The organism is Acinetobacter sp. WCHA29, assembly GCF_002165335.1.
Lineage (GTDB): Bacteria > Pseudomonadota > Gammaproteobacteria > Pseudomonadales > Moraxellaceae > Acinetobacter.
Window position 1 is genome coordinate 1 of sequence record NZ_NHRQ01000007.1, and the last position, 57671, is coordinate 57671.

General features: G+C 37.8%; 53 protein-coding genes and 1 rRNA gene (1 of these 54 running past the window's edge). 29 read left to right on the top strand and 25 right to left on the bottom strand.

The window, feature by feature from the left end:
* The first annotated feature begins 14 nt into the window (after positions 1 to 14).
* Together rrf and CDG59_RS06820 are read left to right on the top strand one after the other, a co-directional pair.
* Positions 15 to 129 (top strand): 5S ribosomal RNA (gene rrf, locus CDG59_RS06815).
* Between the two features lie 315 nt (positions 130 to 444).
* Positions 445 to 1743 (top strand): hypothetical protein, encoded by a 1299-nt coding sequence (locus CDG59_RS06820; protein WP_087544408.1) that lies wholly within the window; start codon positions 445 to 447, stop codon positions 1741 to 1743.
* 306 nt (positions 1744 to 2049) lie between these two features.
* Here the strand turns inward: CDG59_RS06820 and CDG59_RS06825 are convergent, their stop codons facing one another.
* The 5 genes from CDG59_RS06825 to ribF all read right to left on the bottom strand — a co-directional run bounded on the left by CDG59_RS06825 (position 2050) and on the right by ribF (position 7603).
* Positions 2050 to 2592: an NADPH-dependent FMN reductase gene (locus CDG59_RS06825; protein ID WP_087544410.1), complete on the bottom strand. Its 543-nt coding sequence runs from the start codon at positions 2590 to 2592 to the stop codon at positions 2050 to 2052.
* A 104-nt stretch (positions 2593 to 2696) separates the two neighbouring features.
* Positions 2697 to 3179 carry an FKBP-type peptidyl-prolyl cis-trans isomerase gene (locus CDG59_RS06830; RefSeq protein WP_087544412.1) on the bottom strand — a complete coding sequence of 161 codons (483 nt, stop codon included), beginning with the start codon at positions 3177 to 3179 and terminating at the stop codon, positions 2697 to 2699.
* Positions 3172 to 3711, bottom strand: a complete 540-nt coding sequence (lspA, locus tag CDG59_RS06835) for a signal peptidase II (protein ID WP_004907358.1) — start codon at positions 3709 to 3711, stop codon at positions 3172 to 3174. The genes CDG59_RS06830 and lspA overlap by 8 nt, the downstream gene beginning before the upstream one ends.
* The gene (gene ileS, locus CDG59_RS06840; protein ID WP_087544414.1) at positions 3704 to 6541 is read right to left on the bottom strand and encodes an isoleucine--tRNA ligase; all 2838 of its coding nucleotides are present in this window, start codon (positions 6539 to 6541) and stop codon (positions 3704 to 3706) included. Before ileS ends, lspA begins: the two co-directional genes overlap by 8 nt.
* Before the next feature lie 60 nt (positions 6542 to 6601).
* Positions 6602 to 7603, bottom strand: a complete 1002-nt coding sequence (gene ribF, locus CDG59_RS06845) for a riboflavin biosynthesis protein RibF (protein WP_087544415.1) — start codon at positions 7601 to 7603, stop codon at positions 6602 to 6604.
* A gap of 206 nt (positions 7604 to 7809) precedes the next feature.
* On the opposite strand from ribF, the gene CDG59_RS06850 reads away from it, so the two are divergent.
* Entirely contained in the window at positions 7810 to 8943 is a 1134-nt protein-coding gene (locus tag CDG59_RS06850) for a TDT family transporter (RefSeq protein WP_004680188.1), read from the top strand.
* A 63-nt stretch (positions 8944 to 9006) separates the two neighbouring features.
* Positions 9007 to 9573 carry a 5'-nucleosidase gene (locus CDG59_RS06855; RefSeq protein WP_087544417.1) on the top strand — a complete coding sequence of 189 codons (567 nt, stop codon included), beginning with the start codon at positions 9007 to 9009 and terminating at the stop codon, positions 9571 to 9573.
* A 48-nt stretch (positions 9574 to 9621) separates the two neighbouring features.
* On the opposite strand, the gene CDG59_RS06860 is transcribed toward CDG59_RS06855, so the two are convergent.
* From CDG59_RS06860 to ubiG, 10 genes are all read right to left on the bottom strand, one after another.
* On the bottom strand, positions 9622 to 10233 hold the full coding sequence (locus CDG59_RS06860) for a TetR/AcrR family transcriptional regulator (RefSeq protein WP_004907340.1): 612 nt from the start codon (positions 10231 to 10233) through the stop codon (positions 9622 to 9624).
* A 242-nt stretch (positions 10234 to 10475) separates the two neighbouring features.
* Positions 10476 to 11282 carry an ATP-binding cassette domain-containing protein gene (locus CDG59_RS06865; RefSeq protein WP_087544561.1) on the bottom strand — a complete coding sequence of 269 codons (807 nt, stop codon included), beginning with the start codon at positions 11280 to 11282 and terminating at the stop codon, positions 10476 to 10478.
* 13 nt (positions 11283 to 11295) lie between these two features.
* Positions 11296 to 12099, bottom strand: a complete 804-nt coding sequence (ssuC, locus tag CDG59_RS06870) for an aliphatic sulfonate ABC transporter permease SsuC (RefSeq protein WP_087544419.1) — start codon at positions 12097 to 12099, stop codon at positions 11296 to 11298.
* Positions 12096 to 13271 carry an FMNH2-dependent alkanesulfonate monooxygenase gene (ssuD, locus tag CDG59_RS06875; RefSeq protein ID WP_087544421.1) on the bottom strand — a complete coding sequence of 392 codons (1176 nt, stop codon included), beginning with the start codon at positions 13269 to 13271 and terminating at the stop codon, positions 12096 to 12098. The genes ssuC and ssuD overlap by 4 nt, the downstream gene beginning before the upstream one ends.
* A 141-nt stretch (positions 13272 to 13412) precedes the next feature.
* Positions 13413 to 14405 (bottom strand): sulfonate ABC transporter substrate-binding protein, encoded by a 993-nt coding sequence (locus tag CDG59_RS06880; protein ID WP_087544423.1) that lies wholly within the window; start codon positions 14403 to 14405, stop codon positions 13413 to 13415.
* 311 nt (positions 14406 to 14716) lie between these two features.
* On the bottom strand, positions 14717 to 16072 hold the full coding sequence (gene argA, locus CDG59_RS06885) for an amino-acid N-acetyltransferase (RefSeq protein ID WP_087544563.1): 1356 nt from the start codon (positions 16070 to 16072) through the stop codon (positions 14717 to 14719).
* A gap of 111 nt (positions 16073 to 16183) precedes the next feature.
* The gene (locus CDG59_RS06890; protein WP_087536667.1) at positions 16184 to 16567 is read right to left on the bottom strand and encodes an RcnB family protein; all 384 of its coding nucleotides are present in this window, start codon (positions 16565 to 16567) and stop codon (positions 16184 to 16186) included.
* A 179-nt stretch (positions 16568 to 16746) separates the two neighbouring features.
* Positions 16747 to 17493 (bottom strand): YciK family oxidoreductase, encoded by a 747-nt coding sequence (locus CDG59_RS06895; RefSeq protein ID WP_005163614.1) that lies wholly within the window; start codon positions 17491 to 17493, stop codon positions 16747 to 16749.
* Positions 17494 to 17524: 31 nt separating this feature from the next.
* Positions 17525 to 18223, bottom strand: a complete 699-nt coding sequence (locus CDG59_RS06900) for an HAD family hydrolase (protein ID WP_087544425.1) — start codon at positions 18221 to 18223, stop codon at positions 17525 to 17527.
* Positions 18223 to 18936: a bifunctional 2-polyprenyl-6-hydroxyphenol methylase/3-demethylubiquinol 3-O-methyltransferase UbiG gene (gene ubiG / locus CDG59_RS06905; RefSeq protein ID WP_005163612.1), complete on the bottom strand. Its 714-nt coding sequence runs from the start codon at positions 18934 to 18936 to the stop codon at positions 18223 to 18225. The genes CDG59_RS06900 and ubiG overlap by 1 nt, the downstream gene beginning before the upstream one ends.
* A 178-nt stretch (positions 18937 to 19114) precedes the next feature.
* On the opposite strand from ubiG, the gene CDG59_RS06910 reads away from it, so the two are divergent.
* Complete coding sequence (locus CDG59_RS06910) at positions 19115 to 19735, top strand: thiol:disulfide interchange protein DsbA/DsbL (RefSeq protein ID WP_005163611.1); 621 nt, start codon at positions 19115 to 19117, stop codon at positions 19733 to 19735.
* Between the two features lie 48 nt (positions 19736 to 19783).
* On the opposite strand, the gene CDG59_RS06915 is transcribed toward CDG59_RS06910, so the two are convergent.
* Positions 19784 to 20419: a TetR/AcrR family transcriptional regulator gene (locus tag CDG59_RS06915; RefSeq protein WP_004665358.1), complete on the bottom strand. Its 636-nt coding sequence runs from the start codon at positions 20417 to 20419 to the stop codon at positions 19784 to 19786.
* 107 nt (positions 20420 to 20526) lie between these two features.
* Positions 20527 to 21177 (bottom strand): TetR family transcriptional regulator, encoded by a 651-nt coding sequence (locus tag CDG59_RS06920; RefSeq protein WP_005163601.1) that lies wholly within the window; start codon positions 21175 to 21177, stop codon positions 20527 to 20529.
* 313 nt (positions 21178 to 21490) lie between these two features.
* Here CDG59_RS06920 and CDG59_RS06925 point away from each other — a divergent pair, with 313 nt between their 5' ends.
* From CDG59_RS06925 to CDG59_RS06940, 4 genes are all read left to right on the top strand, one after another.
* Entirely contained in the window at positions 21491 to 22516 is a 1026-nt protein-coding gene (locus CDG59_RS06925; RefSeq protein WP_087544427.1) for a ferredoxin reductase, read from the top strand.
* 30 nt (positions 22517 to 22546) lie between these two features.
* Positions 22547 to 23689 carry a fatty acid desaturase family protein gene (locus CDG59_RS06930; RefSeq protein WP_171295004.1) on the top strand — a complete coding sequence of 381 codons (1143 nt, stop codon included), beginning with the start codon at positions 22547 to 22549 and terminating at the stop codon, positions 23687 to 23689.
* A gap of 108 nt (positions 23690 to 23797) precedes the next feature.
* Positions 23798 to 24514: a ribonuclease PH gene (rph, locus tag CDG59_RS06935; RefSeq protein WP_004680175.1), complete on the top strand. Its 717-nt coding sequence runs from the start codon at positions 23798 to 23800 to the stop codon at positions 24512 to 24514.
* 236 nt (positions 24515 to 24750) lie between these two features.
* On the top strand, positions 24751 to 24945 hold the full coding sequence (locus CDG59_RS06940) for a hypothetical protein (RefSeq protein WP_087544431.1): 195 nt from the start codon (positions 24751 to 24753) through the stop codon (positions 24943 to 24945).
* Here CDG59_RS06940 and nadC read toward each other — a convergent pair.
* Complete coding sequence (nadC, locus tag CDG59_RS06945) at positions 24942 to 25787, bottom strand: carboxylating nicotinate-nucleotide diphosphorylase (protein ID WP_087544433.1); 846 nt, start codon at positions 25785 to 25787, stop codon at positions 24942 to 24944. The two genes, CDG59_RS06940 and nadC, sit on opposite strands and share 4 nt — an antisense overlap.
* A 145-nt stretch (positions 25788 to 25932) precedes the next feature.
* Between nadC and ampD the strand changes: the two genes are divergently transcribed.
* Together ampD and murJ are read left to right on the top strand one after the other, a co-directional pair.
* Positions 25933 to 26511 (top strand): 1,6-anhydro-N-acetylmuramyl-L-alanine amidase AmpD, encoded by a 579-nt coding sequence (gene ampD / locus CDG59_RS06950; RefSeq protein ID WP_087544435.1) that lies wholly within the window; start codon positions 25933 to 25935, stop codon positions 26509 to 26511.
* Positions 26512 to 26573: 62 nt separating this feature from the next.
* On the top strand, positions 26574 to 28124 hold the full coding sequence (murJ, locus tag CDG59_RS06955; RefSeq protein ID WP_171295002.1) for a murein biosynthesis integral membrane protein MurJ: 1551 nt from the start codon (positions 26574 to 26576) through the stop codon (positions 28122 to 28124).
* Between the two features lie 33 nt (positions 28125 to 28157).
* Here the strand turns inward: murJ and CDG59_RS06960 are convergent, their stop codons facing one another.
* The 5 genes from CDG59_RS06960 to CDG59_RS06980 all read right to left on the bottom strand — a co-directional run bounded on the left by CDG59_RS06960 (position 28158) and on the right by CDG59_RS06980 (position 33510).
* The gene (locus CDG59_RS06960; protein ID WP_087544439.1) at positions 28158 to 28841 is read right to left on the bottom strand and encodes an FKBP-type peptidyl-prolyl cis-trans isomerase; all 684 of its coding nucleotides are present in this window, start codon (positions 28839 to 28841) and stop codon (positions 28158 to 28160) included.
* A 46-nt stretch (positions 28842 to 28887) separates the two neighbouring features.
* Positions 28888 to 29595, bottom strand: a complete 708-nt coding sequence (locus tag CDG59_RS06965) for an FKBP-type peptidyl-prolyl cis-trans isomerase (protein WP_087544441.1) — start codon at positions 29593 to 29595, stop codon at positions 28888 to 28890.
* 177 nt (positions 29596 to 29772) lie between these two features.
* On the bottom strand, positions 29773 to 31962 hold the full coding sequence (locus CDG59_RS06970) for a polysaccharide biosynthesis tyrosine autokinase (protein WP_087544443.1): 2190 nt from the start codon (positions 31960 to 31962) through the stop codon (positions 29773 to 29775).
* Between the two features lie 16 nt (positions 31963 to 31978).
* On the bottom strand, positions 31979 to 32407 hold the full coding sequence (locus tag CDG59_RS06975) for a low molecular weight protein-tyrosine-phosphatase (protein WP_087544445.1): 429 nt from the start codon (positions 32405 to 32407) through the stop codon (positions 31979 to 31981).
* A gap of 2 nt (positions 32408 to 32409) precedes the next feature.
* On the bottom strand, positions 32410 to 33510 hold the full coding sequence (locus CDG59_RS06980; protein ID WP_087544447.1) for a polysaccharide biosynthesis/export family protein: 1101 nt from the start codon (positions 33508 to 33510) through the stop codon (positions 32410 to 32412).
* Positions 33511 to 33855: 345 nt separating this feature from the next.
* Between CDG59_RS06980 and tviB the strand changes: the two genes are divergently transcribed.
* From tviB to pgi, 18 genes are all read left to right on the top strand, one after another.
* The gene (gene tviB, locus CDG59_RS06985; RefSeq protein WP_087544449.1) at positions 33856 to 35130 is read left to right on the top strand and encodes a Vi polysaccharide biosynthesis UDP-N-acetylglucosamine C-6 dehydrogenase TviB; all 1275 of its coding nucleotides are present in this window, start codon (positions 33856 to 33858) and stop codon (positions 35128 to 35130) included.
* An 18-nt stretch (positions 35131 to 35148) separates the two neighbouring features.
* Positions 35149 to 36183 (top strand): NAD-dependent epimerase/dehydratase family protein, encoded by a 1035-nt coding sequence (locus CDG59_RS06990; protein WP_087544451.1) that lies wholly within the window; start codon positions 35149 to 35151, stop codon positions 36181 to 36183.
* Between the two features lie 5 nt (positions 36184 to 36188).
* A complete protein-coding gene (locus tag CDG59_RS06995) occupies positions 36189 to 37643 on the top strand; it encodes an oligosaccharide flippase family protein (RefSeq protein WP_087544452.1) in 1455 nt (484 codons plus the stop codon).
* Positions 37644 to 37650: 7 nt separating this feature from the next.
* Positions 37651 to 39042 (top strand): hypothetical protein, encoded by a 1392-nt coding sequence (locus tag CDG59_RS07000; protein ID WP_087544453.1) that lies wholly within the window; start codon positions 37651 to 37653, stop codon positions 39040 to 39042.
* Positions 39039 to 40268, top strand: coding sequence for a hypothetical protein (locus CDG59_RS07005; protein WP_087544454.1), 1230 nt, complete (start codon positions 39039 to 39041; stop codon positions 40266 to 40268). The genes CDG59_RS07000 and CDG59_RS07005 overlap by 4 nt, the downstream gene beginning before the upstream one ends.
* Positions 40269 to 41435 (top strand): glycosyltransferase, encoded by a 1167-nt coding sequence (locus tag CDG59_RS07010; protein WP_087544455.1) that lies wholly within the window; start codon positions 40269 to 40271, stop codon positions 41433 to 41435.
* Positions 41436 to 42572: a glycosyltransferase gene (locus tag CDG59_RS07015; protein ID WP_087544456.1), complete on the top strand. Its 1137-nt coding sequence runs from the start codon at positions 41436 to 41438 to the stop codon at positions 42570 to 42572.
* Positions 42573 to 42574: 2 nt separating this feature from the next.
* On the top strand, positions 42575 to 43609 hold the full coding sequence (locus CDG59_RS07020; RefSeq protein ID WP_087544457.1) for a polysaccharide biosynthesis protein: 1035 nt from the start codon (positions 42575 to 42577) through the stop codon (positions 43607 to 43609).
* Between the two features lies 1 nt (position 43610).
* The gene (gene wbjC / locus CDG59_RS07025) at positions 43611 to 44723 is read left to right on the top strand and encodes a UDP-2-acetamido-2,6-beta-L-arabino-hexul-4-ose reductase (RefSeq protein ID WP_087544458.1); all 1113 of its coding nucleotides are present in this window, start codon (positions 43611 to 43613) and stop codon (positions 44721 to 44723) included.
* 13 nt (positions 44724 to 44736) lie between these two features.
* Positions 44737 to 45867, top strand: a complete 1131-nt coding sequence (gene wecB / locus CDG59_RS07030) for a non-hydrolyzing UDP-N-acetylglucosamine 2-epimerase (protein WP_087544459.1) — start codon at positions 44737 to 44739, stop codon at positions 45865 to 45867.
* A gap of 3 nt (positions 45868 to 45870) precedes the next feature.
* A complete protein-coding gene (locus tag CDG59_RS07035; RefSeq protein ID WP_087544461.1) occupies positions 45871 to 47088 on the top strand; it encodes a glycosyltransferase family 4 protein in 1218 nt (405 codons plus the stop codon).
* On the top strand, positions 47081 to 47683 hold the full coding sequence (locus CDG59_RS07040) for a sugar transferase (protein ID WP_087544462.1): 603 nt from the start codon (positions 47081 to 47083) through the stop codon (positions 47681 to 47683). Before CDG59_RS07035 ends, CDG59_RS07040 begins: the two co-directional genes overlap by 8 nt.
* A gap of 4 nt (positions 47684 to 47687) precedes the next feature.
* Positions 47688 to 48338 (top strand): NeuD/PglB/VioB family sugar acetyltransferase, encoded by a 651-nt coding sequence (locus tag CDG59_RS07045; protein ID WP_087544463.1) that lies wholly within the window; start codon positions 47688 to 47690, stop codon positions 48336 to 48338.
* 30 nt (positions 48339 to 48368) lie between these two features.
* The gene (locus tag CDG59_RS07050; protein WP_087544464.1) at positions 48369 to 49544 is read left to right on the top strand and encodes a DegT/DnrJ/EryC1/StrS family aminotransferase; all 1176 of its coding nucleotides are present in this window, start codon (positions 48369 to 48371) and stop codon (positions 49542 to 49544) included.
* A 149-nt stretch (positions 49545 to 49693) separates the two neighbouring features.
* Positions 49694 to 51568, top strand: a complete 1875-nt coding sequence (locus CDG59_RS07055) for a polysaccharide biosynthesis protein (protein WP_087544465.1) — start codon at positions 49694 to 49696, stop codon at positions 51566 to 51568.
* A gap of 11 nt (positions 51569 to 51579) precedes the next feature.
* Positions 51580 to 52455 (top strand): UTP--glucose-1-phosphate uridylyltransferase GalU, encoded by an 876-nt coding sequence (gene galU, locus CDG59_RS07060; RefSeq protein ID WP_087544467.1) that lies wholly within the window; start codon positions 51580 to 51582, stop codon positions 52453 to 52455.
* Between the two features lie 17 nt (positions 52456 to 52472).
* Complete coding sequence (locus CDG59_RS07065; RefSeq protein WP_087544468.1) at positions 52473 to 53732, top strand: nucleotide sugar dehydrogenase; 1260 nt, start codon at positions 52473 to 52475, stop codon at positions 53730 to 53732.
* A 2-nt stretch (positions 53733 to 53734) separates the two neighbouring features.
* A complete protein-coding gene (gene pgi / locus CDG59_RS07070; protein WP_087544470.1) occupies positions 53735 to 55405 on the top strand; it encodes a glucose-6-phosphate isomerase in 1671 nt (556 codons plus the stop codon).
* A gap of 64 nt (positions 55406 to 55469) precedes the next feature.
* On the opposite strand, the gene CDG59_RS07075 is transcribed toward pgi, so the two are convergent.
* Both CDG59_RS07075 and CDG59_RS07080 read right to left on the bottom strand, forming a co-directional pair.
* Positions 55470 to 56840 (bottom strand): phosphomannomutase, encoded by a 1371-nt coding sequence (locus tag CDG59_RS07075; RefSeq protein ID WP_087544564.1) that lies wholly within the window; start codon positions 56838 to 56840, stop codon positions 55470 to 55472.
* 255 nt (positions 56841 to 57095) lie between these two features.
* Positions 57096 to 57671, bottom strand: the final stretch of a protein-coding gene (locus CDG59_RS07080) for an aromatic amino acid transaminase (protein ID WP_087544471.1). The gene runs 630 nt beyond the window's last position; 576 of the gene's 1206 nt are visible here — the last part of the coding sequence; the start codon falls outside the window, past its right edge — the gene reads right to left on this strand; it ends in the stop codon at positions 57096 to 57098.

The window sequence follows — 57671 nt, forward strand, 5'->3', positions numbered from 1 at the left end:
CACCACAACAGTTTGCTGGCGACAATAGCAAGAGTGAACCACCTGATCCCTTCCCGAACTCAGAAGTGAAACCTCTTCGCGCTGATGGTAGTGTGGCGTTTGCCATGTGAGAGTAAGTCATCGCCAGCTTTTAAATACGAACACCCCCACTCGAAAGAGTGGGGGTGTTTTTTATTGCGTGGTTGAAAATTTAAATAAATAAAAATAAAGTGAGTTATGATCTCGGTGAGAAATGAGCAAATATGACTGTTGAAATAAGGCGAGCAGAGCCATTAGATGCTAAAGAAATAAAAAAAATTTATGACGGAATAAACTAAACTTAACGATGCAAATTTTACTATTTTATAATCTAATCAAGATATAGTTAAAATAAGAAATCCACCACTTATATTGCATTTAGGTGGTTATCTCGTATAACTACAATTGATTCTCTAGGAGAAATAAGTGGCATCTGTATTATCTGATCTTGACGAGCTTGTTTTAAAGTGCCGAGACCAAAAGGCTAAGAGTTATATAAGGGAAGCTGTTGCTTGCTATAAAGCAGGTGCTTTTCGTTCTGCAATCGTTTCAACATGGATTGCTGTGTCTTTTGACATCTTAGATAAGTTAAAAGAGTTATCTCTTGCTGGCGATAAGGAAGCTGAAAGACAAATTGAATCTTTTGACAAAGCTAGGAGAATTGGAGATGTTACAAACTCATTAAAATTTGAAAGAGAGATATTAGTAGTTTGTAGAGATAAGCTTGAGTTGATATCTCATGTAGAATTCATTGATTTGAACCGTTTGCAAGAAGATCGCAATAGGTGTGCTCACCCATCTATGGCATCAGATGGAGAGGTTTTCAATCCGTCAGCTGAACTTGCTAGAATGCATATAAGATCAGCTGTAGAGCATTTACTTCAATATCCACCAGCTCAAGGAAAATATGCACTAGATTCTCTAACTTCAGAGGTTGAGTCAGAGTATTTTCCAACTGACGTTAAAAAAGCTGTTGTAGCATTTGAAAGTAGTCCATTGAATAAAGCTAGAGATAGTTTAATTCGGAATTTCACAATTGTCCTTCTAAAAAAACTAATCAATGATGCCAAGGATTACAAGGAAATATATAGAATTTCAACAGCTTTAAATGCAATAGAGGTTATTCATCGAGAGCTTTATAGAAAAATATTAACAGAGAAGCTATCAAGTATTGTTAGATCTTTGGCTGTTGAAAAGCTAGATAGAGTTATTCCTTTAATAAGGCATGTTGAAGATAGCTGGTCTTACTTGGAGGCTGATATCAGGCAAAAAATCCAGACTTATGTTGAAAATCTACCAAAAGAAGAAATTGAGAATATTGATATATTTTTATCAATCCAAGGTCTGAAAAGTTTTGCAGAGAAAAGATTGAAGAAAGCAACTAGAACAGAATTAGATGAGGCAATATTCTTTGTTATCCCTCTGCAAGTAAGTGATAGAATTATTGAGTTATACTCTGAATCCCGAAATTTTGACCAAGCAAATAATTTTGCTTCTACTGTAATAAGATATGCTACTGATTACAGTAAAGAGCAAATACAGAAAATAATAAGCGTATGCGGTGATAATGATCAAATTAAACACAGTTTTGATGTTGGTTCAGTAATCAACTCAATAAGAAAGAATAAGAATGCGAATGACGACGAAATAGATGGATGGTTGGTAGAGGCAGACTTAAAAAGGTTTGCTAAGATAAAAGATAATGAAGCTGACGTTGGTAATTGATAAGGCATTATTGTGATGATGTTTGAATTTATATTAAGTGATATCTCAAAATGGCTTACTTTTTAGAGTATACGCTTTTCAAATGATTACTTATATAAAAAAGAATAGATAAGAAGAAGCTCCGTCATCCTGACGGGGCTTCTTCATATTCAGTTTATGTCGTTGATATCCTATTAACGACCGCTTCCTGCGTATCTTGTTATTTTCAATGAGACTTCCTGTCTCTTTATGCTTCTTATATTAGCGGTCAAGTCGAGAATGGAATAGACGTAAATCTACCTGATCAATGTACGCTTAGACGTACAACTAAGTGATATTATATTTCTGTAATTTGGCAACTAGTGCTGCTAAGCCTTTCACTTCAAATTCATTGGCTTCAAATTTTTCGTCTTTATTGCGTTTAAAAATGTCTCGAATTTCAATGACGGCGTTTGGATCAACTAGACCTAAGCTCGAGGTTACTTGACGAATTTGGCTAATTGAACGTGAACCATTGGTTGAACCATAGCCGATAAAAGCTGCTGGTTTGCCTTGCCATTCTTTACCGACATAATCTAAGGCATTCTTGAGTGCTGGACTATAGCCATGATTATATTCAGGGCTAATCAAGATAAATGCCTGTGCCTGCGCAATTTTATCTGCCCACTGCTGTTGTTTAGGTTGATCATAAATACCAGAAGCTGGAGGATGAGCACCTGCAAATAAAGGTAAGTCCCACTCTTTAAGATCGATGATTTCGGCTTGAATATCTTTTAATGCGAGTTCAGTGGTTGCTTGTAGTACCCAATTGGCCACTTTAATTGCCGTGCGGCCTTCGCGAACACTACCAACAATAATATAAATGAGCATATTGAAATTCCTGTGTTATTGCTTTGATTTTAAAAATGAATACTTTTAATGATCTTATACTTTTCTTTAGCGTAAAAAAAAGCTCTCATTTGAGAGCTTTTTTGTTACATCAATTTGATGCCTTGCTGACCAGCCGGGGTGACTCTGAAAATTTCTACTTCAAAGGTAATATTTTTACCAGCAAGAGGATGGTTAAAATCAATTTCTGTAGTGTCATCATTGACGGATTTTACGATACCGAACAAGGTCGCTTTGGCTTTGTCTTCAAATTCTATCATATGACCAACGATCGGACGTTGCTCAAACTTTACAGTATCGAAGATTTGGATATTTTCAGGATTCCAAGGACCAAACGCATCTTCAGGGGGTAAATGCACAGTACGACGGTCGCCTGCACGTAAACCAAATAATGCTTTTTCAAATCCTGGGAGTAGGTTGCCATCACCAATGACTAGACTAACAGGCTCTTCACGACCACGGGTATTATCAATTTCAACACCATTTTCGATCGATACTGAAAAATGTAAATCAACTTTTGAACCATCTTCAATCCGAATTTCTTCGTTTGGTTGGATAATTTCAGACATTTTTTGTTTCCGCATTTTGGATACGTTTCTTTTCAAGGAAGAAAGTATCAATAAGTAGCAGGATTGTTCCTAAGGTAATCGCACTATCTGCAATATTAAAAGCAGGGAAGTGACTGTCTTGATAATAGACATGAATAAAGTCAACGACATAACCCAATGAGACGCGGTCTATAAGGTTGCCTATAGCACCACCGAGAATTAATGCAATTGCCATCGGAAGGATGATCATTTTTTTTGGCATTTTCATTAACCAAAAAATAAAGATAATCGAGACAAAGCCTGCTAAAGAAGTAAAAAAGTAACGTTGCCAGCCACCAGCATCAGAAAGAAAACTGAATGCAGCACCATAGTTATGCAGTAATGTCCAATTCAGGAAAGGTAATACAGGAACAGGATCGGCATAGTTTAAGTGTGTACTTGCAATCCATTTTGTCCATTGATCTAACACAATGGCAAGGACTGAAAGTCCAAGCCACATGAGATTATGAGGATAAAACTGGAACAAGCCTTTTTTTGCTTGTGTATTAGGCATACTTTCTCACTTCGCCACTACCAGTGACATTGACGATACAACGAGCGCATAAACCAGCATGACCAACGTGGGTATTCACGTCTGGCAATACATGCCAGCAACGTACACATTTTTCACCATCAGCCGCAGAAACTTTGACACGTAATCCTGTTAAGTCAGTGCTTTCACCTTGTTCAGCATACGGGTAAACGATGACTTGAGACGTGATCAAGACGAAACGTAATTCATCAGCCAACTGATTTAATAATGTTTGTAATGCTTCATCTGCCCAAAGTTCAACTTTTGCAGATAAGTTACTACCAACGAGTTTAGCGTTACGTGCTGCTTCAATCTGTTTATTTACTGCTGATTTTACGCTAATCAATGTTTGCCAATCTGCTTCTGAAAGCAAGTTTGCTGTTGATGCAGTTGGGATGTCATACCATTCAGCAGTAAATACATATTTCTCAGTTTGCTCTGGGATCAATGGCCAAGCTTCTTGAGCTGTAAAGCTCAGGATTGGTGACATCCAGCGTACAAAAGCTTGTACTAAATGATACAACGCAGTTTGTGCTGAACGGCGAGCTTGTGAATCCGCTTTGGTGGTGTACTGACGATCTTTGATGATGTCGAGATAGAAACCACCTAAGTCATTGATACAGAAATTGGTCAATGCGTTAGTTACAATGTGGAAGTTCATCTCTTCATAGGCTTGCTGAATGGTTTTTTGTACTTCAGCCGCGCGTTGCAAGATGTATTGGTCTAATGCGATCAATTCGTTTACAGGTAAAGCATCTGTTGATGGCTTGAAACCATTTAAGTTTGCCAACAAGAAACGTAACGTGTTACGGATACGACGATAACCATCAGACGCACGGCTAAAGATTTCTTTACCTGCGGTCATTTCATATCGATAGTCAGCCGAAGCAATCCAGAAACGTAAACCATCTGCACCCATATCTTTGATGATGTCTTGTGGGGTGATGATGTTGCCTAATGACTTAGACATTTTACGACCTTTCTCATCCACGACGAAACCGTGGGTGAGAAGACCTTTGTATGGTGCACGTTGATTAATCGCAATTGAGGTTAACAATGACGATTGGAACCAACCACGATGCTGGTCTGAACCTTCAAGATATAGATCAGCAGGATCTTGTAATTCTTCACGTTCACGCAATACTGCGTAATGTGTTGTACCTGAGTCAAACCAAACGTCAAGTGTATCGCGTACGGCATTGTACTGTTCAGCATCTGCGCCAATGAAGTCGCTAGCATCGCGGTTATACCAACCATCAATACCTTCTTGTTCGATCAGTTTAGCAACTTCTTCAATGAGTTCAGGTGTACGAGGGTGTAATGCATTAGTATCTTTATGTACAAAGAATGGGATTGGTACGCCCCAAGTACGTTGACGTGAGATACACCAGTCAGGACGACCTTCGATCATCGATTGAATACGATTTTTACCCCAATCTGGAACAAATTCGATGTCATTTTCAATCGCATTTAAAGCAGTTTGACGCAAACCTTTGGCATCCATGCTGATAAACCACTGTGGTGTTGCACGGAAGATAATCGGTGTTTTATGACGCCAGCAATGTGGATAGCTATGTTTAATTGGCTGATGTGCCCATAAACGACCGACAGCACCCAAAGCTTCGATAATTTTTGGATTGGCTTTATAGATGTGCTCACCCGCAAAAATCGGTGCAGTTGGTAAATATACGCCATTACCACCGACTGGATTATCGACTTTTAGATTGTATTGCAGACCGACTTTATAGTCGTCCACACCGTGTCCAGGGGCAGTGTGTACGGCACCTGTACCGCTAGTCGCAATTACGTGCTCACCAACAATTACTGGGACTTGACGATCAGTAATTAAAGGATGTTGTAATAATAGCTTCTCAATGACAGCGCCTTTAAAATCAGCCAATACAACTGGATTTTCGAGCTTGTAACGTTCGATTGCTGATTCAACTAAATCTTTGGCAAGAATGAAGTTTTGTGAGCCTCGTTCAGTGCTTACTTGTACCAGTTGGTAGTCAATGTCGGCATGTACTGCAACAGCTTGGTTGGCAGGTAAAGTCCAAGGTGTGGTTGTCCAGATCACAATATCCGTCACATCTTGGACATCAACACCAAGACGGCTGCTTAAATCTTTAAGATCAACAACTGTAAAGCCAACATCAATCGCATCAGACTTTTTATCTTCATATTCAACTTCAGCTTCTGCGAGCGCAGAACCACAATCCAAGCACCAGTTCACAGGTTTTAAGCCGGGTTCGATATGACCTGCTTTGGCAATTGCGCCAAGCGAACGAACAATGTCTGCTTCTTGCTTAAAGTTCATGGTGAGGTATGGATTATCCCAATCACCAAACACGCCCATGCGCACGAAGTCTTTTTTCTGTAATTCAACCTGGGTGTAGGCATATTCACGGCAGGCTTTACGGAAAGTTGAGGCATCAACTTTAACGCCCACTTTACCGACTTTTTCTTCTACTTTCAGTTCGATTGGCAGACCGTGACAGTCCCAACCTGGTACGTATGGCGCATCGAAGCCATCCATAACACGGCTTTTAATAATAATGTCTTTGAGGACTTTATTGACTGCATGACCCAAATGGATTTGACCATTGGCATATGGAGGACCGTCATGAAGCACATATTTTTTCTTGCCAATACGCGATGCACGAATCTGCTGATAAATGTTGTCGGCATACCACTCTTCTAACCATTTGGCTTCACGCACAGCCAAATTTGCTTTCATGGCAAATTCAGTATCTGGCAAATTGAGTGTGGCTTTATAATCCACTGCATTTTCAGGAGTTTGCTTATCGCTCATGCAAGTTTTCTTCCAGTTTTATCAGTCTAAACTGACATGTATTACAAATGAAATTTAAATTTAAAAAGGAAATTCTGGTGTGCGTTCACGATAGTCTCGTAATTTTTGCACATCATCATCGATTCCAGCTTTGAGGGCTTCAAGCGAAGGATAATTCAGTTCACCATGCAAATAGTGAAGAAAGGTTACCCGCATCAATAAGCCATACAGATTAGCAGAAACATCAGGAAAATGTACTTCTAATCGCCATTCTGGCTGGTCTTGTTTGATGGCTGGGCGTGTCCCGACATGACCTGCACCAAACAAACTGTCAGCTTGATAGCCTGTTATCCCGTTGAGGGCAGGATCTGAATGTTTTACTTTTGCATTTAATGATGCATTTTCACAGACCACATCCACCGCATAAATCCCGTTTAAACAAGGTTTGTGACGGTTTAAACGCACATTAATGGTTGGAAAATCAAGGGTGCGACCAATCTGATCTCCATATTGCACTCGGCCTGTGATGCTATAAGGACGGCCCAAGAGTTTGGCTGCTAATGCCAGATCACCTTCTTGTAGAACCTGACGAATACGGGTTGAACTGACACGTTCACCATTTAAAGCGACGGTATTTAAATTGGTCACGTCAAAGCCATAATCGCGTAAAAATTCGCTGTTGCCTTGGCGGTCTTTGCCAAAATGAAAATCATCACCTAGCACTAAGCTTTGTGCATTGAGTTTTAATTTAAGTAGATCAGCAAATTCTGTGGCATTTAAACTTCTAAAATATTGGTCAAATTTCGCAACTGCAATGTAGTCCACACCAAGCTCAGTTAAATATTCTACTTTTTCACGTAATGAGCTAATGCGTGGCGGAGCATCATAAGCTTTAAAAAATTCAAGTGGTTGCGGCTCAAAAATCATCACCAATGTTTTTAAGCCTTGCGCTTCAGCCAACGTTTTGAGTTGGGCAATCATCGCTTGATGGCCGAGGTGGACACCATCAAAATTGCCAATCGTGACCGCAGTTGGGGGTAACTGAAAATCTGGCGATAAAGCGTTGAGACGAAGCAACTTCATGGGCGTTAAATACAGTGATTTTGCAAAGGCTATATATTGCCATATTCTCAGCGTTTCGTCTTGTTGTTGTGTTTTTACACAGAAAATTTTCAATATTTAGAAGTTTTATATCAATTAAATTTATTCATTAAATAAAAATAAATCAGTTTTTCTTATTTTATGATTGACCTAAAATAGCTGCATAGTCGCTTGATATTGAGAAAGAGATGAAAAAGCCGTTTTATCAGCTACAACAGAACACCGATGTGATTCGCCATTTTACCCCGAATTGGTTTACTGCAACCATGGGAACGGGTGTGGTGGCGATGATTTTAGCACAGCTGCCTTTTGCCTCATCTGTTTTGTTTATGCTTGCGACCAAATTATGGCAGTTTAATATTCTGTTATTTAGCACTTTTAGTGTGCTCTATATCTTACGCTGGATTTTATTCCCAACCGAAGCAAAGCAGATTTTTAGTCATCCGAATATGAGCTTATTCCTCGGTGCGATTCCGATGGGCTTAGCGACGATTGCCAATGGTTTTCTCATTTTTGGTACGCATTTATATGGTGATATTGCCATCCAGATAGCGACCTATCTCTGGTATCTGGATGTGTTTCTGGCAGTGGTGATTGCATGGGTGGTGCCATTTTGTATGTTTAGCTGCCAAGATCATCAATTACAACGGATGACTGCGGTATGGTTACTCCCGATCGTGGCCTGTGAAGTTGCGGCTAGCTCTGCGGGGCTGCTATTACAGCATTTAGCAGCAGATCAGCATGCGTTAACCATCTTGATCACAGGCTATGTGTTGTGGGGCATTTCTGTCTTACCTGCTTTTGCGATCTTAACGATTTTGATGTTACGTTTGGCTTTGCACCAGTTACCTGAAAAAGAGGTGGCGATTTCTAGCTGGTTATGTTTAGGGCCAATTGGGACAGGTGCCTTGGCGTTATTATTACTGGGTGAACAAGCGCCACGAATCATGCAGGCGATAGGTTTCGAAGGTTTAGCGACATTACTGCCAGCCTTGGGTATTGTGGCAAGTTTAGTGTTATTAGGTTTTGGCTTATGGTGGTTTGGGATTGCGATTTTGACCACACTGCGTCATATGCGTACAGGCATTCCATTTAACTTGGGTTGGTGGGGACTGACTTTCCCATTCGGTGTGTTTATTTTGGCGATCTTTAACTTGGCGCATCAGTTACATATCGACTTCTTACAGTATGCGGCTGTGGTTTTAAGTCTGTTGTTGGTGGGTTTGTGGGCATTGGTGATGAAGAAAACGCTGGCAGGAGCGTACAGCGGTCAATTATTTTTCTCCCCATGTTTGGTCGCCTTACAGCAGAAGATGCAATAATATCAAGGTGTGCTTTAGCACACCTTTTTTGTGTCTCTATTTTGATTTGAACGAGTCTTTTTTATGAATGCTGATATTGCTCTGATTATGGCCTTACCGAATGAATCTAAAGGTTTGTTTGAACAAGTAGGTATTGACGTTCATTACAGTGGAATCGGCAAAATTAATGCAGCATTCAAGGCATTTGAGGTGATTCAAAAGACGGGATGCAAAACGCTGATCAATTTAGGCAGTGCAGGCAGTTCGCACTTCGATGCACATAGTCTGGTTGAGGTGATTACTTTTGTACAACGGGACATGGATGTGTCACCACTGGGTTTTGCCGTGGGCGTGACCCCAATGGATGAGGACATTCCTGCCGAAATCCATGTTCAGCCGCATTTTGAACATTTACCTAAAGGGATCTGTGGTACAGGTGACTCCTTTGAAACAGGACAGCCAAAAGTATCCTGTAATCTGGTGGACATGGAAGCCTATGCCCTCGCCAAAGTGTGCCAGAAGCTTGGGGTGCGTTTGATTTCAGTCAAATATATTACAGATGGTGCCAATAATACGGCTCATTTAGATTGGGAAGAGAATCTGCTGCTTGGCGCACAAAAATTATTGGCGTTGTATCAGGCGCATTTTTAAATAAAAAAGCCTATCTGCTGAGATAGGCCTGATCAATGCTTTCTGGTTTTAACGTGGCAACACACCATACAACATCATATGCACAGTGTGCTCAACCGTACGTTGAAACATACTACGGTTACGCAAAGTTTTACCTGTGACCATTTCCATTTGCGTCGAAAAATCAGCATAGTTTTGGGTGATTGCCCAGATATTGAGAATCAACAATTCAGGGTCAATCTCTGCCGACAATTTACCTTGTTCTTGCCAAGTTTGAATCACCTTGGTTTTACGCTTAAATAGCTTTTTCAAAGGGCCTTTTAAGATTGGTAAAATATGCGGTGCACCTTGAATAATCTCAAGGGCAAATAAACGTGAGGCTTTCGGTTGATCACGCGAGCTTTCAATTTTTTGAATTAAATAGTGAGTGAGGGCTTCAGTTGGCTCAAGTTCTGATTCTAAGGTTTGTAAAGGCGCGAGCCATTTTTGCAGTACGGTTGTCAGTACTTCAACATAAAGTGACTCTTTATTTTCATAATAATAGAAAATATTGGATTTATGCATATTTGCGAGCTGGGCAATCTCATCCAGACTAGCTCCACTGAATCCATAGACGGAAAAAACATCGAGGGCAGCATTCAGCAGTTGATTGCGCTTTTGTGTACTTTTTTTCTGTTCCATCTGCGAGCTTGATTCAAAAAATGTCATTGACATTGTAAGATAAATTGTCCGATTTGTGCACAATAACACAGTTTTTTTGTCGAAAAATACGCAGTTCCAAGATGAATTGAAGCGATCTAATTGATAATACTTGAAATCTAAAAAATGAATTACATATTTTGTAAACAATTCAGTGTTAAATGCTGATGAATAAGCTCATTTTTTGATGCATATCCAGTGGAATTTATGATCATGGTGCGGTTTTAAGTTGCTAAAACCACATCTAACACTTGTTGTTCCAACTGCGCAAATGCAATAGTTTTCTTACGTGGTCGTGGTAAATTCACTTGAAATTGATGTGCAATATGTCCTTGATCTAGCAAAATAATTCGATCTGCCAATTGTACCGCTTCACTCACATCGTGTGTGACCAAAATTGCAGTAAAACCTTGTTCTTTCCAAAGGCGTTCAATCAAACTTTGCATTTCTAAACGTGTGAGAGCATCTAGCGCCCCTAATGGTTCATCCAGTAATAAAATACGTGGTGCATGAGAAAGTGCTCTGGCTAATGCGGCACGTTGACGTTGACCTCCCGAGAGTTGAGTTGGCCACTGTCTAGATTTGTCTTTTAAGCCTACTTTTTCTAATAAATTCTCAGCAAGTAGGTGTTGATCTTTTGGTAAACCTAATTGTACGTTGTGTAAAATATTTTTCCACGGAAGTAAGCGTGGATCTTGAAACATAACGCGAATATCATCGTTTGTGATGCCTTCACGAAAGTTTCTTGCGGACTGAAATTTAATCTCGCCATAGCTTGGTTTTTCAAGTTGGGCGATTAAGCGCAGTAGGGTGCTTTTACCACAACCACTGCGACCTACTATGGCGACAAATTCACCTGCTTGAATATTTAAGTCTAAGTCTTTGAGCACTTTGACTTCACCATAAAACTTATACAGTTGTTCAATCAGAATATTTGCACCATTGCTATTACTTGCAGTAGTCGATGCTTCAGATTCGCCGAGGGGTTGAATCAAGGGATTTTCATAGAAATTTAAATTTAGATTACTCATATAGTTGACCTTTTTATTTTTGATAGCCTGCATGCCAACGTAATAAATATCGCTCTAGTGCTCGTGCCAATACATCCGCTAATTTTCCAAGTATGGCGTAAAGTAAAATACCGACCAAAACGATATCGGTTTGCAAGAACTCACGTGCATTCATGGTCATATAGCCGATACCTGCTTGAGCGGAAATCGTTTCGGCCACGATGAGCAATACCCAAACTAAACCTAAAGCAAAGCGTAGTCCAACTAAAATAGAAGGCATTGCGCCGGGTAGAATGATCTCTTTATACAATTGCCAGCGATTGAGTCCGTAACTTTTACCCATTTCAATCAACTGAGGATCTACCGAGCGAATACCATGATAGGTATTGATGTAGATTGGGAAAAATACACCTACTGCGACTAAAAAGAGTTTGGCTGTTTCATCAATACCAAACCACAAAATTACCAGCGGAATGAGTGCTAGTGCAGGGATATTGCGGATCATTTGCAATGTGGTATCAAGTAAGGTCGATGCAATGCGTGATGAACCATTAAGTAGTCCTAAAAGTAGTCCGAGACCACCGCCGACCAACAAACCAAGCAGGGCACGACCTGCGCTGACTTTGACATGATGCCAAAGTTCACCACTGATCAGTAAGTGCCAAAAAGCACTCACTACAGCAGTTGGAGCAGGTAATACACGGCTTTGTAATAGACCTGAACTTGAAGCAGCTTGCCAAATCAGTAGCAATAAAACGGGAAACAACCACGGCAAGAGACCTTTGCTTATTTTTTGTGTTCCACGTGAAACATTATTTAGAAATGGTGTTGTACTCATGCCTCCTCCTTAACCAACGCTTTTGGTGTTTTGACCTCAGGCACATAGTTATTGGCAATGATTTCACCAAAAGGACCTGTGAGATGTGGTTGTGTCAGTTTCTCACGAGTTTTGAGTGGCAGAAGTGGAAATACTAATTCAGCAAAGCGGATCGATTCTTCCAAATGTGGATAGCCAGAGAAAATAAAGGTATCAATCCCCAAGTCAGCATATTCTTGAATACGTGCAGCAACAGTTTTTGGATCGCCGACTAAAGCTGTACCTGCACCGCCACGAACTAAACCGATACCTGCCCATAAGTTTGGTGAGACTTCTAATTGATCTTTGCGTCCGCCGTGTAAAGCCGCCATGCGTTGCTGCCCGACCGAGTCCATTTGTGCAAATTTTTTCTGCGCTGCTGCAATAGTCTCATCATCTAAATATTGAATGAGTTCATCCGCGGCAGCCCAAGCTTGTTCATTGGTTTCACGAACAATCACGTGCAATCGGATACCATAATTTAGAATACGTCCTTTGTCTGCTGCTTGAGCACGTAAATGATTAATTTTTTCTTCCACCGCAGCAGGTGGTTCACCCCAAGTTAAATAAGTATCAACCTGTTCAGCGGCAAGTTCAGTTGCTTCTGTTGACGATCCACCAAACCATAGCGGAGGATAGGGTTTTTGCACAGGTGGATAAAGTAATTTTGCTTCATCGACACTGAGTCGTTCGCCATGAAAAGTAAAAGATTCGCCTGTATGGGAACGAGTCAGAATCTCACGCCAAATTTTGACATATTCAGAGGCAGTCTGATAACGAGTACTGTGATCTTCATATAGACCATCGCCCTTGAGTTCCTGCTCGTCACCGCCTGTTACAAGATTGAGCAAAATACGACCATTGGAGAGGCGATCAAAGGTAGCAGCCATGCGCGCCGCCAACGCGGGGGTCGTAATTCCGGGACGTAGTGCCACCAAAAACTTTAATTGTTTGGTTGCATCAATGAGGCTGGCTGCTGTGATCCATGGATCTTCACAAGAACGACCTGTTGGAATCAATACGCCAGCATAACCAAGGTTATCGACAGCAACGGCGATTTGTTTCATATAAGCATGATCGACCTGACGTGCGCCCTTGCTGGTGCCTAAGTAACGGCTGTCACCATGAGTGGGGATGAACCAGAAAATATTCATGTCGATATTCCTTATGAAGAATGAGATCATGTGAATGAGACAGATTGCATCGTGTTTTAGATTGCAATCTGCATGGGGGATAAAGCACTTTGATTCATCACAATCAAAACCGATGAGAAATTACCTAAAATAGACTCTCAATTATTGAACTTGGTTTTTTAATACAGCATCTGCAATGACCAATTGCTTTGGAATTAATTTCTGAGCAAAAAAGGCATCAGCTACGTACTGCTGTTCTTTTTCGACTTTTTCAGAAATTGGCTGAACGCCAAAACCCATGCGAGAAATTGAAGTTTTTAAAACATCGAGCTCAAGTGCGGTTGGTTTTTCGAGTAATTTTGCAGCATCATCAGGATGGGTCTTTACCCAATCTGTGGTTTGATTCAATGTTGTCACCAATTTTTTTAGAACTTCGGGATGTCCTTCCGCAAACTTACGATCAGCTAAATAGAATTGATGATTGCTGACCAAATGCTCGCCGTTTGCGATCACACGTGCATGGATTTGATGCTCTGCTGCTGCAAAGAATGGATCCCATATCACCCAAGCATCGACTGCGCCCTTTTCAAATGCTGCGCGAGCATCTGATGGCGGTAAATAAACAGGCTGAATATCATTTAAAGTTAAATTATTGGCTTCTAGTAATTTCAATAAAAGATAATGAACGTTTGAGCCTTTGTTCAATGCAATACGTTTACCTTTCAGGTCTTGTACAGATTGTATTGGTGAATCTTTTTGAACGATTAAGGCTTCTGCAGTAGGTGCTGGTGGCTGATTTGCAACATAGACCAAGTTAGGATTTGCTGCTTGAGCAAAGATCGGAGGCGCTTCACCGGCCTCGCCAAATACGACACTACCTACATTTAAGCCTTCTAAAAGTTGGGGGCCGGCTGGAAATTCAACCCATTTTACATTGACACCCTGAGCAGCAAGATTCTTTTCTAATTCACCTTTTGCTTTGACAATCGGCAAAATGCCATACTTTTGAAAGCCGATATTTAATGTGGTGGTTTCTTGTTGTGGTGTTGCTTGCTGTTCAGGTTTTTTTGCACAACCTGCAACGCCCATTACGCCAGCAATAGTTGCTGCGATGATGGTTGAAGTTGCCCATGAGCGATTGATAAAAATAGTCATGTTGATTGTGCTCCCCAGAAAATTACAAGATCTAAATAAGTTGAGCAATTAAGCTAAAACTTTTTTTAATGCATAAAAAATAAATAATTGGGCTTTGCTTATGATGAAAAGTGCAAAATAGAAAAATAGATAATGTTATTGAGAAGATGAATAAGGATTGAAATTTAATTAGCACATAAGTTTTTGTTTTATATTTTTATTTTTTAAAAAAACAGTGCGCTTATTTTTCTAATGAGCTGAATAAAAATAGAAAAGAAAGAGGTCAAAAGATATCTTTATCAGAAATAAAGATATCTTCAGGTCAAATATAATTAGAACAAAACTTTTTTGAAGACTAAGGAATTACGCTGATAATTGTAGAGCGCTTGTCGAGCATTCGGTAAATCATCAACACTTGCTGGGCTGAAACCCTGCTCTAAAAACCAATGTGCGGTACGGGTCGTGAGAACAAACAGTTGTTGAATACCTTGTTGTTTTGCTTTGGTTTCCAAAAATTGCAAAATTTGGCTACCACGATTCGATTTACGATAACTCGAATCGACAGCGACACAGGCAATTTCAGCGGATTTAATTTCACCTGATTCAGCAGGAATAGGATAGAGCGCTGCACAGGCTAAGATCATGCCATCTCGTTCAATCACTGCGAACTGTTCTATTTCACTTTCAAGACGTTCACGTGAACGATAGACTAAAATACCTTCCTGTTCGAGTGGACGTAATAAGTTGATTAAACCGCCGACATCATGAATATTGGCAATGCGTACTTCTTCATAGTGGGCATCTGTGATTAAAGTGCCAATCCCGTCGCGTGTAAATAGTTCTTCAATCAAAGCACCATCATAAGTATATGAAATGAGGTGAACACGATGCACCCCAGACAATGAAGCTTGTTGAGCTTGTTTGAGGTGTAAGGCGAATTCTGGATATTGTGTTTGGTATTGTTGAATATAAGGTTCAAGTTGATACGAGCTTAATTCACGTAATAATTGTTGTTGCTCGTTCATTAATCCTTGTTTTTCACCCAAGAAAATCAATTTATCGGCTTGTAATGCAGTTGCTGTTTTGGTCGCGACTTCTTCCGCCAATAAGTTAAATACTTCTCCAGTGGTTGAGTAACCTGTAGGCCCTAGTAACACAATATTATGATTATCTAAGTGACGTTGAATCGCATCGGTATCAATTGAACGGACTTCACCTGTGAGCTGAAAATCAACTCCATCCCGAATGCCATAGGGTTTAGCCGTTACAAAGTTACCCGAAACGACATCAATGCGGGCACCATACATGGGTGAATTGGCCAAGCCCATTGATAGAAGAGCTTCAATTTCTAAACGAATCGATCCAACTGCATTCATGATACTACGTAGTGATGCACGAGTTGTCACACGACGACTTTGATGAAAAGGCGTTTCAATTTGGCTTTCACGTAGATTTTGATTGATTTGTGGGCGTGCGCCATGTACCAAAATCAAACGAATCCCTAAAGAATGCAATAGGGCAATATCATGAATAATATGCTGAAAGTTTTGGTGTAAGACGGCCTCACCACCAAACATAAGCACAAAAGTTTTATCACGATGGGCATTAATATATGGTGCTGAGTGGCGAAACCAATGCACATAATCTTGCGTTGTGCTATGTGAAGTTTCAGTCATTTGGTTCGCCATGTTCATCTCAGATATACATCAATTTATCTGATTCTAACGAAAAAAATAAAAAGATAAATCTATTCCTAAAACAACGCTTCAACTTTGTACAGTCATCGTCCAAGAATATGTTTAGAACCCCATGATTCGGATAATACTATTATCATCAGAATTGACTAAAATAAAATCATTATTGATTTTATACCATTGCTCATTACGACCAGGGCGTGGGAGATTATTATATTTATAATCAACTTTGTAGCCGTTTCCGCGATAATGCTGTGGCATGACGTAACCTGCTTGCCAGCGATGTTGTTTTAAACGCTCAACACCACGTTCTTCACGCATACGACGTTCACGCATACGGTTTTCATCATCTGGACGATCAAAGTTACGACCTTGCCAACCCCCACCGCGTGAGTCATCATCACGATCAAAATGTGGACCTGCAAAACTACCCATACTACTCAATAGGGTTGTTGAACCTAAAACCAAGATAATGAAAAATTTTTTCATGATGCACCTTATGGACTTCGGATGTCTCTCATGTGAAAACTGTACCTTAAAAATGCAGAGAAACTGTGAAGATCAATTCATTATTCCATTAAAAAGATGGAGATCCTTAAGCAATTTCTCTAGAAAAGTATCATCGAAGCTCGTATTTAATATAGTTTAAATTTATTATATTCAATTGGTTAAGATTGAGCGTCAATACTTTGTCCATTCATATCTAAACTATCATCACCCATCAAATAAAGATAAGCAGGCATAATACTATCCGGCGTTGGAAGGATTTTTGGATCTTCTTCTGGGTAAGCCTTCGCACGCATCGCTGTACGGGTACCACCTGGATTAATGCAGTTAAAACGAATATTCGGATAGGTGTTTTCTGCTGCAAAAATCTTACTCATTGCTTCGGTTGCAACTTTAGAAACAGAGTATGCTCCCCATAAAGCACGAGCTTCACGACCTACACTCGAACTGGTAAATACCACTGAAGCATGTTCAGATTTTTCAAGCAGTGGTAATAATGCTTGAGTTAACGCGAAAGGTGCACGTAAATTTACGGCCATGACATCATCCCAAACATCAACAGGGTAATCCGCTAGTTCAACTCGATCACCTAACATGCCCGCATTATGTAAAATTCCATCCAAGCGACCAAATTGTTGCTCAAGCGTATCGACAAGAAGCTCATAGTCATGACTGGATGCAGTTGAAAGCTGTAATGGCAATATTGCAGGCTGTGGTGCACCTAAACCTTCAATTTCATCATAAATGACTTCAAGTTTATTCAGGCTACGTCCATGCAAAACCACAGTTGCACCATGAAGGGCATAACTAAGAGCAGCAGCTCGACCAATTCCATCACCTGCGCCCGTGATGAGAATGATACGATCTTTGAGTAGATCTGGACGAGGTTGATATTCTGAATATTTCATTGTTATGCCTCCTAGTTCTTATGTTGAATGTTTAGCTCATCATACCCTGATTTTCTGATAAAGCAGAGATTTTCTGTTTGAGCAGTTGATGTAACTCAGTCACAGTTTGGATAATTGCATCTGCTTGCCAAGCGTTCAGATCATCACGAGATTCTATTGGTAAATACCCATAAGCTGCCAAAATGGTATACATCTCTGCATTTCGACCTGCATCAATATCACGTGGGTGATCCCCCACATAGATAATGTCTTTGGCATCCAGATTCAACTGTTTCGCCGCTAGATACATCGGTTCAGGATCGGGTTTGGTATGCGTGACATCTTCAGGGCAAACCAAAACTGCACAGCGTTCAGTTAAATTTAATTCAGCCAATAATGATTCACTTAAACCACGTGGTTTATTGGTGACAATTCCCCAAGGAATCTGGTTTGCCTCAAGTTCTTCGAGCAGAGCATACATCCCAACAAATAAATCCGTATCCACCACAATATTGTCACCGTATACATCTAAAAAGCGCTGGCGATGAGCTAGAAAGATGGGATCGGTCACATCCAATTCTGGATACACCAATTTGACCATTGCCCGTGCGCCTTCAGACACTTGAGTGCGAATGGTTGCTGCATCAACAACTGGACGTTGTTCATCACGGCACATTTGTTGAATGATGCGAATAAAATCTGCAGCAGTATCGATCAAAGTACCATCAAGATCAAATAAAACGGCTTTCATTAGGCACCTGTATTTGTGGTATGAACCATATAGTTCACATCGACATTAGGTGCTAACCAATAATGCTTAGTGATAGGGTTGTAATGTAAGCCTGTCATTTCTTTTAGACTCAAGCCTGCATTACGAATATCATGCGCCATTTCTGAAGGGCGGATAAATTTATGATAATCATGCGTACCTTTGGGTAACAAACGTAGGACATATTCTGCGCCAATAATGGCGAATAAATAGGATTTTGGATTGCGATTAATGGTCGAAAAGAAGACGTGTCCACCTGGTTTAACCAGTGTTTGACAGGCTTTGACAATTGAGGCTGGATCAGGAACGTGCTCCATCATTTCCATACAGGTCACTACGTCATATTGTCCTGCTTGTTGTTGCGCCAACTCCTCAACTGGGATTTGACGATATTCAATATTTTGCACATTGTCTTGCTGTGCATGTAAACGTCCTACAGCCAGCGGTGCTTCACCCATGTCGATCCCTAAAACATCAGCGCCACGACGAGCCATACTTTCTGCCAAAATACCGCCACCACAGCCAACATCAAGCACTTTCTTACCTGCTAAGCCACCAACACGTTCGTCTATCCAATTTAAACGTAAAGGGTTGATTTGATGAAGTGGGCGGAACTCAGAATGTTGATCCCACCATTTAGCAGCCAATGCTTCAAATTTTGCGATTTCTTGTGGGTCAACATTCAATTGTGACATGGAAATACCTCTATATTAGGATGATTATTTCGGTTTAATCTGTTGTTAGTGTAGCGCTTCTGGAAAAAAAAGCGATAAATCCAATAAAAAACTTCACACAAGCAAAACGAATTAGTCGTGTTTGATTTATATTTAGCATATAAACTTACGAAAAATGCTTAGAGGAAAAGCAAACTCAATGAAAAAGTTAGTATTAGGTGGTTTAAGTGCAGCTGTAATGGCATTTTCGATGAATGCAATGGCTGCTGATTTTGTTGCTGGTAAAGACTATACCGTGGTTGCCAATCCGGGTAAAACAGCTGCGCCAGCGGGAAAAATTGAAGTACGTGAATTCTTTTGGTACGGTTGCCCGCACTGCTTTAAGCTTGAACCACATATGCAAACGTGGTTAAAGAAGATTCCAAGCGATGTATATTTCCTCCGTACGCCAGCAGCGATGAATAAAGTATGGGAGCAGGGTGCTCGAGGTTACTATGTGTCTGAGGCACTAGGTGTACGTAAGAAAACCCATATTCCATTGTTTCATGCCATCCATGACGGCGGACAACAAATTTTTGATCAAGCATCACAAGCAAAATTCTTTGCCCGTTATGGCGTGCCTGAACAGAAATTTAACAGTATGTTTAACTCTTTCCCAATCACTGCAAAAGTGGCTGAGTCAAATAAATTGGCACAGCAATATCAACTTACGGGCGTACCTGCCGTTGTTGTAAACGGTAAGTATGTTGTGCAAGGTGAAGATGGCAAAGTGACACAAGTTGTTGATTACTTATTAGAAAAAGAACGCAAAGCGAAATAGTTCATACTATGAGCAATAAAAAAGGACTGCAGTGGCAGTCCTTTTTATTTAGTTTTGATCGATTTGTAAATCTTTTAAATCGATTTGAACTTTTTGTGTCGGTAAAGACAGAGCTTGGTTTACATACAGGTTAATCAGCTTCTCACGAGAACCAATTGAACGCTGATAATAGCTTGAATTCAAGAGCAAAGCTGCGCCGTAAGTCAGAGACCAAATATAAGAAAGATAATCACGAATCGACATATCATAATTCTGTGATTTTAAATATTTTTCGGTCATATCTTTGAGCGAAATAATACGCTGTTGGCGGATCGCATAAAGCTCATCGAACAGATGTTTGAGCTTGGACTCAGTCATCGTCAGATGTTCTTCTAACTGATGCAGTAAAATCGTACGACTCGGTGAGGTTAAATGATAAAGCATATAGCGAGGCGCATATTCTTTAACATCAGTGTTATATTTTTCTGAAATTTTTAGGATTTCTTTTTCATTTTGAATAATCAGTTCCAACAGTAATTCATTTTTACTGCGGAAATGTTTATATAAAGTACCTTTAGCAATATCTAGCTCGGCAACCAGTTCATCCAAGGTCATTTCTTGGTTGTTTTCTAATAAAAGTTTTTCTGCAACCTGCAAAATTTTTTCTTTACGAATTAAGAACTGAGTATGACGATCAGGATTCATGATGCTTATAGGCTCCTCATAGTGTTCTAAACGGCATTTGCATTAGTGTGTTATTAATCATAACGCTAAGCAATGCTTTTATATATCAAACTTTAGCTTTGATAAGATCAGGCGTTTTGTGGTTCCCAGTTCGAGATACCTCGGAAAAGTAAGCGGACTTGGGTCGCTGCATTGTCAATAAATAAGTTTTGTTGTTCTAACAAACGATCAATTGCAAATTGTTTCGGTAAGTTGATCCACGTCATTGCCCATGTAAATGACATATTAATCAGAATCGTTGATAACACTTGTAAATCTTTGGCTTCTCGAATGTGTTTAAAGGTCTCGAGTTTGCATAAATCGATTGCGAGATCTTCAATCAAAAATTCAATCTCACGTGCAATCGCAATACGAACAGTTTCGGAGCCGCCCCAACGTTCTGCAATCATAAATTGCCATTGCTGAGGGCTATGATTGACAGCCTGTACAAACAGTTCAATGCTTGTCCGTGTTTTAGCAGATCCGCTATGTTTTAAATAGCTTTGCCCCAATTGATGAATCAAGCTTTTTAAATGCAAAGACACTTGGTCAACCAGTTCTTGCCCTAATGCCTCCATATCTTGGAAATGACGATAAAATGCCGTTGGGACTAAGCCAACTTCACGTGCAACTTCACGCAAACTAATACTACTAAATGAACGCCCAGAAGTACTGAGGTGGAGCGCTGCATCAAGTAAAGCCTGACGACTCTGTTGTTTTCGTTCATCTCTAATCGACATGAATAAGATCCATTAAAACCATACGGTAGAGTCTAGCAAAAAAAACATCATTTTTTTAGCCCTAATCCAGAGCTAAATCAGACACATTTCCAATTAGACAAAGAAATATAAGGAATCGATTTTGGCGTGAGGAAGCCTAAGAATAATTATTTTATTAATATTTCTAATTACTTATAAAAAAGCATAAAAAATATTCAAAAAAATAGTGAACAAGTGTTGACTCAGTGAACACAAATAAATATAGTGTACATATGTTCACTACACGAACATTTGTTCACTCAAAATAAATAGCCAGATACAAAACGAGGAACGTATGAACGCAGAGTTAAGTTATCAGCCACATTGGATTCGCGAAGATTTTGTTGATTTTGTTTTGCAAAAAATAAAGCCAACGTTTGCTTGGAAACGCATTCTTGCAGAAGTTACCGCTGTAAAGTCGTTAAGCTCAGATATGGTTTTACTCACCATAAAACCAAACCACAACTTTGATTTAATTGAAGTGGAAGCTGGTAAAAGTGTTTTGATCACGTTAATGATCAATGGGGTTTATCACCAACGTAGCTATTCAATTGTCGATATGACTAAAAATGGTGAAATTCGATTAGGCATTAAGGTTCAAGGTTTAGTGTCAAAAGCAGCACAACAATTGCGTGTAGGGGATCGTTTTGAAATCTCTCAAGCACAAGGCGATTTTGTGCTACATCAAGGACAACAGTCTGCACTCTTGATTGCTTCTGGTTCTGGGATTACTGCAATTTACTCATTGTTAAAACAGGCAGTTGCTCAGAAGCTTAAAGAAATTCATGTCGTGTATTTTAACCGTGCTGAAGTGTTCCATCAGGAAATATTGGCTTTAGCAGAACAATATCCACAACTGAAATATCACTTTTTTAATACAGCACAGCAAAAGCAGCATTTAGATACCACTTTATTAGAAAAGTTAGTTCCGAATTTTAAAGAATTACAGGCATATGCTTGTGGGCATCACAGCATGATGCGCCAAGCACAAGAGATTTATGCTCAACAGGATGCGGTAGGAAATTTTCATCAAGAGTTTTTCCAACCTGTACAAATTGAGCAGTCTAACGAAGCTCAACCGATTACTTTCCGTCGTGCACAACAGAATTTTATTGCAACGACCAATCTATTAAGTAGTGCGGAGCAAGCAGGTTTACGCCCACAGCATGGTTGTCGTATGGGGGTATGTAATCGCTGTAGCTGTACTAAAGTTAGTGGTGTAACACAGAACGTGATTACGGGTGAGATTGATGATCAGCCTAATCGTGCGATCAAGTTATGTGTAAGCCAAGCCCTTAGCCCAGTCACGATTGACCTATAAAAACAAATATTGAGGATAATTGAAATGAATATGGCATTAGAATTTAAAGCAGCATCAAAGTCAGCACATTTAACGCCAGAGCAAGTTGAAGCATTTGGTCGCCGTGTCGAAGAGATTCGTTTGGCTGTTATGCAGAATTTAGGCGAAGAAGATTCAAAATATATCTATAAAGTCCGTAATTTTGTGCGTTATACCGAGATTGCATCTCGTGGCATGTTGATGTTCGGTGGTTGGATTCCACCTGTATGGTTATTAGGTACAGCAATGTTAGGCGTATCTAAGATCGTCGAAAACATGGAACTTGGACACAATGTCATGCATGGTCAGTTTGACTGGTTGAATGACCCAAGTTTACGTGGTGAAGATTATGACTGGGACAATACGTGTTCAGGCAATGACTGGCGTTTTACCCATAACTATATGCACCATACTTATACCAATATTGTGGGCAAAGACCATGATGTGGGCTATGGCATCTTACGTGTCACGGAAGATCAAAAATGGGAAGTTCGTCATTTGGCCAATATTCCATTGGCATTACAGTTAATGTTCTTTTTCCAATGGTATGTGGGCGTACAAAACCTACATTTAGAAGATGCTTTGGTCTACAAAACTAAAACATGGAAACAAGTGTGGGCAGATGCAGCCGAGTTTCGTAAAAAAGCGACTCGCCAAGTCCTCAAAGATTATGTGTTTTTCCCTGCGATTGCGACCATTAACTTTATCCCAGTATTGGCAGGCAATGCTGTAGCCAATGTGATTCGTAACTTATGGTCTTCGGCAGTGATTTTTAATGGTCATTTTACTGAAGATGCAGAAACCTTTGAAGCCGATAATACTGAGAACGAAAGCAAGGCTGAATGGTACTTGCGTCAGATCCGTGGTTCGAGCAACTTCACAGGTGGTAAGTGGATGCACTTTATGAGTGGTAACTTAAGCCATCAGATTGAGCACCATTTGTTCCCAGATATGCCAGCCAATCGTTATGAGCAAGTGGCACCACAGATCAGAGCTTTATGTGCTGAATATGGCGTGAACTATAACGAAGCGAATTTCATGAAGCAATTTTGGACAGTTTGGGTACGTTTAGCAAAATGTTCATTGCCAAATGATATGTCGGCACAATTGGCGCAAGGTTGGACTAATTTAAAAGCGAGATTTAAATTTGCTTAAAGGATTGCTTATTCGTGGAATTGTAACGAATAAGTAAAACTGAAAGCACGTGTAATTGAGCTATACTATGGCGCAATCATATTTGTGCCATAGTTTTAAGGAATCGTTATGCGTATTGACCAAAGAACATTAGACCAATTACGTGAGGTAAAAATTACCCGTAACTATACCCGCTATGCAGAGGGTTCAGTTTTGGTTGAATTTGGTCATACCAAGGTGCTGTGTACAGCGAGTATTGACAATTCAGTACCACGCTTTTTGAAAGGACAGGGGCAAGGCTGGGTCACTGCGGAATATGGCATGTTACCGCGTTCAACGCATACACGAAGTGATCGTGAGGCGGCACGGGGAAAACAGACAGGCCGTACCCAGGAAATCCAGCGTTTGATTGGCCGTAGCCTAAGAGCAATGGTTGACCTGAAAAAGCTCGGTGAAAACACCATCACCATCGACTGTGATGTGATTCAGGCAGATGGCGGTACCCGTACAGCAGCCATTACAGGCGCAGCGGTGGCTTTAGTTGATGCTATGAATGTGTTATTGAGCAATAAAAAGATTAAACAAGACCCATTAAAAGGTCTCGTGGCGGCAATCTCAGTAGGAATGTACCAAGACGAAGTCCTACTCGATTTGTGTTACGAAGAAGATTCAAATTGCCAAACGGATTTGAATGTGGTGATGACACAAGCGGGCGAATTTATTGAAATTCAAGGAACGGCAGAAGACAAGCCGTTTACCCGTAGCCAGTGCAATGCCATGTTGGAGCTTGCAGAAAAAGGGATTCAGGAACTGATCCAAAAGCAACAACAAGCTCTCGGTTGGTAATTTCCAGTTGATAGTTCAGGCGGTCTGGCTACTTTAGACCGCCTTTTTTTTGTCCTAATCAATCTGGGCGTTTGATATCGGATATTTACATAAGTCTAAATAGAATCAGACAGAACAGCATGATCTTCAACATAAATTCACTTAGTCAGTCTATGTTGTAACAAAGCCAGCAAATTCATCTCACTTTGCCCTGCTAGATTAAACCATTAAAACAGGAACAATAAATAGGGATAATCATGTTACAGGTTTTTTTAGTATTTCTGAGTGCAGTGACGTTTGTATTAATGGCTACTGACCCACGTCCAACTGATTCAACCCAAGCCAAGTCAGCCTGGACTAAACAACTCAAGACATCTGAAACCTCAAAGGTTGCAGATGCTTCGGCTAAAGATAAAACAACTGTAGAGGAAGAGGATTCCGAACAGGTCTAGCCGTTAAAACGCATGGATAAATCAACAGCTCTTACATCTTTGGTCAATACGCCCATCGAAATATAGTCAACCCCTGTGCTGGCAACTTCACGTAGGTTCTCAATGGTGATATTGCCTGATGCTTCCAGTTTGCAACGTCCCGCAACGTGTTTCACGGCATCAATCATTTGCTGTTGGCTAAAATTATCCAGCATTACAATATCGGCACCTGCTTCCAGTGCCTGATTCAGTTCATCCCAGGTTTCAACCTCAACCTCAACAGCTTTTCCTGGGGCAATCTCATGGGCTTTGGCAATGGCCTGAGCAATTCCGCCTGCTGCCATAATATGGTTTTCCTTGATCAGGAATGCATCAAACAAACCTAAACGGTGGTTCTGTCCGCCACCGATACCAACCGCATATTTTTGCGCAATACGCAGGCCTGGTAATGTTTTACGAGTATCTAATAGTTTGGTATGTAAACCATCCAGTTGTTTTACATAATTTGCAGTTTTAGTCGCCACAGCAGAAAGAGTTTGAATAAAGTTTAAAGCAGGGCGTTCCACAGTCAGTAAACTACGTGCAGAACCTGCAAGTTTTAAAAACGCCTCATTTGCCGCTACAAGTTCACCCTCTTGCTTTAGCCATGTAATTTGAACATTACTGTCATATGCTTGAATGAGTGCATTCACCCAAGGCTGACCCGCCAATACCATATCTTCACGGGTAATAATCGTTGCGGTTGCTTGCTCTTCTTCAGGGGTAAGCATTGCGGTAATATCACCATCCCCAATATCTTCTTGTAATGCTTGTTGAATATTGATTTGAATAGATTGTTCAAGCAAAGATTGAGGAATACTCATACCCGTTCCAGTATATTTATGACCAAAAAACTTGTGCGATATATTAGCACCCTCCTCATAAAAAATAAGTATTTCATCTCGATTATTCCTGATAAAGCATGTCAGAATGCAGTAAATAAACATTAAATTGCTGATTCGGGTCGTAATGCAACAGACTAAATTTACTCAAGTGCAAGATGGAAAATTAATCGGTGCGACCCAGATTGCATCACCTAATTTTAATACTCGTCCTGATGATACAGATATTCAACTAATTGTTATTCATAATATTAGTTTGCCACCTTCACAGTTCGGTGGAGGCTATATTCAGCAGTTTTTTCAAAATAAATTAGATTGGTCTATCCATCCATATTTTCAGACCATTGAAGGGATGCAGGTATCCGCACATTTGCTGATCTTGCGTACGGGAGAGGTCATTCAATTTGTAAACTTTAATGATCGCTCATGGCATGCAGGGCGCTCGAGTTATCTGGCTCAAAAAGAATGTAATGATTATTCGATTGGGATCGAATTAGAAGGCAGCGATGATTTGCCCTTTGAGCCAGAACAATATCAATCATTGGTAGAAGTGGTAAAAACACTGCGCCAAGCCTATCCAAAAATTCAGAACCATATTGCAGGTCACTCTGATATCGCCCCAAAACGTAAAACTGATCCCGGGTTATATTTTGATTGGCAATTATTCCGTCAATTACTATCTAAAAAAACTTCGTCGAATTTATGATTTCACAACGAAATCTATTTTGACTTTCATTACAATAACGCTTTTTAAAAGATAAGCCGTAGGTGAATGCGATGGCATTGTGGCGATCGACTGTCATTGTCAGTGCAATGACGATGTTATCCCGAATTTTGGGATTGGTACGTGATGTTGTGCTACTCAATGTATTTGGTGCGGGCAAGGACTTCGATACTTTCGTTGTTGCCTTTCGTATTCCCAACTTTTTTCGGCGTTTATTTGCGGAAGGGGCATTTTCTCAAGCCTTTATTCCTGTTCTAACAGAATATAAAACCAGTCGTGCGCATGCCGAAGTTCAGATTCTCATCAGTCGAGTTTTTGGTTGTCTACTCACAGCCATGTCATTATTGACGTTTGTCGCAATGGTTGCTGCACCTGCAATTATTTATATCTACGCACCCGGATTTCATAACGATCCTGAGAAATTTGACCTTGCTGTTGATATGTTTCGTCTTACGATTCCCTATCTGATGTTCATGTCATTAACGGCTTTTGCCAGCAGTATTCTCAATAGCTATGGTTCATTTGCATCACCTGCATTCTCGCCTGTACTACTAAATGTCGCAATGATCGCAGGTGCATGGTGGTTAACGCCGTATATGGCAGAGCCCATTATGGCATTAGGCTGGGCTGTTGTTGTTGCAGGCGTTTTACAGCTCGCAATTCAGATTCCTGAATTATGGAATAAAAACTTACTGATTCCCCCAAAAGTTGATTTTAAACATGAAGGTGTCGACCGTATTTTAAAACTGATGTTACCTGCTTTATTTGGTGTTTCAGTCACGCAGATCAACTTATTGCTGAATACGATTTGGGCTTCATTCATGCAAGATGGTTCTGTGTCATGGTTATATAGTGCTGAACGTATGACAGAGCTACCATTGGGTTTAATTGGCGTAGCAATCGGTACAGTGATTTTACCTTCGTTATCAGCGCGTCATGCAGAACAAGACCAAGCTAAATTTAAGAGCATGATCGATTGGGCTGCTAAAATCATCATGCTTGTTGGTATTCCTTCGAGCATTGCATTATTTATGCTGTCTACACCGATTATTCAAGCGTTGTTCCAACGTGGTGAATTTACGTTGGAAGATACACGAATGACAGCATTAGCTCTGCAATGTATGAGTGCAGGGGTTATTTCATTTATGTTGATCAAAGTGTTTGCACCTGGTTTTTACGCTCAGCAAGACACCAAAACCCCTGTTCGTGTCGGGTTAATGGCAGTTGCGGCAAATGCCATTTTAAACGTGGTATTTATTGGTTTATTTAAACTGATTGACTGGCATGCAGAACATATGGCTTTGGCGTTGGCTTCTTCAGGCTCAGCTTTGGTGAATGCAGGCATGCTGTATTTCTATTTGCACAAACGCAATATCTATCGATTTGGTGCGCATTGGAAGAAACTAGCGCTCCAATATGCAATTGCGAACATCACTATGATTGTCGCGCTTTGGTATGGTTTAAGTTGGTATCAAGGCGATATTTCACAATGGTTACGCATCGCTGAAGTGGCTGGTTTATGCGTGATTGGTGTGGTGGCCTATGTGATTGGATTATTGATTACAGGTTTTAGACCAAGACAACTTAAGCATTAATATAAAAAAACCTCCTGTACAGGAGGTTTTTTCTTATTTTACTTCTAGTAATTCAATATCGAAAATGAGTGTGCTATTTGGTGCAATTACATCGCCTGAACCCACTTCGCCATATGCTAAATTTGCTGGAATAAAGAAACGACTCTTACCACCCACTTTCATGGTTTGAACGCCTTCAGTCCAACCTGCGATGACTTGGTTAAGCTTGAATTCAACTGGATGATTTCGTGCAATTGAACTGTCAAATACCGTATCGTCTAAGAGTCGTCCTTCGTAATTTACTTTTACTGTTGAAGTTGCTTTAGGTGATTTACCTTTGCCTTCTTGGATCACTTGGTACTGTAAACCTGATTTGGTGGTTATAATCTCAGCTTTCTTTGTGTTTTCAGCTAAAAAAGCTTTTCCAATTTGCTCATTTTTTTGAGCAAGTTCCTGAAATTCTATCAGTTGTTTTGCTTCGAGACGCTTTTTATATTGGCTTAATAGGTTAATCATTTCTTCATCAGTTAACGATGCAGACTTACCTTGTATCGCTTCTTCTAGACCTTGTGAGATAGTTGCAATATCAAGATCTTTTAATGTCTCTGCGTAACTCTTACCAATTAAATAACCGTAACTATATCCTAACTGATCTTTTTGTGGGCTTTTTAAAGTAATGGGTGCTGCATGTGCTGTGCTCATCATTGAGGCAATTAAAATCAAACTTAGTTTTTTCATTATTTCTTCCAAAATAAAGGAGAGCGTATGCTCTCCTTGGTACTAATTATTTTACAGCGATTAACTCGACATCAAAAATTAATGTGCTATTTGGTGGAATAGAACCAGGAACACCTTGTTCTCCATAAGCAAGTTGAGAAGGGATATAAAGCGTTGCTTTGCCACCTTCTTTTATCAATTGTAAACCTTCTGTCCAACCTGGAATGACTTGGTTGAGTGGAAACTCGATTGGCTCACCGCGGTCATAAGAACTGTCAAAGACCTTACCATCGGTTAATTGACCTTTGTAGTGAACTTTCACAACAGACGTTGCGATAGGTTGTTTGCCAGTACCTTCTTTAATAATTTTGTACTGTAAACCGGAAGCCGTTGTTTTTACACCTTCTTTTTTCGCATTCTCAGCTAAAAAACTATTGTTTGTGGTTTCAGCTTTTTTGGTTTCATTAAGTTGTTTTTGTTGAAGTTCCTTTTGGAATTCCATATAAGCAGCTTGTAATTCTTCTTCGGTGTATGCAGCAGGCTTTTTAGCATGCCCATCACGGAAACCTGTGATAAATGCAGCTGTTTCCAATTCAGGTGGTGTTTGTTTTGCAACTTGATAGCCTAAGGCATAACTGATTTTTGCAACAGGTGCTGCATTCTTATCCGCTTTTGATCCAAGTTCAGTCGTTGGGTGCTGAGTAGCATAGTAAACAGGAACAAGGGCTGCGCCACCTAAAACGACTGCTGCAATGACAGGTAAAGCTTTACTCATGAGATGTCCGAAGTAAGATTTTAATAAAAAATATGGTCATGATCTTAGCATGTCTAAGCTTAAGCATTGAATAACTCAGCTAAAAAATGCGTGTATTTTTTATATAGTTTCTGTGTTTATCAATAAAAAGCCAGACTATGAGATCTGGCTTTTTGATATGACTGTTATGATGGATTTTTAATCATCTTTATTTGCTTTGTAAGCATATGAATAATTGTATCCATACCCATACCCATACCCAGCACCAGCACGTTGAATATCATTTAAAATGAAGCCATTTACTTTGACATTCGCTTGTTCAAAGCGACTTAAACTTAGTTCAAGCTCTTTCATTTGTGATTTAGCATAGCGTGCTACAAGTAAGTTCACACCCACATATTGAGAAATGATAATTGCATCGGTTACAGCAAGTACAGGTGGTGTATCAATGATAATATGATCATATTCTTGGCTTAATTGCTTAAGTAATAATTCAAACTGCTCAGATCCTAACATTTCCGATGGATTCGCTGGACTTTTACCCCGTGTAATAATACTTAAGCCATCTACTTCAGTTGTATGAACTACTTGGTTTAGATCAGCTTGATGACTTAAAAATTCAGATAAACCAGGCTTTACATCTAAATTAAAATATTTATGCATATAGCCACGACGCATATCTGCATCAATCAACAAAACTTTCTTGTTAGTCTGTGCAAGAATAGTGGCCAAATTGGTTGAAATAAATGATTTACCAACTTCAGGAGAAGGACCTGCAATAACAATAATATTATTCTTTGCATTTACGAGTGCAAAATGAATCGCTGTTCGAATACTACGTAAACTTTCAATTGCAATATCATCATTATGCTTAACCGCAAGGATAGGAATACTCTTCTTTTTCTTTAAAATACTGATACGTGTCTCTTGAATCGGAGAGCGTGGTACAGTTGCGTAAACAGGTAAATTAAATTCATTTTCAATTTGCCCACTATCTTTGATACCCGTACGTAACATATTGCGTAACAGCGCAATAAGTGTACCAAGGAACCCACCAAACAAAATAGCCAAGACAAGCACTTGTAGTTTCTTAGGCTTAATTGGTTTAACAGGTTCAACCGCAGTATCTACAATACGAACATTACCAATTTCGCCTGCTTTGGCAATTCGAAGTTGTTGATACGAATTCAATAAAGCAGTGTAAAGTTGGGTTTTTACTTCAACTTCACGATAAAGTTGTAAGTATTGGCGTTGCAAATCAGGTAATTGTTTAAGGGTCTTATTGAGTTCACCAATTTGTTTATTAATTGCAGCAATTTGAGCATTAATTTCTCGCATAGCAGGGTGTTCTGCTGTGTATTTCGCAGCTAGATCAGCTTCTTGTTGTTGTAATTCTATTTTTTTAGTTTCTAAAGTGATGCTTTGAGTCAGATAAAGTTCCGACTCTTTGGTGACATCCACTGTATTGTATTTTTGACGAAATTTATTGAACTCACGTTCTGCATCATCAAGTTGTTTTTTCAGTACAGGTAATTGTTCGTCTAGGAACTTCAGTGTTTGAGCTGTTTCAGCAGAGCGACGAGCAACGTTCTGAGCACTGTATGCTGATAAAATGGCATTCAGCACTTTAGTAATATGTTCTTTATCTTGTCCTTGGTAACTCAAGCCAAGGATTCCTGTCATTTTTCCTCTTTCTGCAACAGCATAATTCGAACTGATTGCTGCTACAGCAGCAGGCAATGACTTTTTATGAATCGTATATGTGCTTGTTAATTGATCTTGAGTCGCAATTCCAACCTTCCAAGAGCCATGTTGATTAGCCACATGATTCTGTTGATTAATGGTTCCTGTGAATACAACTTGGTCATTTTTAGGATTTGTGAAGTAAAATTGATTATTTTTGAAATTTAGTAAAAGACTCTTATCAATAAATTGACTAGGAATCATAAATTCTTTAACAGCAAATGTTTTGCTGTTGTCCTTAAAAATGACAGATTCAGGACCATACTCAGTTGTATAATTGGGTTTGTTGAGTAGACGATTACGCAAAGTATTTTCTTTACTTGCAATATTTAGATCAAGATGAAGTGCTTGAATAACTGAGCCTAAAACCAAGCGAGATTTTAAAATCTCAATCTCAGATTGTGCAGGTGACTTTTGATCTATCATTTGCGATAGATCGCCTAGCAAGGCTGCCGAAGCTCCTTTACTATCTTCAACTTGAACTAAGGCATCAACTGAATAGGTATCAGGTGTTGCACGAAGGTACAAAAGTGCACATACAAGACTAAGAATGATAAATAAAGCAATTAATTTCCATTGAGCAATAAGAGAGAAAAAAAGCTCTTTCAAGTCAATTGTGTCTTCAGTATTGGTATTTTGGCTCATAATCTTAATCTAAAAGTTAAATATAATTTTTCCAATCAGTGACACACTGTTGAATAAGCTGACATGTCTCATCGAAAAAGGCCTGATCATGCTGATATGGGTCTGGCACATTTTTATTTTGCCAATGGCCTAAGCGGAAAACTTTTCCTTTAGCAAAAGGCCAAGTTTGTTCAATATGAGCTTGCTGATTTTTGCTCATCACGAGAATTAAATCCGCTTTTTTTAAATGTTCAGCATTTAATTTCTTAGCGATATGCCCACTCATATCAATACTTAAATGTTGCATACATAGCTGTGCTTTGTCATCGGCAGGATGACCTGAAAGTCCAGAAATACCAGCTGAATCTATCATTAGCTGAGGGTAATCCTGTTTTAGTAGGTATTCTGCCATAGGACTACGACAAATATTACCAACGCAAACCACTAAAATACTTCGAATCTGCATGATTACTTACCTAGCTGATCAAAGCTATAAAGTGCACTCGAGAACGGTACAATCTGGTTCATAACACGTTGCCAGCGAGTTAAGCCTGTTGCATCAATATATACAATATCGTTACTACGTAAACGGAATTGATTTGCCAACCCAAAGTCACCAAGGCTCATTAAATTCAAATGATAAAGTTCAGTTCGTCGATCATTTGCGTTAGTGCGTAATACATAAATTCGGCTGGCACTTGCTGATAAAGGATTCAAACCTAAACCTTCACCGAGAGCATCGCTCAAAGTCATGCCCTGATCACGCATTGGCAGAGCTTGGTTTTTACCAGACTCACCCATAATATATATTTTCTGATTGTCTTTAGTACTTACGTAAATTGTATCGTTTGGTTGAATTAAAAGTTTGTGTAGCGAATAGCCTGCTTTTTCTAATTCAAGTGTATTGATATTATAAGTAGTACCATTACGTACTAATTGTATATAAGTATTATCACCTAATTCAGATACACCACCAGCCATACCAAGAGCCGTATATAAATTGATAGGTTGCTCATTTAAATAAAATTGACCACCTTTTCTTACACTTCCTTGTACAGAGTAACGTTGCCCTTGATAGTTTAAGACTCTGACAATTACGTCAGGGGTTTTTAAATAATGAGCAAATTGATTTCGTAATTCTGAATTTAATTGACTTAACGTTTTACCAGATGCCTTGTATCGACCGACTAAGGGCAATTGGATGAATCCATTATAATCAATAGGGTATCCATTGGCTTGAATCGATTGATCATTCGACAGATTGTTTACAGGTGGGGTGATTTCAGGGTATGCCCAAAGTTGAATGGATAAAACATCACCAGGACTTAAACGATAAACACGCTGTGGTTGATTAAATAAAGAAGTATAGTTTTGTTGGTAGTTTAACTGGGTTGGTTTTATAGACTCTAAAGTATCTTGTGTAATTTTTATCACACTTACAGTTGTCCCAAGATCAGTCTTATAAACTCCCTCACTTGGAATGTCGTACGTTTGAAGACCAGAAGTGACAGCACATCCAACAGCACTTAAGCTAATTGCAAGGATGGAAAATAATTGATAATGCTTCACAATTTACCCTTGAATATTTATAAAATTTATATCAGCTTAGACACAAACATCTGTGTTTAGACTTAGAATTTTGCTTATTCTAGCTCAAAAAACCTAAAAAATCACCGACAAATCCGTTGGCTTTGTATGCTAAGTTTATCTCATAAAAAGTAACAGATTTGTTAATTATTGATAATATTGCATTTTAGTAAAATTTATGAATAAATCAGCTTAAAAGAAAAATACGTTATACAATTTCGTTATAGTGTATAGCAAAACTCTGCTATATTGTGCGCAGAAAAATTGATGGTTTTTATGTCTTTCATTTAAGTTTTTAAATATATTTTAGGGATTAAGGCTAATTTTATGAAACTTGCCGAATTAAAAATAGCAATTATTGGTTTGGGTTATGTAGGTTTACCGTTAGCCGTAGAGTTTGGAAAAAAGGTATCCGTTGTTGGCTTCGATATTTCGAGCAAACGAATTGAAGAACTAAAAAATGGGCAAGACCATACTCTTGAAGTCTCTCCAATTGAATTACAACAAGCCGCTCAATTATCATTTACTTGCGATTTAGAAAAATTAAAAGAATGTAACTTTTTCATTGTCACTGTTCCAACCCCTATTGATGATTACAAGCAACCGGATTTAACGCCGTTAATTAAAGCATCGACAAGCATTGGTCAAATTCTGAAAAAAGGTGATATCGTCGTTTATGAATCGACGGTTTACCCCGGTGCTACAGAAGAAGTCTGTATTCCTGTTCTAGAAAAGGTATCAGGTTTAGAATTTAATACAGATTTTTTTGCAGGTTACAGCCCAGAGCGGATTAACCCTGGTGATAAGCTTCATAGGGTAACCAATATTTTAAAAATTACCTCAGGTTCTACCCCAGAGGTAGCTGAGTTTATTGATGAAATTTATAATTTAATTATTGAGGCTGGAACGCATAAAGCTTCAACGATTAAAGTGGCTGAAGCTGCTAAGGTAATTGAGAATACTCAACGAGACGTAAATATTGCTTTAATTAATGAACTGGCTTTGATTTTCAACCGAATGGGAATCGATACTGAAGATGTGTTAAAGGCAGCAGGCACAAAATGGAATTTTTTACCGTTTCGCCCAGGTCTAGTTGGTGGTCACTGTATCGGTGTTGATCCATATTATTTAACGCATAAAGCCCAGTCTATTGGCTATCATCCAGAAATTATTCTGGCTGGACGTCGATTAAATGACAGTATGGGGGCTTATGTTGTTACTCAACTTGTTAAGAAAATGATTAAGAAGAAGATCCAAGTTGAAGGAGCAAAAGTTTTATTATTGGGGTTAAGTTTTAAAGAAAATTGCCCTGATATTAGAAATACTAAAATTATTGATATTGTGAAAGAGCTTGAAGAATACCACATAGAGGTTGATGTTTATGATCCTTGGGTTGATTCAGCAGAAGCAGAACATGAGTACAATATTCAGCCTATAAATAACCCTAAATCAGCAGAGTATGATGCCATAATTTTAGCTGTTGCCCATGAGCAATTTAAACAAATGGGGGCTGAAGAAATACGAAAGTTCGGTAAAGCTGAGCATGTCTTATATGATCTGAAATATGTACTCACACAGCAAGAATCTGATATTCGTTTATAATTTTATTGGGGTAACGTTATGACTCAATTTGTTCAAGTATGTGAAGAATTAAAAAATAATCCTAAAACATGGTTGATTACGGGTGTTGCTGGTTTTATTGGATCCAACCTTTTAGAAACATTATTGTTATTAAATCAAAAAGTAATTGGTTTAGATAATTTTGCGACTGGGTTTCAACATAATTTAGATGAAGTCCAAAGCTTAGTCTCAGAACAGCAATGGAAGAATTTTACCTTTTTTGAAGGTGATATTCGTTTATTAGAAGATTGTCAAAAAGTATGTGCTACTGTTGACTATGTATTACATCAAGCCGCTTTAGGGTCTGTACCACGATCAATTGCAGATCCTATTATGACAAATAGTGCCAATATTACAGGTTTCTTGAATATGTTGGTTGCGGCTCGAGATGCCAATGTAAAAAGTTTTACATACGCAGCAAGTAGCTCGACTTATGGAGATCATCCTGCGCTACCTAAAGTAGAGGAAAATATTGGTAAGCCTTTATCGCCGTATGCTGTTACCAAGTATGTGAATGAGCTTTATGCAGATGTGTTTGCAAAGACATATGGTTTTCAAACTATAGGCTTACGTTATTTTAATGTCTTCGGTAAACGACAAAATCCGAATGGTGCTTATGCTGCAGTGATTCCGAAATGGACCTCGGCGATGATCCAAAATCAAGATGTTACTATTAATGGTGATGGTGAAACTAGTCGAGATTTTTGTTATATAAAAAATGCAATACAGGCCAATATTCTCGCAGCTACAACTGAAAATGTAGAAGCTAAAAATCAAGTCTATAATGTCGCTGTTGGTGATAGAACAACACTAAATGATTTATTTAAAGCTATTCGTGAAGAACTAAATGAAAATAATGTTGTTTATAATAAAGATGCATTATACAAAGATTTTAGAGCTGGTGATGTAAGACACTCACAGGCTGATGTAAGTAAAATAAATAAAAACTTGAGTTACGAGGGGCAATACAATGTGCTTCAAGGGATTAAAGAAGCAATGCCTTGGTATGTTACATTCAATAATAAGGTTTCCTAATAATAATGACCATAGAAAGACCTGATGCTGACTTATTGAATAGCAGAACAAAGCAATCCGTAAAGTGGGCATATGCTTTGTTGATATTGAAGCATGCATTTACTTTTTTAACAATGATGATAGTTGCTAGAACTGTTTCACCGCATGAAACAGGTTTAGCAAATATCATGGTCACATTTATATCATTTCTAGTGCTATTAGATTTAGGTGTTAGTTGGATTACTGTTCAAGAAGAGACCATCACAGAAAAAATTGTGAGTAACTTTTTTTGGATTGGTGCTGCTGTTGGTAGTGCTATATACCTTATATGCGTACTACTAAGTGGATATATTTCAAAACTTTATGGTTATCCTGAGTTAAAGCTGATCATTATAATTGGTGCATTAAGTCCTTTTTTTAATAGTTTAAGTACACAATTTGCAAGCGTACTTAAAAGAAAAATGTTGCAAAAGAAAAACAATATTATAGATACAGCTGCTTTTGTTCTATCGAGCTTATTGTCAATAGCTCTAGCTTTAAATGGTGCTGGTTATTGGGCTATTATATCTCAATTGGTTTTTTTTCAGTTTTTAAGGCTCATTCTTTTAATAAAAAATAAAGAATTTAAATTGATGAAACCATCCATAAACATGGATGTACTGAAATTGTATTTCAAGGGGTTGAGTAGTTCGCTGAATAACTATATAACTTTCTTTCAATTATATGGAGGAACACTTTTAATTAGTTATTTTTATTCTCCAGAAAAACTTGCATACTATTTAAAAGCAAGTGGCTTGAAAAGTTTACCAACGACTTATATCTGTATGGTTTTGACAGACATAATGATATCTAGCCTTGCAGCTATTAATATTAATAAAAATAAAGAAGAGTTTGAAAAAAAATATCATATGGCTTTATTTAAAGTGGCTTTAATAGCATGTCCTTTAAGTGCATTTCTTTTTCCACTATCAAGTGAAGCTGTTATGTTTTTTTATGGGAAAAATTGGAGTTCATCTGTTGTTTTGCTAGAGTGGATGAGTATTGTTGGGGTGATGCTTCCTTTATCGACAAGTGTGATATGGCTCTATATTTCTACTGGGAATTATAAACATCAATTAAATATTAATGTTTTAATTACACTTTTGTCATTAATTATATATTCTTTTGTGTTTGTTTTTTTTAGAAGTTTTGAAAATATAATTGCTTCTGAAATAATAATATATGCATTTATTATACCAGTTCTAACCTTGATTCACTCACATAAATTGTTAAATATTAGCCTAATAAAAACTGTTGGAATTTATACTCCTATATTGGTGTCCAGTGTAATTTCTTCAATTTTAATTAAATTTTTATTGTCCTTTAATTTTGATTTTAATTATGTTGTGGTTTCGGTTTTTTCGGTTTTTTTGGGGCTATTTTTTTATGCATTGATGATATATCCTTTGTATCGGAAAACTTATTTGAGATTAATTTGGTGAGGTTTTAATGTCTAAGTTTTTTTGTATATACTCATCGATTATTTTGACTTTAAATAACTTCTTTTTTGATGAGAGATATATCTATTTGATTATCCTTCAAATAGTATTATTTATATTTTCTTTGAAGAGAATTAATGGTTTATTTTTATTGCTAAATCCTGGATTTTGGTTTGGTCTTACTTGGGGTTTGGCATTAATATCTTATTGTTTTTTAGATGCTTATGATTATGTTCCTGTTAAAAACATGGATATGCTAAGTTGGTTGTTTAATATTGTTATTTTTTCTAATTTTTTATTTTTTGTATTTAGTGTGTTTGTTAGAAAAAAAGAAGGTACTGATTTTTTTAATAATATTAAAAATACGGGTAGTGACCAGTTTTGTATGATTATAACAATAGTTGTTTTCTTGGGAGGGCTAATTAATTGGGTTGGAGTAGGTATGCCAATCGCATATGATGATCAGTTACGCCAAAACTGGTTAACTCAGATTCCCAGAGTAACGGCTATTACATGGTATCTGATTTTCCTAATTTTCCCTTTGGCATTTTACAAAGGATTAAAATTTTTTGATGAAGTAGGTCGTAAAAGAATCATAAACATATTATCTATCGCTGTGCCCTGTATATTATGGATGTTGTCTACAGGTGGGCGGCAATTTTTCGGGTTTGTAATATTATATTATATTATTGGATTAGCTGTGGGATTGATTTTACAATCTAATAAAACTGATTTCAAAATAATAGCTAAAAAATTCTTTGTTTCTATTTTTCTAATAGTTTTTAGTTTTGGATTAATGGCATCATTAACTACAGCGGTTCGATTAGAGCAACAAAATTCTGAAAATACAAAAATGTTTGAGACTAATAAAATCTTAAGTATTTATGGTTATTTTATATACTATATGGGGGGGACTATTATGACTACCCAAGCATATGGCACTCCTACTCTTAGAGATAATAAGGCTGTTGGAATAGTTTCTTTTAACGGTGTGTTGGATATATTTGGTCCTCTATCACTATATAATGTATTTGGTGTTGAGCGAGTAACATATAAAGATACAAATCCAGAAAGAGACTGGGCTGCTTCTGGTCAGGAATTGGCATTTGGCACTAGAAACGTTTTTTATGACTTGTATGCTGATTTTGGTAAGGAAAATACTTATTTTGTGGTTTTTATATTGATCCTTTTTTCCCAGTGTTTATATATATATGTTGTAAAAAATAATAAGAGAGTAGGTTTTATTTCTTTTAGTATATTTATTTTTTTTGTGATTTATTGGATTTATAGTCAGCAGTTATCTTTATTAATGCATACTCAACTAAAGTGGACTATATATTCATTTGCATTATGGTACTTTTCTTATAAGTTTTTTAAAGGAATTGTGAGGTCTCAAAAGTGAATACACCAAAAATACTGATTATTAATGGTGAGCCATTCAATGATATCACTGCGACAGGAATAACACTAACGAAATTATTCAAAGATTACGGTGAAGATAATATTTTGTATATATATAGTGCAAATATCGCTATCAGTGAAGAAATAGATACAAAATATTTAAAGCTATCAAATAAGGATTTATTTAAAAAACAGAATTTATCATTTAATAAAGTGAGTAAAAAACTAAAAATAGATAAGTCATCTTCAAATGAAGTTGAAATTAGTGAGTATAAAAAGAAAATATCGGGAGCATTCGATCTATTCACATATTCTATATCGGAACATACGATAGAAGAAATACGAAATTTTAATCCTACCTTAATTTATAGTAATCTAGGGAGTAATCGTATAATTAATTTATGTAGCTCATTAGGGCGAGAGTTAAATATTCCGATTGTGCCGCATTTTTTGGATGATTGGCTTAGTATTCCCAATGTACATTCTTTTTCATTTATAAATTATTTATTATTCAGAAATATTAATAAAAATATTGTTAAATTGATCAGTAATTCTAAACATGGATTTTGTATTGGCCCAGAAATGAAGTCTGAATATGAAGAAAGATTTAAAATTAAATTTAGCTGTATGATGAATCCTGTGGAGAAAATCCTAGAGGGTAAAAAGTTATTAAGTTCAGATGTTAAAAAAATAGTTTTTATGGGTGGATTACATTTAGGTCGATTAGAAGCTCTTGTAGAGTTTCTAAAACAGTTGGAGAATGCAAATTTACCTTATGAAATTGAAATACATTTATATGTTGCTCCTAATTATCGAGGAAAAATTCTAGAATTTAATATTCAAGGGCTAAAGCTTATTATTCATGATTATATTAGTCCATTAGAAGTTGAGAGTGAACTTTTAAAATATGATGTAGGGCTACATTTAGAGTCTTTTGATGATAAATTCAAGAAATTTACAAGATTATCAATCTCAACAAAAATTCCTCAATATATGGGGTTAGGTTTACCAATTTTAGCTTATTCCCCCTTAGATGTTTCTTCTACTAAATATATTGATCTAAATCGTACTGGAGTGGTGGTTAATAATGATCTAGAGGATAAGATAAGATTGATTTTTGAACAATATGATTTCTTTTCTCATAATGCAGTTAATGTTGCTAGAAGAAGTCATAGTAGCGAACTACAGTTTCAGCAAATGTTATCTGTTTTTAATGAGGTTTCATAAATGTCTAGATTTTTTTACACAGGTGCATTCCGTTTTCCAAATAAAGATGCAGCGGCAGCTAGAGTTATTGGCAATGCTAAAGTTTTAGAAAAATTAGGACATGAGGTTGTTTTTTTAGGTTGGGAAGAAAGTTCAGAAAATAAAGTTATATATGATGGTTTTACTGGTTTTCCTCAAAATGAGTTTTCTTCGGGAAAGCGTGGAATTTTTAAAAGACTTTTTGATTTTATAGTTTTGGGTAATAAAACGATTACTTATATAAAAAAAAATGTGAAAGCAGGTGATTCAATTATAACTTATCATGGTGGAACATGGTTTTTAATGCAATTATGGTTGTATTGTAAATTAAAGAATGTAAATCTCTATTTCGATTGTACGGAATGGTATGATTATAACCATTTAGTAGGTGGGCTGTTTGGTCCTGTAAACTTAGACTTTCAAATAAGAATGCGGTTGGTTTATAAAGTGTTTATAACTAGAGGTATTGTTATAAGTCTATTTTTAAAAAATCTTTATAAAGATTCAATTGTAATTCCTCCTTTAATAGATTTAACAACAGATAAATGGAATTTTCCAATCTCCAACCGAAATCACAATTTTGATGAGAAAATTAATTTGGTTTATGCTGGAAATCCTGGTTCAAAGGATAAGTTAGATCAAATATTACAAGCAATTGTAAATTTTAATCAGGGCGATCACTTAAAAAAGATTTACTTACATTTTTTTGGTGTTGAAAGAGCAGTTCTAAAAAATCTTATACCTTTAGATATTTTTGATAATTCAAATAGATTTCTAATCTTTAACGATAGAATAAATCAAGAAGAAGTCCCAGAAAAATTGAGTTTATATGATTTTTCGATTTTTTTAAGACCAACTAAAAAATATGCTATGGCAGGCTTTCCTACAAAATTTGTCGAAAGTCTAGGTGCTGGTTGTCCAGTTATTACAAACTATACTTCAGATTTAGATTTGTATTTAAAGAATGGTTTTAATGGTTTTGTTGTGAAAGATTTAAATATTGAAAGTATTCTTGAAATTTTTAATACATTAGATTCACTTTCATTTGATAAATTGGATGAAATGAAAAAAAATGCTTATCAAACTGCTGAAAAGCATTTTCATTTTTCAAATTTTGAAAATCAGTTTAAACAGCTGTTGGGGCAGTAAATGAAAATCCTTTTTTATTACTTCCATGGTTCTGGTGGTGCAGTTGAAAATTTCTACCATTTATTACAGTCTTTCTGTCATATTAATAAAGATATTCAACTGATTATTTTATGTGATAAAGATTCAAAATTAAATAAACTAGGGTTAGAGAATAACGTTCAAATTATTCATACTAAAATTTATGTCTCACAAGAAGTTACTCGATTAGCATATAATTTATTCTTGTTAAGAAAAATCATTAAATTACACAATCCAGATGTTGTTTGGTCTTTAAATGTAGGTCCGTATTTTTCTACAGGTAAATTACAAGTTTTAAGTGTTAATAATGCATTTCAAGTATATCCATTAGAATTTTCTAAGTTCCATCCTAGTAGTAAATTTAAAGTATTACTATTGCGAAAGTTCTTTAGAATAGGTTTGTTTTTTTCGGATCTTGTTTTTACACAAACAGAACTTATGGCGTCTTATATTAAACAATATAATAAAAAGCAAGTTTCTGTTTATTCGAAGGCTGTGGATAAGAGTAAATTTATTTTAAATGGAAATTTAGTTAGAACTAATAATGAGTTAAATTTTCTGTATATTTCTACATTGTCTCCACATAAAAATCATATCATTTTGATTAAGCTCTTTGAAATTTTGAGTGAAATGTATACTAATAACCCTGAAAAATTTAATTCCAAGAAACCTATACTTAATATTTCAATATCTGTGGAGGAAGCAAATAGCCTTTATGCTAATGTTGAATACTTGGTTGAAAATGGTTTTATCAATTGTCTGGGGTGGGTAGATAATAATAAAATAAATTATTTGTATGAGTTTTGCGATATTTGCTTAATGCCAAGCTTTCTAGAGTGTTTAAGTTCTTCACATCTTGAAGCCTTTGCTTATTCAAAACCCCAAATAGTTGCTGATGTGCCTTATGCTCATGATTTATGTAAAGATGCAGCTTTATATGCAAATCCAAATGATGTCGATGATTGGATCAAATGTGTATTTAAATTGATCGATAATCCAGATTTGTGTGCTGATTTAGTTCAAAGAGGCAATGAAATTTTTGATCAATTCCCTATATCTTGGGATGAAATTGCACAATCAATTTTTGATGAATTTTTAATTTACTTGAAGAGAGTTTAACAATGTTTAAAGGGAAAACCTTACTAATCACAGGTGGTACTGGATCATTCGGGAATGCAGTTTTAAAGCGCTTTTTAGAAACTGATATAAAAGAAATTCGAATCTTTAGCCGGGATGAGAAAAAACAAGATGATATGCGTAAAAAGTATCAATCATCGAAGTTAAAATTTTATATTGGTGATGTACGAGATTACAACAGTATCTTAAATGCTACTCGTGGTGTGGACTATATTTATCATGCTGCTGCGTTAAAACAAGTCCCTTCTTGTGAATTCCATCCAATGGAAGCTGTTAAAACAAACGTAATTGGTACAGAAAATGTACTTGAAGCAGCGATTCAAAATCATGTTAAAAGAATTGTGTGCTTGAGTACTGATAAAGCAGTTTATCCAATCAATGCAATGGGCATTTCCAAAGCAATGATGGAAAAAGTTATTGTTGCGAAGTCCCGTAACCTAGAGGGTTTGGATACAGTTATTAGCTGTACTCGATATGGTAACGTAATGGCATCACGTGGTTCAGTTATTCCTTTATTTGTTGATCAAATTCGACAAAATAAGCCATTAACAATTACTGATCCGAATATGACTCGTTTTATGATGACGTTGGAAGATGCGGTCGATTTAGTACTATACGCGTTCGAGCATGGTGAAAATGGTGATATTTTTGTTCAAAAAGCGCCTGCTGCAACGATTGAGGTTTTAGCAAAGGCTTTACGAGAACTATTAAATGTTGAAGAGTATCCGATTTCTATTATGGGAACTCGTCATGGTGAGAAAGCATTTGAAGCATTGTTGAGCCGTGAGGAAATGGCTGTGGCAATTGATCAAGGTGAGTATTTCCGTGTACCAGCTGATCAACGTGATCTTAATTATGAAAAATATGTTGAGAATGGTGATTTAAAAATTACTGAACTCGAAGATTATAATTCGCATAATACCGAGCGATTAGATGTAGAAGGCATGAAGAAACTGCTACTCAAGTTAGAGTTTATTCGTGCACTTACACAAGGACAATATGTAGATCCAGAGGCTTAATATGAAGGTTTTGGTAACAGGTTCAAATGGTTTTATTGCTAAAAATTTGATTCAGTTTTTATCTGAAAGAACCGAAGTTGAAGTTTTAAAAATTCATCGGGAATCATCTGAGCAAGAACTAAAAGACTCTATTTTAGCTGCTGATTGGATTGTTCATTTAGCAGGTGTTAATCGCCCATTAAATGAAAGTGAATTTATTGATGGTAACGTTACGCTCACAGAGACAATTGCCCAAACACTCAGAGCAGAACACAAATTAACACCGATTATCTTATCGTCATCTATTCAAGCTGATCGGGATAACGCTTATGGGAAAAGTAAGCTTGGTGGTGAGCAAGCTCTTGAGAAATTACATGCAGAACGAGGAAATCCAGTTTACATTTGTCGTTTAGCCAACGTCTTTGGTAAGTGGTCTCGTCCAAATTATAATTCTGCTGTTGCAACCTTTTGCCATAATGTGGCAAATGATTTGCCACTTCAAATCAATGATGCAAACGCCCTTATTCGATTAGTCTATGTTGATGATGTCGTTGAGACCTTTTGGAACATGATCAATGGCTCAGTGAGCGTTGAACAGACTTTCCAAATCCAGCCTGAATATCAAATTACTGTCGGTGATTTAGCTAAAACTTTAAATGGTTTTAAAGCATCGAGAGATACGTTAATTACTGATCGAGTCGGAACAGGATTAACGCGAGCTTTATATTCAACTTACTTAAGCTTTTTAAGACCTACGCAGTTTGATTATAGCGTGCCTAAATATGGTGATGCGCGTGGTGTTTTTGTTGAAATGTTAAAGACACCTGATGCTGGTCAGTTCTCATATTTTACTGCACATCCGGGCATTACTCGCGGTGGACATTATCATCATACCAAGACTGAAAAATTCCTTGTAATTAAAGGTAAAGCCTTATTTAAATTTAAGCATGTAGTTTCAGGTGAATTTTATCAACTCGAAACGCATGGGGATGAGCCAAGAATTGTTGAGACAGTACCAGGATGGACACATGACATTACCAATATTGGTGATGATGAAATGGTCGTGATGCTATGGGCAAATGAGATTTTTGATCGTAGTAAGCCTGATACTTATGCAATGCCGATAACAGATTAAGAGTTGAATTGTTGTGAAAAAATTAAAGCTAATGACCGTCGTAGGTACGCGTCCTGAAATTATTCGTTTGTCTCGAGTTATGGCAGCATGTGATCAATATTTTGATCATGTTTTGGTACATACAGGGCAAAATTATGATTATGAATTGAATGAAATCTTTTTTACAGATTTAGGAATTCGTAAACCTGATCATTTTTTAAATGCTGCAGGTGGAACAGGTGCAGAAACAATTGGTAATGTGATTATTACCGTTGATAAGATTTTGGACGAAGTACAACCAGAAGCATTGCTGGTTCTTGGTGATACTAATAGTTGTATGGCTGTACTGCCTGCCAAGCGTCGTAAAATTCCAACATTTCATATGGAAGCAGGTAATCGCTGTTTTGATATGCGTGTTCCAGAAGAAATCAATCGTCGAATCGTAGATCATACGGCTGATATCAACTTGACTTATAGTACGATTGCTCGAGATTACTTATTGGCTGAGGGCTTGCCTGCTGATTTAGTCATCAAAACAGGTAGTCCGATGTTTGAAGTGCTGAACCATTATAAGGCGAAGATTGAAGCATCAGATGTTCTTGAAAGATTGAGTTTGAAAGAACAGCAGTATTTTATTGTCAGTGCGCATCGCGAAGAAAATATTAACTCTGATCAGAATTTCTTAGATCTTGTGGAAATGTTAAATGCAGTCGCTGAAAAGTATCAATTCCCTGTAATCGTTTCTACACATCCAAGAACACGTAAGCGTATTGAACAACTTAATATTGAGTTTCATCCATTGGTTCAATTATTAAAGCCGCTTGGTTTCAGTGACTATAATAAACTTCAGCTTTCCGCTAAAGCAGCATTATCTGATAGTGGTACAATCAATGAAGAATCTTCGATTTTGAATTTCCCTGCATTGAATTTACGTCAAGCACATGAGCGTCCAGAAGGCATGGAAGAAGCCGCTGTGATGATGGTTGGATTAAAAGCTGAACGAATTTTACAAGGTTTGGAAATTTTAGAATCTCAAGCACGTGGAGATGAGCGTTTATTACGTTTAGTTGCTGACTACAGTATGCCAAATGTAAGTGATAAGGTCGTTCGTATCATCATGAGCTATACCGATTATGTTAATCGTGTGGTATGGAAAAAATATTAAGTAATGAAAATTCTTCTTTTAACGCAATGGTTTGATCCTGAGCCTACTTTTAAAGGTTTAGCATTTGCTAGGGAGCTACAACGACAAGGTCATCAAGTACAAGTTCTAACAGGGTTTCCAAACTATCCTGGAGGAAAAATTTATGATGGTTATAAATTGAAATTGTACCAACGTGAACAAATTGATGGAATTTCGGTTTTACGAGTTGCATTATTTCCTGATCATGGTAGCTCTGCGTTAAAAAGGATTTTAAATTATATTAGTTTTGCTTTTATGGCATTGCTTTTCGGTATTTTTGCAACTAAAAAAGCGGATGTTATTTATGCTTATCATCCGCCGTTAACAGTTGGTTTAGCTGCAATTTTCATTAAATTATTTAGAAGAATCCCTATTGTATATGATATTCAGGATATGTGGCCTGATACGCTTAAAGCAACGGGAATGCTCAACAATCAGAAAATATTGAATATTGTAGGTCACGTATGCCAGTTAGTTTACTCTTATGTTGACCATATTGTGGTTTTATGCCCTGGATTTAAAAAGTTATTAATTGAAAGAGGCGTATCAGAAGATAAAGTCAGTGTAATTTACAATTGGTGTGATGAAAACAGTTTAACACAAGCAGAACCAATCAAAGTTGATTATCAGAATTTATTGAAGGATCGTTTCAATATTATATTCGCTGGCAATATGGGTAAAGCCCAATCATTAGATACGATTTTGGATGTTGCAAAAGAATTAAAATTAGAATCAACAATACAATTTGTTTTTGTGGGTGCGGGAACTGAAACCGATCGACTTAAACAAAGGGTAATTCATGAAAGTATTGAAAATATAGTTTTCATTCCTCGATTGCCAATGTCTGAAGTTGGTGGTGTCTTGGATTATGCAGATGTGCTATTGGTTCATCTTAAGCGGGATCCACTTTTTGAAATTACAGTACCATCTAAAACACAAGCCTATATGGCAATAGGCAAGCCACTATTAATGGCTGTATCTGGAGATGCAGCAGATCTTGTACAAGAAGCTCAATGTGGTCGTATAGCAAGATCTGAGGATGTTGATAATATTAAAACTGCTATTCTGGAAATATATCATTTACCTACTGATGGACAACATCAATTAGGTTTGAATGCTAAGCAGTTTTATGATGAAAAATTATCTTTAAGTTATGGTACACAACAATTTATTGAAATTTTCAAAAGGGTGAAAGATGCTTAAACGTTTACTTGATATTGTGATTGCATCAATTGCATTGGTAATTCTATCTCCTTTATATATTTTTGTAGCTTATAAAGTGAAAAAAAATCTAGGCTCCCCAGTTCTTTTCCGTCAGGTACGTCCAGGGTTAAATGGAATACCTTTTGAAATGATTAAATTTAGGACGATGAAAGATGCAGTGGATATACAAGGGAATCCATTACCTGATCACGAACGTTTAACCCCTTTTGGAAAAATGTTACGTTCAACAAGTCTGGATGAAATGCCTGAGTTATGGAATGTCATCAAAGGTGATATGAGTATTGTAGGGCCTCGTCCATTACTCATGGAATATTTACCACTTTATAATACTGAACAAGCGAAACGACATAACGTTCGTCCTGGTATGACTGGTCATGCACAAGTCAATGGTCGTAATGCTATTGGCTGGGATGAGAAATTCAAACTTGATACTTGGTATGTAGAAAATCAATCAGTTTGGTTAGACTTCAAAATTATGCTTAAAACCGTCAAAAAGGTGATTGCTAAGGATGATATTAATGAAGCTGGTGAAGCAACAATGAGCAAATTCACAGGTTCAGGTGAGAAGGAGTAAGTTAATGACAATGCTAATCGGTGTATATGGTGCGAGTGGTTTTGGTAAAGAGGTTATGCCATTAGTTCGTGAAAAATTTCCAACATTAAATAAACATCAGTTTGTATTTATTGATGATGGACAAGCAGGCAGCTTTTTGAATGGTTATAATGTATTAAACTATTCAGACTTTATTAAACAGCCAGTATCAAATAAGCTTGTTACAATCGCAATTGCGAATAGCAGTGTCCGTGAAAAATTAGTTACTCAGTTGAACCAAGATAATATCCAACACTTATCGATTCAAGCATCAAATACGGTTGTGTTGGATGAGGTTGAAATTGGTGAAGGTGGTTTACTTTGTCCATTTACCTGTCTGACTTCAAATATTAAAATTGGAAAATTTTTCCATGCCAATATTTATAGCTATGTTGCTCATGACTGTGTGATTGGCGACTATGTGACTTTTGCACCAGGTGTTAAATGCAATGGCAACATTCATATTGAAGACCATGCTTATATCGGTACTGGTGCAATAATTAAGCAAGGTACACCGGACAAGCCTTTAGTAATTGGAAAAGGTGCGGTGATAGGTATGGGAGCTGTTGTTACAAAAAGTGTTCCTGCTGGTGTCACAGTGGTTGGAAATCCTGCACGAATTTTAGAGAAAAAATAGATTTTATCAGCAATATAAAGGGATGAGAGTATGTTAAACACAGCATTTGAACCATGGCCAAGCTTTACAGACAAAGAAGCAGAAGCAGTTAAAAATATATTGCTTTCGAATAAAGTAAATTATTGGACAGGGCAAGAATGCCGTGAATTTGAAAAGGAATTTGCATCGTTTTCTGGTACAAAATATGCCGTTGCTCTAGCAAATGGGACTGTTGCACTTGATGTTGCATTGAAAGCATTACAAATTGGTGCTGGTGATGATGTGATTGTAACTTCACGTACTTTCTTAGCTTCAGCAAGTTCGATTGTTACAGCTGGAGCGAATCCAATTTTTGCTGATGTTGAGTTAGATTCACAAAATATTTCAAGAAGAACAATAGAGGCTGTATTAACACCAAATACGAAAGCAATCATTTGTGTTCATTTGGCTGGCTGGATGTGTGATATGGATCCAATTATGCAGTTAGCAGCTGAAAAGGGTTTATATGTCATAGAAGATTGTGCTCAAGCGCATGGTGCCAAATATAAAGGTAAGCCTGCGGGTTCTATCGGTCACATTGCTGCGTGGTCATTTTGCCAAGATAAAATTATGACTACGGGTGGCGAAGGTGGAATGGTTACCACTAATGATGAGAGCCTGTGGAAAAAAATGTGGTCTTATAAAGATCATGGCAAAAGCTACGATAGTGTCTACAATAAACAACATCCACCAGGATTTCGTTGGTTACACGATTCTTTTGGAACAAACTGGCGTATGATGGAAATGCAAGCTGTTATTGGTCGCATTCAACTCACTTATATGCCAGATTGGACGAAAAATAGGATAGAAAATGCAGATAAAATCTTAAAAGCATTTGATCATTCTAATTATTTTACTGTAAATCGACCAACAGATGATTATTTACATGCACAATATAAATGTTATGTGCAAGTTAATATAAATGCGTTACCAAGTGGTTGGTCTCGTGATCGGATCATGCAATTTATCAATGCAGAAGGCGTACCATGTTATAGTGGTTCATGTTCTGAAGTGTATTTAGAGCATGCTTTTGATAATACGAATTGGCGACCGAAAGAACGTTTGAAAAATGCTCAGCAGCTTGGTGAAACTAGTCTTATGTTTTTAGTACATCCAACACTGAGCGAAGATAATATTAATAAAACTGTTGATGTGATTGAAAAACTGAAGAAAGTTTTAGATCAGTGATGAGAGAATAGGCGATAAAGTTTAAAGCAGTTAATCATAAATTAGCTTTTTGCATTATCGTTGTATTATTAACCCAAGATCGTCATTTCAGCTTGTGGAAGAATTGCGTATAACGTGCGCATGCTTAGTGGGATAATTAGAAGATTATTGTGAAAAAGATTATTTATCAGCTTGCATCAGCACCAAGGCTAGCAAAACAGGCTCTATTGGTATTTTTAGACTTATTCGCATTTCCTGTGATTTTATGGTTGTGTTATGTCATTCGCCTATTTGATTTAGGAGCAGAAGTTGTACCTGGACTTAACCACGGTGTAATTTTAATCACATTTCTTTCAATTATTAGCTTATTGTTGACAGGCGTTTATCATTTTATTGTTCGAACATTTGATGAAGTCTTTATCATCAAACTGGCATTTGCTGTATGCAGTATGATGATAATACTGTATGGATTTAATGCATTTAGTCATGCATATATCCCGATGTCGATTCCATTTATGTTCGGCTTTATGATGTTTGCATGGATATGGTGTAGTCGAGCATTTATTCGTTTTATTGTGAAAGCAACCTTACACACTCATGGTGGTTGTAAAAGGGTAGTAATCTATGGTGCAGGTGATGCTGGTCAGCAAATCGCAGCAGCTTTACATCGCTCAGATGACCATACACCCGTTTTCTTTATTGATGATAAAGTTTCATTACAAGATCAAATTGTAGGTGGCTTAAAAGTTTATTCTACTGCGAAAGCACTGCGGAATTTTAAAAAATATAAGATAGATGAAATCTTACTTGCTTTACCTTCTGTGGGGCGTGTACGAAAAAGTGAAATTATTCAACAATTAGAACCAGCGTTTGTGAAAGTCACAGAACTGCCAGGGCTCACTAAACTTGTTGATGGTGATATTCGAGTTTCAGATATCCGTGAGGTTGATATTATTGACCTTTTAGGACGAGATCCTGTTCCACCTATTGCCCATTTATTGGCTAAAAATATTCAAAATAAAATTGTTATGGTGACAGGTGCTGGCGGATCGATTGGTTCAGAGCTTTGTCGACAAATCATAAAAAATCAACCTAAAATGCTGGTTTTATATGAATTAACTGAGTTTGCATTATATGATATTGATAAAGAGTTAAGGCAAACTGCGAGTTGCGACATTGTTCCCATTTTAGGGACTGTACAAGATCAACAAAAATTAGAACGTATCATCGAACAATATCATGTGCAGACAGTCTATCATGCCGCCGCTTATAAACATGTTCCATTGGTTGAGTGTAATCCAATTGCTGGATTAAAAAATAATGCAATTGGAACCGCAAATAGTTTAAATGCCGCTGTAAAAAAAGGCGTGGAAACCTTTGTATTGATTTCAACGGATAAAGCAGTTAGACCGACGAATGTCATGGGTGCATCGAAACGGATGGCGGAATTGTATTGTCAAGCCGTGGCTGAGACGAAACCAAATACTCAGATTAGCATTGTGCGTTTCGGAAATGTATTAGGTTCTTCTGGTTCGGTTGTACCTTTATTTAGACAGCAGATTGCAAAAGGTGGCCCAATTACGGTGACTCATCCTGATGTAACACGTTATTTTATGACGATTCCTGAAGCTTCTCAGTTAGTCATTCAGGCTGGGGCATTAGGTTCAGGTGGTGATGTGTTCTTACTCGATATGGGCGAACCTGTTCGAATTCAGGATTTAGCACGACAAATGATCGCTTTAAGTGGTTTAAAAGTTCGAGAAGCAAATACAACGGATGGTGATATTGAAATCGCTTATAGTGGTTTACGTCCGGGAGAAAAACTTTACGAGGAACTACTCATTGATCAAGATAACACAGGTTATACCGAGCATACTCGTATTTTACGTTCTTTTGAAAAGCATTATCCGTTACAAGAGATTCAATCGGTATTCAGTCGAATCAATCAAATGACTGCAGTGGAACATGATGTAGATTGGGCTTTAAGTCAGTTAGAATATTATGTTGATGGTTATAAACGTAGCGGCGAAGTACGAGTTAATTAAGAGAGTATTGTATGATCAAAAAAGCAATTTTACCCGTCGCAGGTTTAGGCACCCGTTTTTTACCAGCAAGTAAATCCATTCCAAAGGAAATGGTGACGGTAGTCGATCGTCCCGCAATTGAGTATGTGGTACGTGAGGCAGTTGAGGCGGGTATAGAACAAATTATTTTGGTCACTCATTCCTCAAAAGCTTCAATAGAAAACTATTTTGATCGTAATTTCGAGTTAGAAACAACCTTAGAGCAAAAAAAGAAATTTGATCTACTGAAAGAAATTACCGATATTTTACCGAAGCATGTCAGTGTGGTTAGTGTACGCCAACCACAACCCCTAGGACTAGGTCATGCGGTATTGTGTGCGAAAGATATCGTGGGCGATGAAGCCTTTGCGGTGTTATTGCCTGATGTACTGGTCAAGAATCAAAGCTGTGATAATGATTTGTCACTCATGATTCAGCGTTTTGAACAGTCGCAAGCAGCACAAATTATGGTTGAAGCAGTGTCTGATCATTTAGTGGATCAATATGGCATAGTAGATGTTGAACAATCACCGAATGAAGGTGAAAGCATCATCATGAAAGGTATTGTAGAAAAACCAGCAGTTGGTACAGCACCTTCAAATTTATCCGTAGTTGGGCGTTATATTTTGCCAGCTAAAATCATGCAATTATTGCAAGATACGCCTAAGGGGGCGGGTAATGAAATACAACTCACTGATGCAATTGCAAGCTTGCAGCGATCAGAAACTGTGGAAGCCTACCGTATGAAGGGACAAACCTTTGATTGTGGTAGTAAGCTTGGATATTTAAAAGCTGTATTACACTATGGTATCGAGCATCCAAAATTGGGCGCAGAGTTTAAGGGCTTAATCCAAGAATTAGCCCTATAGTTTTAGGGCGTGTAGTTATGAAAGTTGCAATCTTTGGCAATACATTATATGCAGGCGTGATGTCTGCATTATTGTCTGAATCTGGGCATTTTGTATATTGGTGTTCCTACCTCAACCCAAATGAACGTGGTCAGCAATATTCTTTTCATGATGAAAATGTCAGTCGCTTACTTGAAAAACAACTCAGTAGTGGATTTTTGATTTATCGTGATCTGGATGGTATTCCTTTAGACATTGATGCCTACTTATTTAGTTTTAATCAAACTCAAGAACAACAAGTTTTTCAACTGTTAGCATCACTCAAACAGCGTCCGATTATTCATCCTAAACTGATGATCAATGCATCCACCTTTGGCTTACATGGGACTGAGCATTTTCAACAAATCCTTTCTGAAGATGATTGGGTCTATTTACCAGATACTATCCAAGAGGGAAATGCGTTACAGAGTCTGACCCAAGCTAAGCAGTTGATCGTGGGCTGTACTCAAGCTAATGTTCAGACCAAAGTCAAAGAATTACTTCGTCCTTTTTTCCCTTTGGCACAGCAATATCTATTTATGCCGATTCTAGATGCTGAGTTTACCAAACTTAGTATCTCAGGCATGTTGGCAACACGGATCAGTTATATCAATGATTTGGCTGTGGTTGCTGAGAAACTTGGGATTGATATTGCATCAGTACGTCAGGGTATGGCAGCGGATAACCGTATTGGTTCAGCTTACTTAGCCCCTGGTGCTGGTTTTGGCGGTGAAAATTTTTCTCATGATATTCTGACACTCTCTAATACAGTTGCAAATACAGGCGTGAAAAGCCAATTGCTTGCACAAGTGTGGCAAATTAATGAGCAACAAAAAGAAATCTTGTTCCGTAAGTTTTGGAACTATTATCATGGGGATTTACAGGGCAAATCTGTTGCAATTTGGGGTGCTTCTTTTAAAGAAAATACCTCAAGTATTCAGCAATCACCTATTCACCAAATGTTTGCAGCGCTCTGGGCGCAAGGGGTAACGGTTCATCTTCATGATCCTCAAGCTTTAGATGAAATAAAGCTAATGTATGGTCAACGTGACGATCTGATTCTTTGTGAAAATCAGTATGATGCGGTAAAAAATGTGCATGGTCTTTGTGTACTTACGGCTTGGAAACAATACTGGAGTCCAGAATTTAAGCAGCTTGAACAGTTGATGAGGCATCCTTTAATTTTGGATGGTCGCAATATTTATGATCCTGACTATGTCAAAGCACAAGGTTTTGCATATATGGGTGTGGGACGTTAAAGATGATCGAGCAGATTCAGCCTTTTGCTGTAAAAGAGCAGGCTTCCGTCGTGGAGCACCTGATATCTTTACAACAGCAATTTAAAGAGGTTCATCTAAATACATTATTTGCAGCAGATTCTGCACGCTTTAAACGTTTTTCGGTTGAGTATGACCAAATTGTTTTGGACTTTAGTAAGCATCGTATTGATCAAACGATTTTAAATAGCTTAGTGGATTTAGCGCAGGCACAAGATTTAAAACGGTGGATCAAAACACTGTTTTCATCTGAGCAGATTAACTATACAGAACATCGTGCAGCAATGCATTGGGCTTTACGTTTACCACAATCGAGTCCAGACTTTTCCGAAGTCAATCAACTGGTACAGCAACAGTTGGAGCGAATGTATGCTTTAGTGGATAAAATCCATGCTGGGCAGTATCGCGGTGCGACGGGTGAGGTGATTCAAGATGTGGTGAATATTGGGGTTGGGGGATCTGATCTCGGCCCACTCATGATGACCCATGCGCTGTCTGACTTTAAGGTCGCAACTACAAAACCTTTGAATGTACATTTTGTTTCGACTATGGATGGTAGTCAGTTATCTGAGTTACTGCATCAACTCCGCCCTGAAACAACCTTATTTATTATCTCGTCAAAATCATTTGGCACTATTGATACACTTTCCAATGCACAAACCGTGCGTCAATGGTTAGAAAAGGCATTGGGGCAAAATGAGAAGATTCTGCAAAATCATTTTATCGGGGTTTCGACTAAGCCTGACAAGATGACAGAGTGGGGCATTGCTGCTGATAAACAGCTGTTGCTCTGGGATTGGGTTGGGGGGCGTTATTCCTTGTGGTCATGTATTGGTTTACCAATTGCCCTGACCATTGGTGTTGACGGATTTAAGCAACTGTTAGCAGGTGCTTATGCGATAGACCAGCATTTTCAATCCGCACCATTTCAGCAGAATATTCCTGTTTTGATGGGGCTATTAGGCGTGTGGAATAACAATTTTCTGGATATCCAGACCCATGCAGTTTTACCGTATGATGGCCGTCTCAAATATTTTGCAGCTTATTTGCAGCAGCTTGAAATGGAATCTAATGGGAAATCGATTCAACGCAATGGAGAAAAGGTCAGTTCAGCCACTTGCCCAATTGTGTGGGGTGAAGTTGGACCCAATGCACAGCATGCCTTTTATCAATTGCTGCATCAAGGCACGCACTCCGTCAGTTGTGACTTTATTGCCCCTGTGAAACGCTATAATGCCAATCAGTTTACCTATGCTGAAAGTGCAGAGGCCTTGGCTGAGCAGCATCATTTGGCTTTATCCAACTGTTTGGCACAGTCGCGCCTGTTGGCCTTTGGGAATCAAGCCTTGGCAGCAGATGAGCTAGAAGATTTACCAACCTATAAACAATATGAAGGCAATCAACCTAGCTCCACTATTTTACTCAAAGAGCTGAATCCTTATAGCTTAGGGATGCTGATTGCGATGTATGAACATAAGGTTTTTGTGCAGTCGGTGTTGTGGAATATTAACCCTTTTGATCAATGGGGGGTTGAAAAAGGCAAAGAAATTGCCAATCAGCTGTTACCGATTTTGAACCGTGAACAGGATGATCTCTCTAAATTTGATGCATCAACACAAGGTTTATTAAGAATATTGTTGAATCAAAAAGAATAGTAAAACGTTGAGCCGAGCTATATTTACAACTAAAGCGTAAATATAGCTCGGCTGTTTTTATAGCTTAGGATTGAATCAATCCAGTTAACTCATCCACATAATTTTGCATAGGTTGCGGATTTTTATCAGCACGGCTTTCAATATTTAAGCGCAGTAATGGTTCTGTATTCGATGCGCGGACATTCAAACGCCACGCACCAAAATCAAGACTCACACCATCGGTACGGTCTACTAATGGATTTTGGTCTGCATAATGATCAAAAATCTTTTGTACCGTTGCTTGTGTATCTGCTACTTTAAAATTGATTTCGCCGCTACAAGGGAATTTGGCAATCATATTTTCAACGAGTGTCGAGAGTGATTGTTCTGTTTCTGAGAGTAGAGCAATGGTGAGTAACCAAGGAATCATACCGCTATCACAATAAGCAAAGTCACGGAAATAATGATGTGCACTCATTTCCCCACCGTAAACAGCATTATGTTCACGCATCACATCTTTAATAAAAGCATGTCCAGATTTTGATTGAACTGCGATACCTTGGTATTGCTCTACGATATCAAAGGTATTCCAAACTAGGCGTGGATCATGCACAATTTTTTCGCCAGATTGTTTGATTAAGAATGCTTGTGCCAATAAACCAACGATGTAGTAGCCTTCGATGAATTGACCTTTCTCATCGAATAGGAAGCAACGGTCAAAGTCACCATCCCATGCGATACCCATATCTGCATGGTGCGCAAGCACAGCATCACGGGTACTGTCACGGTTTTCAATTAAGATCGGATTCGGAATTCCATTAGGGAAAGTTCCATCGGCTTCATGATGAATTTTAATAAATTCAACAGGAATATTCAGTTGTTGGAATTTCTGCTCAATTGCATCAATGACATGGCCTGCTGCACCATTACCTGCATTTACCACCAGTTTGAGTGGTTTAATTTTCTGAGGATCGATGTAGGTTAATAGGTGATCAACAAACTCTGGCAAAATATTATAGTTTTCAGTTGTACCTTTTTGCTCAACTTCGGTAAAAGTACCTGATTCAGCGAGTGCTTGGATGTCTTTTAAGCCTGTATCAGCACTGATTGGACGTGCATTTTCACGAACCAATTTCATGCCGTTATAGTCCATTGGATTGTGGCTTGCGGTTACCTCTATCCCACCTTGAACATCAAGATGAAAAGCGCCGAAATAGACTTCTTCAGTGCCGGTCATGCCTAAATCTAGAACATTGACACCCGCATCATTGAGACCTCGAATGGTTGCTTGTTTTAAACCTTCGCTACTCAAACGGATATCACAACCAATCACCACTTTTTTAGGTTGATAGATTTGTCCGTAGGCACGACCAATTTTATAGGCGATGTCTTCATTGAGTTCAATGCCTAGTTTTCCGCGAATATCGTAGGCTTTAAAGCAGGTCAGTTGAGTCATATTTAAAGGTGCTGTTTGTTGTTTATTCATGTGTTGCAGTATACAAAGACTGAGCTGGATTGAACATTGAATGATACAGATTTAATCATTTAGTACATTGATTCTTGGCTCTAGTTGTCGGATAAATTTTAGTTTTAATGAAGCTGGTTTTGTAAAAATAAAAATGGTTGTTTCACGTGAAACAACCATTTTTGATCCATAAAGTCTCCCTTTTAAAAGGGAGATGAGGAGTGATTATAGCTCCGCAAGGAGATTTTAAGATGATTTAGCTAGAACTTCAGCCATGGCTTTTGCAACTTTATAAATATTATTCATATTTAAACCTGCAACGCAGATACGACCACTACGTACCAGATAAATTGCATATTCTTCACGTAAGGTGTCGACTTGCTCGCCTGTCAAACCTGTGTAGCTGAACATCCCTTTTTGATTCACAAGGTAGCTAAAGTCACGGTCAGGAAGTGCTTTGGTCAATTCATCTTTCAAGATGCTACGCATTTTGATAATACGTTCGCGCATCTCTTTAACTTCGCCTTGCCATTGTTGATTTAGATCAGCGTCATTTAATACTTGATCAACCAACCATGCACCCGTTGTTGGTGGGCTTGAGTAGATACGACGTACCGTTGCTTTTAACTGACCGAATGTGCATTTGGCTGCTTCAGCATCGTCACATACGAAAGTTAAGCCACCAACACGCTCACCATAAAGTGAGAAGATTTTAGAGAACGAGTTGCTAACGATGAAGTTTAAACCAGCTTGGTCTAAAGCACGAATCGCATAAGCATCTTGTTCCATGCTATCGCCAAAGCCTTGATAAGCGATATCAAG

Excerpts from the sequence above, each read along its gene's own strand:
- CDG59_RS06825 (WP_087544410.1), bottom strand. The coding sequence starts at position 2,592 with ATGCTCATTTATATTATTGTTGGTAGTGTTCGCGAAGGCCGCACGGCA.
- CDG59_RS06830 (WP_087544412.1), bottom strand. The coding sequence starts at position 3,179 with ATGTCTGAAATTATCCAACCAAACGAAGAAATTCGGATTGAAGATGGT.
- lspA (WP_004907358.1), bottom strand. The coding sequence starts at position 3,711 with ATGCCTAATACACAAGCAAAAAAAGGCTTGTTCCAGTTTTATCCTCAT.
- ileS (WP_087544414.1), bottom strand. The coding sequence starts at position 6,541 with ATGAGCGATAAGCAAACTCCTGAAAATGCAGTGGATTATAAAGCCACA.
- ribF (WP_087544415.1), bottom strand. The coding sequence starts at position 7,603 with ATGAAGTTGCTTCGTCTCAACGCTTTATCGCCAGATTTTCAGTTACCC.
- CDG59_RS06850 (WP_004680188.1), top strand. The coding sequence starts at position 7,810 with ATGAAAAAGCCGTTTTATCAGCTACAACAGAACACCGATGTGATTCGC.
- CDG59_RS06855 (WP_087544417.1), top strand. The coding sequence starts at position 9,007 with ATGAATGCTGATATTGCTCTGATTATGGCCTTACCGAATGAATCTAAA.
- CDG59_RS06860 (WP_004907340.1), bottom strand. The coding sequence starts at position 10,233 with ATGGAACAGAAAAAAAGTACACAAAAGCGCAATCAACTGCTGAATGCT.
- CDG59_RS06865 (WP_087544561.1), bottom strand. The coding sequence starts at position 11,282 with ATGAGTAATCTAAATTTAAATTTCTATGAAAATCCCTTGATTCAACCC.
- ssuC (WP_087544419.1), bottom strand. The coding sequence starts at position 12,099 with ATGAGTACAACACCATTTCTAAATAATGTTTCACGTGGAACACAAAAA.
- ssuD (WP_087544421.1), bottom strand. The coding sequence starts at position 13,271 with ATGAATATTTTCTGGTTCATCCCCACTCATGGTGACAGCCGTTACTTA.
- CDG59_RS06880 (WP_087544423.1), bottom strand. The coding sequence starts at position 14,405 with ATGACTATTTTTATCAATCGCTCATGGGCAACTTCAACCATCATCGCA.
- argA (WP_087544563.1), bottom strand. The coding sequence starts at position 16,072 with ATGGCGAACCAAATGACTGAAACTTCACATAGCACAACGCAAGATTAT.
- CDG59_RS06890 (WP_087536667.1), bottom strand. The coding sequence starts at position 16,567 with ATGAAAAAATTTTTCATTATCTTGGTTTTAGGTTCAACAACCCTATTG.
- CDG59_RS06895 (WP_005163614.1), bottom strand. The coding sequence starts at position 17,493 with ATGAAATATTCAGAATATCAACCTCGTCCAGATCTACTCAAAGATCGT.
- CDG59_RS06900 (WP_087544425.1), bottom strand. The coding sequence starts at position 18,223 with ATGAAAGCCGTTTTATTTGATCTTGATGGTACTTTGATCGATACTGCT.
- ubiG (WP_005163612.1), bottom strand. The coding sequence starts at position 18,936 with ATGTCACAATTGAATGTTGACCCACAAGAAATCGCAAAATTTGAAGCA.
- CDG59_RS06910 (WP_005163611.1), top strand. The coding sequence starts at position 19,115 with ATGAAAAAGTTAGTATTAGGTGGTTTAAGTGCAGCTGTAATGGCATTT.
- CDG59_RS06915 (WP_004665358.1), bottom strand. The coding sequence starts at position 20,419 with ATGAATCCTGATCGTCATACTCAGTTCTTAATTCGTAAAGAAAAAATT.
- CDG59_RS06920 (WP_005163601.1), bottom strand. The coding sequence starts at position 21,177 with ATGTCGATTAGAGATGAACGAAAACAACAGAGTCGTCAGGCTTTACTT.
- CDG59_RS06925 (WP_087544427.1), top strand. The coding sequence starts at position 21,491 with ATGAACGCAGAGTTAAGTTATCAGCCACATTGGATTCGCGAAGATTTT.
- CDG59_RS06930 (WP_171295004.1), top strand. The coding sequence starts at position 22,547 with ATGGCATTAGAATTTAAAGCAGCATCAAAGTCAGCACATTTAACGCCA.
- rph (WP_004680175.1), top strand. The coding sequence starts at position 23,798 with ATGCGTATTGACCAAAGAACATTAGACCAATTACGTGAGGTAAAAATT.
- CDG59_RS06940 (WP_087544431.1), top strand. The coding sequence starts at position 24,751 with ATGTTACAGGTTTTTTTAGTATTTCTGAGTGCAGTGACGTTTGTATTA.
- nadC (WP_087544433.1), bottom strand. The coding sequence starts at position 25,787 with ATGAGTATTCCTCAATCTTTGCTTGAACAATCTATTCAAATCAATATT.
- ampD (WP_087544435.1), top strand. The coding sequence starts at position 25,933 with ATGCAACAGACTAAATTTACTCAAGTGCAAGATGGAAAATTAATCGGT.
- CDG59_RS06960 (WP_087544439.1), bottom strand. The coding sequence starts at position 28,841 with ATGAAAAAACTAAGTTTGATTTTAATTGCCTCAATGATGAGCACAGCA.
- CDG59_RS06965 (WP_087544441.1), bottom strand. The coding sequence starts at position 29,595 with ATGAGTAAAGCTTTACCTGTCATTGCAGCAGTCGTTTTAGGTGGCGCA.
- CDG59_RS06970 (WP_087544443.1), bottom strand. The coding sequence starts at position 31,962 with ATGAGCCAAAATACCAATACTGAAGACACAATTGACTTGAAAGAGCTT.
- CDG59_RS06975 (WP_087544445.1), bottom strand. The coding sequence starts at position 32,407 with ATGCAGATTCGAAGTATTTTAGTGGTTTGCGTTGGTAATATTTGTCGT.
- tviB (WP_087544449.1), top strand. The coding sequence starts at position 33,856 with ATGAAACTTGCCGAATTAAAAATAGCAATTATTGGTTTGGGTTATGTA.
- CDG59_RS06990 (WP_087544451.1), top strand. The coding sequence starts at position 35,149 with ATGACTCAATTTGTTCAAGTATGTGAAGAATTAAAAAATAATCCTAAA.
- CDG59_RS06995 (WP_087544452.1), top strand. The coding sequence starts at position 36,189 with ATGACCATAGAAAGACCTGATGCTGACTTATTGAATAGCAGAACAAAG.
- CDG59_RS07000 (WP_087544453.1), top strand. The coding sequence starts at position 37,651 with ATGTCTAAGTTTTTTTGTATATACTCATCGATTATTTTGACTTTAAAT.
- CDG59_RS07010 (WP_087544455.1), top strand. The coding sequence starts at position 40,269 with ATGTCTAGATTTTTTTACACAGGTGCATTCCGTTTTCCAAATAAAGAT.
- CDG59_RS07015 (WP_087544456.1), top strand. The coding sequence starts at position 41,436 with ATGAAAATCCTTTTTTATTACTTCCATGGTTCTGGTGGTGCAGTTGAA.
- CDG59_RS07020 (WP_087544457.1), top strand. The coding sequence starts at position 42,575 with ATGTTTAAAGGGAAAACCTTACTAATCACAGGTGGTACTGGATCATTC.
- wbjC (WP_087544458.1), top strand. The coding sequence starts at position 43,611 with ATGAAGGTTTTGGTAACAGGTTCAAATGGTTTTATTGCTAAAAATTTG.
- CDG59_RS07035 (WP_087544461.1), top strand. The coding sequence starts at position 45,871 with ATGAAAATTCTTCTTTTAACGCAATGGTTTGATCCTGAGCCTACTTTT.
- CDG59_RS07040 (WP_087544462.1), top strand. The coding sequence starts at position 47,081 with ATGCTTAAACGTTTACTTGATATTGTGATTGCATCAATTGCATTGGTA.
- CDG59_RS07045 (WP_087544463.1), top strand. The coding sequence starts at position 47,688 with ATGACAATGCTAATCGGTGTATATGGTGCGAGTGGTTTTGGTAAAGAG.
- CDG59_RS07050 (WP_087544464.1), top strand. The coding sequence starts at position 48,369 with ATGTTAAACACAGCATTTGAACCATGGCCAAGCTTTACAGACAAAGAA.
- galU (WP_087544467.1), top strand. The coding sequence starts at position 51,580 with ATGATCAAAAAAGCAATTTTACCCGTCGCAGGTTTAGGCACCCGTTTT.
- CDG59_RS07065 (WP_087544468.1), top strand. The coding sequence starts at position 52,473 with ATGAAAGTTGCAATCTTTGGCAATACATTATATGCAGGCGTGATGTCT.
- pgi (WP_087544470.1), top strand. The coding sequence starts at position 53,735 with ATGATCGAGCAGATTCAGCCTTTTGCTGTAAAAGAGCAGGCTTCCGTC.
- CDG59_RS07075 (WP_087544564.1), bottom strand. The coding sequence starts at position 56,840 with ATGACTCAACTGACCTGCTTTAAAGCCTACGATATTCGCGGAAAACTA.